The following is a 50,128-nucleotide window of genomic DNA, read 5'->3' on the forward strand; positions in this document are numbered from 1 at the left end:
GCAGCGGCTTGGGCGAGGTCTCGCCGGACGGGGCTCCGACGGCCGTGATCGTCAGGACCAGGGCGAGGGCGACGGCGAGACCGGTGGCGGCGGCGATGAGGGCACGCATACGGGCCTCCCGAGGCGGCTGGAACCAGGAACTGACTGTGCGTCAGGGCTGGGGCACCGTAGCAACGGACAGGCCAGATGAGAACACGTTGCACACACGGCGACCGCCTCCGGCCCTTTGCGGGCCGGAGGCGGTCGGGTGCTGCGTGCGGGTGGTGCGCGAGCGGAGGGCTTGTCACGCGGCGGGCGCGGCCACCTTCAGTTCGACGGTGATCGTGGCGCCGCCGTTGGTGACGATGCGTACGAAGTACGTCCCGGCGGTGTCGTCGGCGTACATCTTCGGCAGCAGCAGCTTGCCGTCCTCGTCGGTCTTGAGGCCCTTGAGGGTGCGCACGGGCTTGCCGTCGGCGTCCTTGAAGTAGGGGCCCTTGTCGTTCGCGGTGCCGTTCTGCGCCGACTTGATCATCGTGGCGGTGGCGGCGACGCCCGCGGCGCTCTCGCCCTTGTACGTCGCCTCGACCTCGACCTGGTCGGCGAACTCCTTGCCGGGCTCGCAGACCAGTGCCTTGTCGCTGGTGCGCTCCAGCTTGTCGGCCTGGCGGGCGGTGACGGTCGCGGGCACCTCGACGGCGGTCAGGGAGCGGTCCACGACCCGGGCGCGGACGGTGAACCCGCCGGTCCGCTCGCCCGCCTCGATGACGGGCGCCGTGGCCGTGCCGGTGCCGGTCGTGGTGACGGTGACGCTGCGCGCGCCGCCCTCGAACCGGGTGTCGGTGTCACCGGAGATGGTGAACCGGACCTTGACCTTGGGCACGCCCCGGCCGGAGCCGGTCTCCGCCTTGGCCGCGACGCGCCCGGCGAAGGCGTCGCCCGCGGTCGCCGTCAGCTCCGCGGCACCCGCGTTCTCCAGGCGGGCGACCTGGTCGGCGGGCTTCGGGGGCTTCGGCGGCTTGGGGGGCTTCGGGGGCTCGGGCTTGTCCGGCGGCTTCGGGGTCCCGGGCCTCGTGTCGGTCTGGTCGGGCGTCTTGCCGGGCTTGCCGGGCTCCTGGGGCTCGGGCAGCGGCTTCGGCGGGGTGCTCGCCGGCGGCTTGGGCCTGAGCGGCGGGGTCGACGTGCCGGGCGAGGGCCGGTTCTCGTCGCTGCGGTCGCCCGGGAGGGAGCCGGAGCCGTCGGGGATCTCGTGGGTGCCCTTGCGGTAGTACTCCAGCCACGACAGGACCGTGTTCAGGTACTCCGTCGAGCGGTTGTAGCTGAGGATCGCGGCGTGCAGGTCGTCCTTGACGGCGAGGTCGCGGCCGTTCGCGCACAGGTAGTGGGCGGCGCCGAGCGCGGCGTCGTAGATGTTGTTCGGGTCCTTCTTGCCGTCGGCGTTGCCGTCCTGCTGCCAGTTCTCCCAGGTGGAGGGGATGAACTGCATGGGGCCGACGGCGCGGTCGTGCGTGGTGTCGCCGTCGAACGCGCCGCCGTCGGTGTCGGTGATCTTCGCGAAGCCGTTGCCGTTGAGGACCGGGCCGAGGATCGGCGTGAGCGTCGTGCCGTCGGCGTCGACGCGGCCGCCGCGGGCCTGGCCGGACTCGACCTTGCCGATGGCGGCGAGCAGTTGCCAGGGCAGGTTGCAGCCGGGCCGGGACATGCGCACGGCCGCTTCGGCCTTCTTGTACGCCTCCAGGACCGTGGCGGGCAGGCCCGCTTCGGGGTCGCCGGTGCCGACGCCGCCACCGCCGGGCTTGGCGGTCGGCGGGACGGGGCTGTGCAGGGGCGGGAGGTCCGTGTAGTACGGCGAGTTGCCGGTGGCGGAGTCGCCGTCCGGCGAGGGCGAGGAGTCCGCGGCGCCGGCGCCCGCGCGGTCGTCACGCGCCTGGTCGGTCGTCGCGCCAGGGGCCTGCGAGGCGGCCAGCGCCGCCACCGCCGCGGCGGCGACCGCGGTGGTCATCGCGGTCCTGCGCATCCGCTTGCCGAATACCGCCGCCATGTCCGTGTATCCCTCCCCTTGACGACCCTGCCCGTCGCCGCCCCGGGCGCACCCGCGCGCCACCTGGGCCGACTCAGGCGACACTACGACAACTTCCAAAGCCTAGACACCTGTTCGTGCCCGATTTTCCCGGGTTGGCGCGTCACAGCCCTGTCCCGGTTCCCCGTTGTTGCGCCCCGGATCCTTCTCGTTCACCGAAGGCTCGCCCGGGGCGCACTGTTTGCCCACAACTTCGGGCTTGTACGGCTAGTGAGCGGCCGATTCCCAGTCCGGCCCCACGCCCACCGACACGTCCAGCGGCGCCCGCAGCGAGACCGCCCCGGCCATCTCCCGGCGGACCAGCTCCTCCACGGCCGCCCGCTCGCCGGGGGCGATCTCCAGGACGATTTCGTCGTGGACCTGGAGCAGCATCCGCGAGGTCAGCTTCGCCTCCGTCAGCGCGCGGTCCACGTTCAGCATGGCGATCTTGACGATGTCCGCGGCCGTGCCCTGGATCGGCGCGTTCAGCGCCATCCGCTCGGCCATCTCGCGCCGCTGCCGGTTGTCGCTGTTGAGGTCGGGCAGATAGCGGCGCCGGCCCAGCATCGTCTCCGTGTACCCCGTCGCGCGGGCGTCGTCGACGACGCGGCGCAGATAGTCGCGTACGCCGCCGAAGCGCTCGAAGTAGGTGTCCATCAGGGCGCGGGCCTCGCCCGCCTCGATGCCGAGCTGCCCGGAGAGGCCGAAGGCCGAGAGGCCGTACGCCAATCCGTACGACATCGCCTTGATCTTGCGGCGCATCTCCGCGTCGACCGCGGAGCGCTCCACGCCGAACACCTGGGATGCGACCGTGGTGTGCAGGTCCTCGCCGGAGGTGAACGCCTCGATGAGGCCCTCGTCCTCCGACAGGTGGGCCATGACGCGCAGTTCGATCTGGCTGTAGTCCGTCGTCATCAGGGACTCGAAGCCCTCGCCGACGACGAAGCCGCGGCGGATGGCCCGGCCCTCGTCGGTGCGCACCGGGATGTTCTGCAGGTTCGGCTCGGTCGACGACAGGCGGCCCGTGGCGGCCACGGTCTGGTTGTACGTCGTGTGGATGCGGCCGTCCGCGGCGATCGACTTGACCAGGCCCTCGACGGTGACGCGCAGCTTGGCCTGCTCGCGGTGGCGGAGCATGATCACGGGCAGTTCGTTGTCCGTCTGGGCGGCGAGCCAGGCCAGGGCGTCGGCGTCCGTGGTGTACCCCGTCTTGGTCTTCTTCGTCTTGGGCAGGCCCAGCTCGCCGAAGAGGACTTCCTGGAGCTGCTTGGGCGAGCCGAGGTTGAACTCGTGGCCCGCGGCCGCGTGCGCCTCCTTCACCGCCTGCTGCACGGCGCCCGCGAACTGCTGCTCCATGGACTCCAGATGGGCGCGGTCCGCCGCGATGCCGTGCCGCTCCAGGCGGGCCAGGAGGGTGGACGTGGGCAGCTCGATGTCCTTGAGGAGGTCCGCGGCGTTCACCTCCTTGAGGCGGTCGCCGAAGGCCGTGCCCAGGTCGAGGATGGTGCGGGCCCGCACCATCAGCGTGTCCGCCTCGGCGCCGTCCTCGTCCTCGGCGCCGAACGCGAGCTGGCCGTCGGCCGCCGCGGGCACCAGCTCACGGCCCAGATACTCCAGGGACAGCGCGTCCAGGTCGAAGGAGCGGCGGCCCGGCTTGACCAGATACGCCGCGAGCGCGGTGTCCATGGTGATGCCGTCGACGCTCCAGCCGTGCTCGGCGAAGACCCGCATGACGCCCTTGGCGTTGTTCAGGACCTTGGGCTTCTCCGCGTCGGCGAGCCAGGCCGCGAAGGCGTTCTCGTCGGCCTCGTCGAGCCGCGCCGGGTCGAACCAGGCCGCCGCGCCTCCGGCCGCCGCGAGCGCGACCTCGGTGACCGAGCCTGTGCCCAGCTGCCAGGTGTCGACGGTGGCCAGGCCGAGGACCGCCTTGCCGTGCTCGGCGAGCCAGGGCGCGAGCTCGCCGGAGCCGAGCACCGAGCCGTCCAGGTCGATGCCCTCGGCGGCCGGTGCCTCCTCGACCTCCTCGGCGCCCGGGTCCACGGCCAGGAGGCGCTCGCGCAGCGAGGGGTTGCGGATCTCCAGGGTGTCCAGGACCATCGCGACGCCCTTGCGGTCGTACGGAGCGCGCTCCAGGTCGTCGACCCCCTTGGGCAGCTCGACGTCGCGCACCATCTCCGTCAGGCGACGGTTGAGCTTCACCGCGTCCAGGTGGTCGCGGAAGTTCTGCCCCGCCTTGCCCTTGACCTCGTCGGCGCGCTCCACCAGCTCCGCGAACGAACCGAACTGGTTGATCCACTTCGCGGCCGTCTTCTCGCCGACACCGGGGATGCCCGGGAGGTTGTCCGACGGGTCGCCGCGCAGCGCCGCGAAGTCGGGGTACTGCGCGGGGGTGAGGCCGTACTTCTCCTCGACCTTCTCCGGGGTGAAGCGCGTCAGCTCCGAGACGCCCTTCGTCGGATAAAGGACCGTCACGTGCTCGCTGATGAGCTGGAAGGAGTCACGGTCGCCGGTGACGATGAGGACCTCGAAGCCGGCGGCCTCGGCCTGCGTGGCCAGCGTGGCGATGACGTCGTCCGCCTCGAAGCCGTCGACCGCGAAGCGCACCGCGCTCATCGCGTCGAGCAGCTCGCCGATCAGCTCGACCTGGCCCTTGAACTCGTCGGGGGTCTTGGAGCGGTTCGCCTTGTACTCCGTGAACTCCTCGGAGCGCCAGGTCTTGCGCGAGACGTCGAAGGCCACCGCGAAGTGCGTGGGCGCCTCGTCGCGCAGCGTGTTCGCCAGCATCGACGCGAAGCCGTAGATCGCGTTCGTCGGCTGGCCCGTCGCCGTCGTGAAGTTCTCCGCGGGCAGCGCGAAGAACGCCCGGTACGCCAGGGAGTGCCCGTCCATCAGGAGCAGGCGCGGACGCTCGCCGCCGGTCGGGCTCGCCTTCTTCGCCGTCTTGCCGGCGGGCGCGGACTTCTTCTTCGCTGCTGTTTCTGCCACGCCCCCGATCCTGCCACGCCCCACTGACAGTCCGGCCATCCACAGCCCGGCCGGGGGTTGTGTCAGTCGTGCGTGGGAGGATCGGAGACGTACGTCACGTATGCGCTCGAAGAGGAGCAGGCCATGGCAAGCAAGCCGCCCAAGGGCGATCCGGTCCAGGACGCGCCGCAGGTCACGGACGCCCAGCACGCGGCGGCCGGTCTGCCCGCCATCGGTCACACCCTGCGCATGGCGCAGCAGCAGATGGGCGTGCGGCGCACGGCGCTGACGCTGCTTCGCGTCAATCAGAAGGACGGCTTCGACTGCCCCGGCTGCGCCTGGCCCGAGCCGGAGCACCGGCACAAGGCGGAGTTCTGCGAGAACGGCGCGAAGGCCGTCGCGGAGGAGGCCACGCTGCGCCGCGTCACGCCGGACTTCTTCGCCGCGCACCCGGTCGCCGACCTCGCCACCCGCAGTGGGTACTGGCTGGGCCAGCAGGGCCGCCTCACCCACCCCATGTATCTGGCGGAGGGCTCCGACCATTACGAGGCGGTGCCCTGGGAGCGGGCCTTCGACATCGTCGCCGAGGAGCTCGCCGCCCTCGGCTCGCCCGACGAGGCCCTCTTCTATACGTCGGGGCGCACGAGCAACGAGGCGGCGTTCCTGTACCAGTTGTTCGCGCGCGAGCTCGGCACGAACAATCTGCCCGACTGCTCGAACATGTGCCACGAGTCGTCGGGCTCGGCCCTCACCGAGACCCTCGGCGTCGGCAAGGGCAGCGTCCTCCTCGAAGACCTCTACAAGGCGGACCTGATCATCGTCGCCGGGCAGAACCCCGGCACGAACCACCCGCGCATGCTCTCCGCCCTGGAGAAGGCGAAGAACAACGGCGCGAAGATCATCACGGTGAATCCGCTGCCCGAGGCCGGCCTGGAGCGCTTCAAGAACCCGCAGACCCCCCAGGGCATGCTCAAGGGCACCGCCCTCACCGACCTGTTCCTGCAGATCCGCCTCGGCGGCGACCAGGCCCTCTTCCGCCTCCTCAACAAGCTCGTCCTGGAGACGGACGGCGCCGTCGACGAGGAGTTCGTACGCGAACACACCCATGGGTACGAGGAGTTCGTGGCCGCCGCGCGCGCCGCCGACTGGGACGAGACGCTGACGGCCACCGGCCTGGACCGCGCCCGCATCGAGGAAGCCCTGCGCATGGTGCTCGCCTCGAAGCGCACGGTGGTGTGCTGGGCGATGGGCCTGACCCAGCACAAGCACGCGGTGCCCACCATCCGCGAGGTCGTCAACTTCCTGCTGCTGCGGGGCAACATCGGGCGGCCCGGCGCGGGCGTGTGCCCCGTGCGCGGCCACTCCAACGTGCAGGGCGACCGCACGATGGGCATCTTCGAGCGGCCCGCGCCCGCGTTCCTCGACGCCCTGGAGAAGGAGTTCGGCTTCGCGCCGCCGCGCCACCACGGCCTGGACGTCGTGCGCGCCATCCGCGCGCTGCGCGACGGCGAGGCGAAGGTCTTCTTCGCCATGGGCGGCAACTTCGTGTCCGCGTCGCCCGACACGGAGGTCACGGAGGCGGCCATGCGGCGCGCACGGCTGACGGTGCACGTGTCCACGAAGCTCAACCGCTCGCACGCCGTCACCGGCACGCGCGCCCTGATCCTGCCCACGTTGGGTCGCACGGAGCGCGATCTCCAGGGGAGCGGCGAGCAGTTCGTGACCGTCGAGGACTCCATGGGCATGGTGCACGCCTCGCGCGGGCGCCTGGAGCCCGCGAGCCCGCACCTGCTGTCCGAGCCCGCCATCGTGTGCCGCCTCGCCCGCAGCGTCCTCGGCCCCGAATCGGCCACGCCCTGGGAGGAGTTCGAGAAGGACTACGCCACGGTGCGCGACCGCATCGCGCGCGTGGTGCCCGGCTTCGAGGACTTCAACGCCCGCGTCGCCGACCCGGCGGGCTTCGCGCTCCCGCACGCCCCGCGCGACGAACGCCGCTTCCCCACGGCCACCGGCAAGGCCAACTTCACGGCCGCGCCCGTCGAGTACCCCACGGTCCCCGAGGGCCGCCTGCTGCTGCAGACCCTGCGCTCCCACGACCAGTACAACACCACCATCTACGGCCTCGACGACCGCTACCGAGGCATCAAGAACGGCCGCCGCGTCGTCCTGGTCAACCCCGACGACGCCCGCGAGCTCGGCCTCGCCGACGGCGCGTACACCGACCTCGTCAGCGAGTGGCAGGACGGCGTCGAGCGGCGCGCACCCGGATTCCGCATCGTGCACTACCCGACGGCACGCGGCTGCGCGGCGGCGTACTACCCCGAGACCAACGTGCTGGTGCCGCTGGACGCCACGGCCGACACGAGCAACACCCCCGCCAGCAAGTCCGTGGTCGTACGCCTGGAACAATCGGCGACCGACTGAGCGTTCGCTCAGCAACCGGCGCGCCACCTCGGTGGCCGCCGCTGTCGTAGTCAGGTGTCGTCGACGAACGGAGCCCGGCCCCATGGGTGAGCAGCACACGACCAAGTTCCCGCAAGAGGTCATCGACGAGTACGCCGCGCTCGGCGTCGACCTGCCCGCCCTGTTCTCCGCCGGCCACCTCGGCAGCCGCATGGGCGTGCGGATCCTCGAGGCCTCCGCCGAGCGCGTGGTCGGCACCATGCCCGTCGAGGGCAACACCCAGCCGTACGGCCTGCTGCACGGCGGCGCGTCCGCGGTCCTCGCCGAGACCCTCGGGTCGATCGGCTCGATGCTCCACGGCGGCAGCAAGAAGCTCGCCGTCGGCGTCGACCTGAACTGCTCCCACCACCGCGGCGTGCGCTCCGGCCTCGTCACGGGCGTCGCCACCCCCGTACACCGCGGCCGCTCCACGGCCACGTACGAGATCGTCATCACCGACGAGAACGACAAGCGCGTCTGCAGCGCCCGCCTGACCTGCATGCTGCGCCCGGTGGACGCGGCCACGGACCCGGCCCGCGCGGGCGGCGGCACGGCGGCCTGAACCCGACGGGCGGGCGGGGGCGGGTGAGTGCGCGGGCATTGCCCGAGCCCCGCACCCCGCACCCCGCACCCCGCCCTGGCGTCCCCGTATGAGGCCCCGCAGGATCCTCCGCGCGCTCGCCCTCGCCGCCGCCCTGTGCGCCCTGCCCGCCACCGCCGGCTGCACGGACTCCGGCGCCGCCCCGGAGCGCGCCCCCGCCCCGCACTCCACATCGCCCGAGGACATCTGCGCGTCCTCATCCTCAACTGCGTCACGGGACCGCTGCGGGCCGGAAGTTGATGGAGCGCCAGACCCGCGAGAAGTGCGCGGACCGCTACCGGGACGGCGGGCCCGGCGGCAATCCCTGGTAGCGCGCGGGCGGACGCGACGGCTCCGTTCGGCCCTGTCACCGCATAGCGGACATGAGTCGTCACCATCCGTATCCAGGGCGCGCCGAGCGAGCCCCGCCCCCTCCGTAAGCCGCCGCGGGCCCTCACTCGCTCCGGACCCGTGCGCCGCCGTGGTCTTCACGGCAAAAACAGGAGTGCTGCGCAATAACACTCCTGACCGAGCACATTCGCGAAAACGGAAAAGTGCCCCGGAATCCCGGGCTCCCTTTCCCTGCGGTAACGCTGCGTAATGCGCGTGCAATCCCCTCGCGACCCACCTGAAGCACCCGGAACACACAAAAGATCATTTCCGCGTGCGCGGACCCGCATACGCCCCGAACACCGCTGTCATGAGTCAAACCGCTAAACGGTCCTGCCGGTTCCCGGCGGGCGGGATCTGCCGAAGCGTACGTATTCCGCCACAACCGCCCCCCGAGTTCCGCCCCGGAATAGTCCGCGGCATAACAAGAGCGTCACAGCCTTGCCTCGACCACTCCACCTGGATCAAATGCCCCCTTAGAGTCACGGCCAGTCACCGCGCCGCCGGGCGCGAACTGAATTGCACGGCCCTGTACCACCACCAGTACGGCCCGGCGATCTTCACGGCACCTCCGCTGAGGTGGCCGCGCCAGGGAAAGGACCCATCGTGCGAAACCGTTCCGCGCTCATCCTCACCACGGTGCTGACCACGGGAGCACTGACCCTCACCGCCTGCGGGTCGCGCGACAAGGACAAGGGCTCCGACGACAACGGCGGCGGCAAGACCACCGTCACCATCGGCTTCGACGCCCCCCTCACCGGCGACCTCTCCGCGCTCGGCATCGGCATGCGCAACTCCGCCGAACTCGCCGTAAAGACCGCCAACAAGGAGAACACGGTCGACGGCGTCGAGTTCAAGCTCGAGCCCCTCGACGACCAGGCCCAGCCCTCCGTAGGCGGCCAGAACGCCCAGAAGTTCATCAGCAACAACGACGTCATCGGCGTCGTCGGCCCGCTGAACTCCAGCGTCTCGCAGTCGATGCAGAAGCCCTTCAACGACGCCAACCTCACCCAGATCTCGCCCGCCAACACCGGCACCGAGCTGACCCAGGGCGACGGCTGGAAGACGGGCGACAAGAAGCGTCAGTTCAAGACCTTCTTCCGCACCGCCACCACCGACCAGGTCCAGGGCCAGTTCGCCGCCCAGTACCTGTTCCAGAAGGCGAAGATCAAGAAGGTCTACCTGATCGACGACCAGAAGACCTACGGCGCCGGCCTCGCCGCGTCCTTCAAGGACACCTTCACCGACCTCGGCGGCAAGATCGTCGGCTCCGACCACGTCAACCCCGAGGACCGCGACTTCAAGTCCGTCACCTCCAAGGTCAAGGGCACCGGCGCCGAAGCCGTCTACTACGGCGGCGAATACCCCGCCGCGGCCCCCCTCAGCCAGCAGCTCAAGGAATCCGGCGCCAAGATCCCGCTCATGGGCGGCGACGGCATGAAGAGCGACGAGTTCCCCAAGCTCAACAAGAAGGCCGAAGGCGACTTCGGCACCTCCGTCGGCGCCCCCGTCGAGGAGCTCCCCTCCGCGAAGAAGTTCATCGCGGAATACAACAAGAACTACAAGGAAAACATGGAGACCTACGGCGGCGGCACCTACGACGCCACCTGGGCGATCATCGAAGCCGTCAAGCTCGCCGTCGACGAAAACGACGGAAAGCTCCCCTCCGACGCCCGCGAGAAGGTCCTCGCCAGCATGAGCAAGGTCAAGTTCGACGGCGTCACCGGCAGCGTCTCCTTCGACAAGTACGGCGACACCACGAACACGATGATGACCGCGTACGAGGTCAAGAACAACAAGTGGGGCTCGAAGTTCAGCGAGGCCTACAAGCCGCGCTAAACCCCACGCACAGCCATTGACTCCAAGACCGCGCGGGAAGCGCCACCAGCGCTCCCGCGCGGTGCCATATCCGAACCAACGGAGGCCCTGCGGTGAACGAACTGCCGCAACAGCTGGCCAATGGACTCATCCTCGGCGCGATGTACGGTCTCATCGCGATCGGCTACACGATGGTCTACGGAATCGTCCAGCTCATCAACTTCGCCCACGGCGAGATCTTCATGATCGGGGGCTTCGGCGCCCTCACCGTCTCCCTGTGGCTCCCCGACGGATTCTCGCTGCTCGCCGCGATCCCGCTCATGATCATCGGTGGCGTCATATGCTCCGTCGCCGTCGGCACCGCCGCAGAACGCTTCGCCTACCGCCCCCTGCGCGGCGCACCACGACTCGCACCACTCATCACCGCCATCGGCCTGTCCATCCTGCTCCAGCAGGCCATCTGGAAGTGGTACCCCGAAGCGAAGAAGGACCGCACCTTCCCGCAGTTCAGCGGCGACCCCGTGCACATCTTCGGCGCCGACGTCCAGCGCGGTGACTTCTTCCTCATCCTCGCCGCTCCCCTGTGCATGCTCGCGCTGGCCTACTACGTCAACAAGACCCGCACCGGCCGCGGCATGCAGGCCACCGCCCAGGACCCCGACACCGCCAAGCTCATGGGCATCAACACCGACCGCATCATCGTCATGGCCTTCGCCATCGGCGCCGCGTTCGCCGCCATCGCAGCCGTCGGCTACGGGCTCCACAACGGCCAGGTCGGCTTCAAAATGGGCTTCATCATGGGCCTCAAGGCCTTCACCGCGGCAGTACTCGGCGGCATCGGCAACATCTACGGCGCCATGCTCGGCGGCATCGTCCTCGGCGTCGCCGAAGCCCTCGCCACCGGCTACATGGCCGACGTACCCGGCATGGAACAGTTCGGCGGCGGCGCCTGGAAGGACGTGTGGGCCTTCGCCCTGCTCATCCTCGTCCTGCTCCTGAGGCCCCAAGGCCTACTCGGCGAACGCGTCGCGGATCGGGCGTGATACCCATGACTACGAACACCACCAAGAACTCCGGGAACCCGGGAGGCACGGGGAACACCGGCGGCACGGCCAAGACGCCCGCCAACCTCCCCACCTCCGCCCTCCCCCTCCCGCCGCACATCGCCCGCATCGCCGTCTACGCCGGCTCCGCCACCGCCCTCATCGGCACCTTCCTCGCCTGGACCTGGACCACCGCCTTCCCCGGCGACCTCACCGTCACCGGCTACCCCGGCGGCCTCCAGATCATCACCCTCGTCGGCGCCGCCCTCACCCTGCTCTTCGCCCTCGCCGGACAAGGCATCCGCGGCCTCGGCTGGCTCATCCCCGGCGGCACCAACAGCCCCGTCATCCTCTTCAGCCTCGCCGTACTCGGCTCCACCGGCTACACCATGGGCGCCATCGCCGAACACCTCGGCGGCGTCGTCAACCTCGAACCCGGCGCCTGGATCTCCGGCATCGGCGCCCTCGTCGCCACCATCGGCGCCCTCGGACTCCCCTCCGACCTGCCCGCCGACGAACCCCACCAGAACCCCTGGCAACGCTTCCGCTCCAGCCTCAAGGCACCCGCGCCCCCACGCGCCAAAACCCTGCCCGACTGGATCGAAATCCTCATCATCGCCGCCTCGTTCGGCATCGGCCTCTACGTCTTCGCCTACGGCATCGAGGCCTACTCCGAACTCTTCATCGGCTTCCTCATCACCACCATCCTCGGCGCCACGGCACTCAACCGGGCAGGCCTCATCCCCCGGCTCAACGCCCTCACCGCCAAACACCGCAACGTCACCCTCACCGCCGCGATCATCGCCGCGGCCATGTTCCCCTTCACCCAGAGCGACGCGAGCTACGCCCTCATCGGCGTCAACATCCTCATCTTCGCCACCGTCGCCCTCGGCCTGAACGTCGTCGTCGGCCTCGCCGGACTCCTCGACCTCGGATACGTCGCCTTCCTCGGTGTCGGCGCCTACACCGCCGCCCTCGTCTCCGGATCGCCCGCCTCCACCTTCGACGTCAAATTCCCCTTCTGGGCCGCCGTCCTCACCGGCGCCGCCGCATCGCTCGTCTTCGGCATCGTCATCGGCGCCCCCACCCTGCGGCTGCGCGGCGACTACCTCGCCATCGTCACCCTCGGCTTCGGCGAGATCTTCCGCATCACCATGAACAACCTCAACGGCAGCGCCGGACCCGACCTCACCAACGGCGCCCAGGGCATCCCCAACATCCCCGACCTCGAAATCCTCGGCTGGAACCTCGGCATCGAGCACGAAGTCCTCGGCTTCACCCTCAGCAGGCCCGCCAACTACTACCTGCTGATGCTCTTCTTCACCGCCGTCGTCGTCCTCGTCTTCCGCCGCTCCGGGGAATCCCGCATCGGCCGCGCCTGGGTCGCCATCCGCGAGGACGAGACCGCCGCCACCGCCATGGGCATCAACGGCTTCCGCGTGAAGCTCATCGCCTTCGCCCTCGGCGCCACCCTCGCCGGATTCGCAGGCACCGTGCAGGCACACGTCTCATACAGCATCACCCCCGAGCAGTACCTCTTCGCCAACACCGTGCCGCCCAACTCCGCCTTCCTGCTCGCCGCCGTCATCCTCGGCGGCATGGGCACCATCAGCGGACCCCTCATCGGCGCGGCACTGCTCTACCTCATCCCCGCCAAACTCCAGTTCCTCGAGGACTACCAGCTGCTGCTGTTCGGCCTCGCCCTCATCCTGCTCATGCGCTTCCGGCCCGAAGGCCTCGTCGCCAACAAGCGCGCGCAGCTCGAATACCACGAGACCGACCAACTCGACGTACCCGACCAGCAGAAACTCCCCGAAGGAACCGTCGGCGCAAGCAAGGCGGGGGCGTGACCACCATGACCACCACAACCACCACCACCGTCCTCGAAGCCAGCGGCGTCACCATGCGCTTCGGCGGCCTCACCGCCGTACGCTCCGTCGACCTCACCGTCAACACCGGCGAAATCGTCGGCCTCATCGGACCCAACGGCGCCGGCAAGACCACCTTCTTCAACTGCCTCACCGGCCTGTACGTCCCCACCGAGGGCAAGGTCTCCTACAAGGGCACCGTGCTGCCCGCCAAACCCCACCTCGTCACCGACGCAGGCATCGCCCGCACCTTCCAGAACATCCGGCTCTTCGCCAACATGACCGTCCTGGAAAACGTCCTCGTCGGACGCCACACCAGGACCAAGGAAGGCCTCTGGTCGGCACTCCTTCGCGGCCCCGGCTTCAAGAGGGCCGAAGCCGCATCCCACGCACGGGCCATGGAGCTCCTTGAATTCATCGGCCTCGCCCACAAGGCCGACCACCTCTCCCGCAACCTCCCCTACGGCGAACAGCGAAAGCTGGAGATCGCCCGCGCACTCGCCAGCGAACCCGGACTCCTCCTCCTCGACGAGCCCACCGCCGGCATGAACCCGCAAGAAACCCGCGCCGCCGAAGAACTCGTCTTCGCCATACGCGACCAAGGCATCGCCGTCCTCGTCATCGAGCACGACATGCGGTTCATCTTCAACCTCTGCGACCGCGTCGCCGTCCTCGTCCAGGGCGAGAAACTCGTCGAAGGCAGCTCCGAAGTCGTCCAGGCCGACGAACGCGTCGTCGCCGCCTACCTCGGCACCCCCTTCGAAGGAGCGCCCGGGGCCGCGGAAGTCGCCGAAGTCGAAGCCGCGGAAGCCGAGGCGGAAGCCGCCGCGGCCACCCCCGACGACACCGCACCAGGCACCACCGGTACCGACAACTCCGGTACCAGCACCACCGGTTCGGAAGGAAAGAGCCTGTGACCACACTGCTCGAGGTCGAGGACCTCAGGGTCGCCTACGGCAAGATCGAAGCCGTCAAGGGCATCTCCTTCAGCGTCGAAGCAGGCCAAGTCGTCACCCTCATCGGCACCAACGGCGCCGGCAAGACCACCACCCTGCGCACGCTCTCCGGGCTCCTCAAGCCCCTCGCCGGAAAAATCATCTTCGACGGGCAGCCACTCAACCACGTCCCCGCCCACAAGATCGTCGCCCTCGGACTCGCCCACTCCCCCGAAGGCCGGCACATCTTCCCCCGGCTCACCATCACCGAGAACCTCCAGCTCGGTGCCTACCTCCGCGACGACAAAGCAGGCATCGACAAGGACATCCAACGCGCCTACGAGCTCTTCCCCATCCTCGGCGAACGCCGCAAGCAAGCCGCCGGCACCCTCTCCGGCGGCGAACAGCAAATGCTCGCCATGGGCCGCGCCCTCATGTCCCGGCCCAAGCTGCTCATGCTCGACGAACCCTCCATGGGGCTCTCCCCGATCATGATGCAGAAGATCATGCAGACCATCAGCGAGCTCAAGGCCCAGGGCACCACCATCCTGCTCGTCGAGCAGAACGCCCAGGCCGCGCTGTCCCTCGCCGATCACGGTCACGTGATGGAGGTCGGCAACATCGTCCTGTCCGGGACAGGACAGGACCTGCTGCATGACGAGTCGGTCCGCAAGGCTTACCTGGGCGAGGACTGATCTGGCCCCTGGGCCCTGAGCAGCGAAGAGGGCGGTCACCCCGGTGTCGGGGGGACCGCCCTCTTCGATGGTTCGTTTGGCTGACCGCCGGTGGGGGCTGGTCGCGCAGTTCCCCGCGCCCCTTACGGGCCCCGACAGCGCTAGCCCTTGGCTGCCTTCTTTTCCTCCGCGTCCTCGATTACCGCCTCCGCCACCTGCTGCATCGACAGGCGGCGGTCCATCGACGTCTTCTGGATCCAGCGGAACGCGGCGGGCTCCGTCAGGCCGTACTCCGTCTGGAGAATCGACTTCGCGCGGTCCACCAGCTTGCGGGTCTCCAGGCGCTGCGTGAGGTCGGCGACCTCCTGCTCCAGGGCCTTCAGCTCCGTGAAGCGGGACACCGCCATCTCGATGGCGGGCACCACGTCGCTCTTGCTGAACGGCTTCACGAGATACGCCATCGCGCCGGCGTCGCGGGCGCGCTCGACGAGATCGCGCTGGGAGAACGCGGTGAGCATGAGGACCGGGGCGATGGACTCGCCGGCGATCTTCTCCGCCGCGGAGATCCCGTCCAGGACGGGCATCTTCACGTCCAGGATGACGAGGTCCGGCTTGTGCTCGCGGGCGAGCTCGATCGCCGTCTCGCCGTCGCCGGCCTCGCCCACGACGGTGTAGCCCTCTTCCTCGAGCATCTCTTTGAGGTCGAGGCGGATGAGGGCCTCGTCCTCGGCGATGACGACGCGGGTCGTCAGCGGCGGGACGTGCGACTGCTCGTCGGACACGTCGGCGGGCTCGGGCGACTCGGGGGTGGTCACGGGGGCTCCTCGGTACGGGCAGATACTGCTTCCCAAGAGCGTACCTAGCTGCGGTATGGTGGATGCGCGCAGGGTGAGGGGAAACCTTCGATTCTGTGGGCCCCGGTAGCCCAATTGGCAGCAGGCAATGGATTCAAAACCCATACAGTGTCGGTTCGAGTCCGACCCGGGGCACTTTTCCTTGGATTCCAAGGTCACGCGAGAATCGATCCACGTCACTTGATCGTGTGAGCAATCGCCCTTTCCGCCACTTCTGGCGCATCTCCGGCTCAGTATCGGCCGCATGTACGACATGGGCACACGCAAGCAGGCTCTGGCTCTCGTCTCCCAGGGGCGCAGTCTCAACTCCGTGAGCAAGGAAGTGGGCGTCTCGCGCGCGGCGATCCGTTCCTGGCAGACGCGAATCGAACCGCTCGGCAGGACCGCTCCCGGGTGTCCCAGGTGCGGTGACGTTCCCGGCAAGCCCGGCGACCAGGCCGCCTACTCGTACTTACTGGGTCTCTATCTCGGTGACGGCTGCATCAGCTCCCACCGCCGTGGCGTCTACTTCCTGCGCATCGCGTGCGCGGACGCCTGGCCCGGCCTCATCGACTCCTGCGCGGAGGCGGTCGGCGTCCTGCGTCCGGACAACAAGGTGTTCCGCGTCCAGCGTCAGGGCTGCCAGTACGTCACCTGCTACAGCAAGCACTGGCCCTGCCTGTTCCCACAGCACGGCCCCGGCAAGAAGCACGAGCGCGCCATCGTGCTCGAACGATGGCAGCAGGAGATCGTCGACGAGCACCCGTGGGAGTTCATCCGCGGCCTCATCCACTCCGACGGCTGCCGCATCACCAACTGGACCACCCGGCTCGTCGGCGGCGTAACCAAGCGCTACGAGTACCCGCGGTACTTCTTCACGAACACGTCCACCGACATCGTCGGGCTCTTCACCGGCACCCTCGACCGGCTCGGCGTCGAGTGGAAGACACTGCACCAGAGCCGCGCCGCCGTCACCGTCTCCATCGCCCGCAAAGCCTCCGTCGCTCTCATGGACACCCACGTAGGCCCCAAATACTGACCCCGCAACCGCCCCCGCAATAGGACGCGTCACCGTCCTCCCTCACCCCCCTTGGGACTCTCCCCAAATCGCGGCGCGGGCGTTGACCCGGTCGAAACCGCGCTGCGATCTTCGGGCGCATGACTCCGCTCAGTCGTCGCGGCTTTGTGGCCGCCGCAGCAGGGGCCGCCGCGGCGGCCGTCGCTCTCAGTCCTGAGGCCGCTTCGGCGGAACCCCCGCCCGCCGGGGGTGATTTCGCCGATGCGGATCGGGGGTTCGTGGCGGCGCTGGTGCCGGGGGTGGTGCGGAATGCCGAGGGGCAGGTGGTGTACGACGCCGACGCGTACGGGTTTTTGGAGGGGGCGGCGCCGGGCAGCGTGCACGAGGGGCTGTGGCGGCAGGGGAAGTTGGTGGCCAGGCAGGGGCTGTACAAGGTCGCGGACCGGGTTTATCAGGTGCGGGGGCTTGATCTGTCGAACATGACGGTGGTCGAGGGTGAGAGAGGGGTCGTCGTCGTTGATCCGCTGATCTCGGCGGAGACGGCGGCTGCCGCGTTGGAGTTGTATCGCGCGCATCGGGGCGACCGGCCGGTCACGGGGTTGATCTACACGCATCCGCATGTGGATCACTTCGGGGGGTGTCGCGGGGTGCTGCCGGAGGGGGCTGCGGGCGACGTGCCCGTGCTCGCGCCGGACGGGTTCCTGGAGCACGCGGTGTCGGAGAACGTGTACGCGGGGACGGCGATGCAGCGCCGGTCGGGGTACATGTACGGGGCGCGGCTGCCGAAGTCGGCGGTGGGGCAGGTGGGTTGTGGGTTGGGGCAGACGGTGTCGCTGGGGTCGGTGGGGTTGATTCCACCGACGCGGAGTGTGGAGCGGACCGGGCAGGTCGAGGTCGTGGACGGGGTGCGGTTCGAGTTTCAGATGACGCCGGGGACCGAGGCGCCGGCGGAGATGAATTTCCTGCTGCCGGATCTGCGGGCGTTGTGCATGGCGGAGAACGCGACGCACACGATGCACAACATCATCACGTTGCGGGGTGCGCAGGTGCGTGATGCCCGGGAGTGGGCGCGTTACTTGAGTGAGAGCGTGTCACTTTTCGAAGGGCGGGCGGATGTCGCGTTCGCTTCGCATCACTGGCCCACGTGGGGTGGTGAGTTGATTGTCGAGTTGTTGGAGCGGCAGCGGGATCTGTACGCGTATATGCATGATCAGACGTTGCGGTTGATCAATGCGGGGTGGACGGGGCGGGAGATCGCGGAGGAGTTGGAGTTGCCGCCGGCGTTGGCGGAGGTGTGGGCGAACCGGGGCTATTACGGGTCGTTGAGTCATAACGTGAAGGGGATTTACCAGCGTTATATGGGCTGGTTCGACGGGAATCCCGCGCATTTGTGGGAGCATCCGCCGGTCGCGGAGGCGAAGCGGTATGTGCGGGCGTTGGGGGGTCGTACGGCGACGGTGGCGAAGGCGCGGGGGTTCGTGCGGGAGGGTGATCTGCGGTTCGCGGCCACGTTGTTGAACCATGTGGTGTTCGCCGATCCGGGGCACAGGGCGGCGAGGGCGGAGTTGGCCCGGGTGTATACGCGGCTGGGGCGGGGCTCGGAGAACGCGGTGTGGCGGAATTTCTATCTCATGGGCGCTCAGGAGTTGCGTGAGGGCGTGAAGGGCACGGAGGGGGCGGGGGCGTCCGTCGTGAGTTCTGATCTGTTGCTGGCTCTCGATGTCGATCAGCTCATTGATTCGGTGGCGATTCGGGTCAATGGGCCGAGGGCCTGGGATGTGCGGCTGACGATGGACTGGGTTCTTCCGGCGCTGGGGAAGACGTGGCATGTGGTGTTGCGGCATGGTGTGTTGACGTATCGCAGTGATGCGAAGGCGGATCCGGATGCGGGTGTCACGTTGACGATGACGAAGCCTCAGTTGTTGGCGATGCTGGCGGGGAAGGGGCTTGGCGACATCGAGGTCGATGGTGATGTGTCGTTGCTGCACACCTTGTTGGGTGTCGTGGACGAGCCGGATCCGGATTTCGCGATCGTGACGCCGTAGCCGCCGCGTACGGACGCATGGAGACGTACGCGTACATAGCCGCGTACGCAGATATAGCCGCGTACGCAGTCGAGGGCCGCTCCCCCGCGGGAGCGGCCCTCGACTGCAATGGTGTGTGGCCCCCTTACTCGGGGGTGTCGTCCTCGCCGATGTGGTGGACGCGGACGAGGTTGGTGGAGCCGGGGACGCCGGGGGGTGAGCCGGCGGTGATGACGACGATGTCGCCCTTCTGGCAGCGGCCGATCTTCAGGAGTTGTTCGTCGACCTGCTGGACCATGGCGTCGGTGGATTCGACGTGCGGGCCGAGGAAGGTTTCGACGCCCCAGGTGAGGTTGAGCTGGGAGCGGGTGGCCGCGTCGGGGGTGAAGGCGAGCAGCGGGATGGGTGAGCGGTAGCGGGAGAGGCGTTTGACGGTGTCGCCGGACTGGGTGAAGGCGACGAGGAATTTCGCGCCGAGGAAGTCGCCCATGTCGGCGGCGGCGCGGGCTACGGCTCCGCCCTGGGTGCGGGGTTTGTTGCGTTCGGTGAGCGGCGGGAGTCCCTTGGCGAGGATGTCTTCCTCGGCGGCTTCGACGATGCGGCTCATCGTGCGGACCGTTTCGATGGGGTATTTGCCGACGCTGGTCTCGCCGGAGAGCATGACGGCGTCGGTGCCGTCGATGACGGCGTTGGCGACGTCGGAGGCTTCGGCGCGGGTGGGCCGGGAGTTGTCGATCATCGAGTCGAGCATCTGGGTGGCGACGATGACGGGTTTGGCGTTGCGCTTGGCGAGCTTGATGGCGCGCTTCTGGACGATGGGGACTTGTTCCAGGGGCATTTCTACGCCGAGGTCGCCGCGGGCGACCATGATGCCGTCGAAGGCGGCGACGATGTCGTCGATGTTGTCGACGGCCTGGGGTTTTTCGACTTTGGCGATGACGGGGAGGCGGCGGTTCTCCTCGTCCATGATGCGGTGGACGTCTTCGATGTCGCGTCCGCTGCGGACGAAGGACAGGGCGATGACGTCGAAGCCGGTGTTCAGGGCCCAGCGGAGGTCTGCTTCGTCCTTGTCTGAGAGGGCGGGGACGGAGACGGCGACGCCGGGGAGGTTGAGGCCTTTGTTGTCGGAGACCATGCCGCCTTCGACGACGGTGGTGGTGACGCGGGGGCCTTCGACGGCGGTGACTTCGAGGGTGACTTTGCCGTCGTCGACGAGGATGCGTTCGCCGGGGGTGACGTCGGCGGCGAGGCCGTCGTAGGTGGTGCCGCAGAGCTGGCGGTCGCCTTCTACGTCGGGTTCGACGGTGATGGTGAACTCGTCGCCCCGTTCAAGCAGTACGGGTCCTTCGCGGAAGCGGCCGAGGCGGATCTTCGGGCCTTGAAGGTCGGCGAGGATGCCGACGCTGCGGCCGAGCTCGTCGGCGGCCTTGCGCACGCGCTGGTAGCGCTCCTCGTGGTCGGCGTACGAGCCGTGACTGAGGTTGAAGCGTGCCACGTCCATTCCGGCTTCGACCAGGGCCTTGATCTGGTCGTAGGTGTCGGTGGCGGGTCCCAGGGTGCAAACGATTTTTGCTCGGCGCATGCTTCGACTTTAGGCCTTACTGGTGGGTAGAGAATTGGTTGGGCATGACTACTCAACAACCTTTGCGTGAAGGGCTATTGACAAGTGTTGAAGTGTGCGGGGGCTTGCTCCGATGAGCGTGTTCAGAGTTGCGGGGGTGCCATGGTGAAGCGGGCGTTCACCTGGGCGTAGACGGTCTGGCGCTGGGGTTCGAGGTCGAGGGCGGGGGCGGCTTCGGGGGCGCCGCCGTAGGCGGAGCGGGCCATGCCGGGGGCGGTGGGGCCGCCGTAGTTCGGGTAGGGGGCGTTGTCGGCGCCGATGTCGGCGATCTCGACGAGCGCGGCGAGGCTGGTGCCGAGGGCTTCGGCGTATTCGCGGGCGCGCTGGACGGCTTCCTTGACGGCTTCCTGGCGGGCGCGGCGGTGGGCGGGTGAGTCGGGGCGCAGGGACCACCAGGGGCCGTCGATGCGGGTGAGTTCCAAGTCGGCGACGCGGGTGGTGAGTTCGCCGAGTGCGGTGAAGTCGGTGAGTTCGGCGGTGATGTGGACGCGGCCGTGGTAGGTGCGGACGCGTTCGCCCTTACCGCGTTTGGTGAGTTCGGGGGTGATGGAGAAGGCGCCGGTCTCGACGCGTTCGACGGCTTCGCCGTAGGTCTTGACGAGGTCGATGACGGCGGTGTTGCGGCGGGTGAGGTCGGCGAGGGCGTCGCGGCGGTCGCTGCCGCGGGCGCTGACGGTGATGCCGATGCGGGCGATCTCGGGGTCGACTTCGAGGTGGGCTTCGCCTCGGACGGCGAGGCGGGGGGCCTCGGGGGTGCCGTAGGGGACGCTGGGGGTGGCTTCTGGGGTGGTCATGGGATCCACTGTCGCACCAGGCGGTGGTGATGGGCCCGGTCCGTCGGGGATCCGTGGCGGTCATCGGATCGCAACCTTGCGGGGGTGTTCCCACGTGGGGCTGGTGGGCCAGAATCTACGCGCGTCGCGAGGCCGCGCAGATCATGAAGGTTCACGAGGGAGACAACGAATGCCGCTCGACAGAAGGTCGTTCCTGGGGAGCTCCGCCGCCGCGGGAGCGGGTGTCGCGCTCGCGGGCCCGGCGGTGGCCGCCGATGCCGCCCCCGCCGCGCCGCACGGCGGCAAGCGCTACTCCTTCACCGTGATGGGCACCACCGACCTGCACGGCAATGTCTTCAACTGGGACTACTTCACGGACAAGGAGTTCGACGACAAGGACCACAACGATGTGGGTCTGGCGAAGATCTCCACGCTGGTGTCGGCGGTCCGCAAGGAGAAGGGCCGCCGCAACACGCTCCTGATCGACGCGGGCGACACGATCCAGGGCACGCAGCTGTCGTACTACTACGCGAAGGTCGACCCGATCACGGCCGCGCGGGGCCCGGTGCATCCGATGGCGCAGGCGATGAACGCGATCGGCTATGACGCGGCGGCGCTCGGCAACCACGAGTTCAACTACGGCATCCCGGTCCTTCGGAAGTTCGAGGAGCAGTGCGACTTTCCGCTGCTCGGGGCGAACGCGTTGGACGCGAAGACGCAGCGGCCGGCGTTCGCGCCGTACAGCATGCACCGCCTTCGCACGCCGCACGGCCGTGATGTGCGGGTGGCGGTCCTTGGCCTGACGAATCCGGGCATCGCGATCTGGGACAAGGCGAACGTGCAGGGCAAGATGACGTTCCCGGGTCTGGAGGAGCAGGCGGCGAAGTGGGTGCCGCGGCTGCGGTCGATGGGTGCGGACGTGGTGATCGTGTCGGCGCATTCGGGGTCGAGCGGCACGTCGTCGTACGGGGATCAGTTGCCGCACATCGAGAACGCGGCGGCCCTGGTGGCGGAGCAGGTGCCGGGGATCGACGCGATTCTGGTGGGGCACGCGCACACGGAGATTCCCGAGTATCTGGTGGAGAACAAGAAGACGGGCAAGAAGGTGGTGCTGTCCGAGCCGCTGAAGTGGGGGCAGCGTCTGACGCTGTTCGACTTCGACCTGGTGTGGTCGAAGGGCCGCTGGCGGGTGGCGAAGGTCGGCGCGAAGGTCCTGAACTCGAATGCGGCGGCGGAGGACCGGAAGATCACGCGGCTGCTCGGGGACGAGCACAAGAAGGTCGTGGCGTACGTCAACCAGGTCATCGGCACCTCCAAGGCGGCGATGAGCACGGCCGAGGGCCCGTACAAGGATGTCGCGATCATCGATCTGATCAACCATGTGCAGGCGGAGACGGTGAAGGCGGCGCTTGCGGGCGGCGCGTACGCGAAGCTGCCGGTCCTGTCGCAGGCGTCCTGCTTCTCCCGGACCGCGAAGATCCCGGCGGGCGAGGTGACGATCCGGGACGCGGCGGGCCTGTATCCGTTCGAGAACACCCTTGAGGCGCGGCTGATCACGGGTGCGCAGCTGAAGGATTATCTGGAGTTCTCGGCGCGCTATTACGCGCGGACGGCGCCGGGCGGTCCTGTGGATACGGCGAAGCTGACGAACGCGGACGGCATTCCGGATTACAACTACGACGCGTTGTACGGGGTTTCGTACGAGATCGACATCGCGCAGCCGGCCGGGTCCCGGATCGTCAAACTGCAATTCGATGGCAAGGATCTCGACCCGAAGGCGGAATTCGTGCTCGCGGTGAACAATTACCGGGCGAGCGGCGGCGGGAATTTCCCGCACGTGGCGGGCGCGAAGCAGTTGTGGGCGAATTCCGACGAGATACGCAACACGATCATTTCGTGGGTGAAGGCGAAGGGCACGGTGGATCCGGCGGAGTTCGCGGCGGTGGGCTGGCGGCTGACCCGTGAGGGGTCGCCGGTGTTCTGAGGTCCGGCGCCGCCCCGGGGGTCCGGGGCGGCGCCCAAGTTTCGGGAAGGGGTGGGACGGGGGAAGCCCCCGGCAGGGCCCATCACCTACCACCCACCTCACGACCCCGCAAACCTCGCACCTCCCAATACCCCTTTCGGGTCCCGATCGTTGGGCTTTCCGGGCGAGCCGGGCGACACCCGGACAAGCTGGTGGCCCCATCCGCGTACCCGGAGGACACCGCCATGAGCAGCCCGCCGCCCCTCGCCGGAGGCCTCCAGGGCCCCCAAGCCCTGCGGCCGTTGCTCGAAACCGCTCTGGAGGCCCTGGCGGAGGGGGCCGCGGAGCGCGGTGGACCGCTGCCGCGCGGCGGCCCGGCCGCTGTGGAGGCCCGGGTTCGGGAGGCGGCGGGAGAGCTGCTGCCCGCTCACGGCGCCGACGCGGACGAGGCGCTGCGCGCGGTCGTCGGCGCCGTCGCCGCGGGCGCGGCCGACCCCGCGGACCCGCTGTGCGCGGCCCATCTGCACTGCCCGCCGCTGGCTCTGGCGGCCGCGGCGGACCTCGCCGCTTCCGCCCTCAATCCCTCCATGGACTCCTGGGACCAGGCCCCCGCGGCCTCCGCGCTGGAAGGGCTGCTCACGGCGGCCCTCGCCGTCGAGGTCCACGGGGAAACGACAGAAGCCGACACCGGCGCCGACGCCCTGATCACCACCGGCGGCACGGAATCCAATCAGCTGGCCCTCCTCCTCGCCCGCGAACAGGCGGCCGTCCACGGCCACGCCCTCCACGTCCTGGTGGGCGAGAACGCCCACCACTCGCTGCGGCGCGCGGCGTGGCTCCTCGGCATGCCGGAGCCCGTCACCGTGCCCGCGCCCGCCGGTGTCCTGGACCCGGCCGCCCTGGACGAGGCGCTCACCGAACTCCCGGGCCCGCCCGGCCACTTCCTCGTGGCCGCCACCGCGGGGACCACCGACGCCGGTCTCATCGACCCCCTCACGGACATCGCCGACCTGTGCGCCGCCCACGGCGCCCGCCTGCACGTCGACGCCGCCTACGGCGCGGGCCTGCTCTTCAGCGACGTACACAAGGCGAAGCTGCACGGCCTCGACAGAGCCGACAGTGTCGCCCTGGACCTGCACAAGCTCGGCTGGCAGCCCGCCGCCGCGGGCGTCCTGACCGTCCGCTGCGCCGCCGATCTCGACATCCTCGGGCACAGCGCGGACTACCTGAACGCGGACGACGACACCGAGGCCGGTCTGCCCGATCTCCTCGGCCGCTCGCTGCGCACCACCCGCAGACCCGACGCCCTGAAGATCGCCGTGACCCTCAAGGCGCTGGGCCGTACCGGGCTCGGCGCCCTCGTCGACCAGGTCTGCGACCGCGCGCGCGAGTTCGCCGACCTCGTCGCCGCGCACCCCGGCTTCGAGCTCTACGACAAGCCCGCCATCAGCACCGTTCTGTTCCGGCCAACCGACGCCGACGACGACCACATCGCCCGCGTACGGAGGACACTCCTGACCGACGGCACCGCCGTCCTCGGCCGCGCCCAGCTCGACGGCCGGCGCTGGCTCAAGGCCACCCTGCTCAACCCGCACACCCGCTCCGAGGACCTCGCGGCCCTGCTCGCGCTCGTGGAAGGAATCAGCCCCCGATGAAGGACGCGTCGGCCACGCCCGATCTGCCTGCCAAGCCCGAACAGGCGCCCACCGCCCCCGAAGGCCCCCGCGACCTGGTCGGCATCGGCATCGGCCCGTTCAACCTGTCCCTGGCCGCTCTCGCCCAGCCCCTCGACGGCATCGACGCGGCCTTCTACGAGCAGCGGCCGTCCTTCCACTGGCACCCCGGGCTCCTCATCGACGGCGCCACCCTCCAAGTGCCGTTCCTCGCCGACCTGGTGACGCTCGCCGATCCCGCGAACCCCTGGTCGTTCCTCAGCTATCTGCGCTCCCGCGAGCGCCTCTTCCCCTTCTACTTCGCCGAGCGCTTCCACATCCAGCGCGCCGAGTACGACGCCTACTGCCGCTGGGTCAGCGAGCATCTGCCCGCCCTGCACTTCGGCCACCAGATCGACGCCGTCCGCTGGAACCCCGAACGCGCCCTGTTCGAGGTCGACTTCACCCAGCTCGACGCCGACGGCGAGGCCGAGGCGCTCGGCCGCACCCACGCCCGGAACATCGCCGTCGGCGTCGGCACCGCCCCGTACGTCCCCGAGCCGCTCAGGCCGCTGGCGGACGTCCCCACCGTGCCCGTCGTGCACTCCGCCGACTACCTCCTGCACCGCGACCGCTTCCTCACCGCCGACCACATCACCGTCATCGGCTCGGGGCAGTCCGGTGCGGAGATCTTCCTGGACCTGCTCAAGCACCGCCCCGCGGGCCACGAGAAGATCCACTGGCTGGCGCGCAGCGAGGCCTTCGCGCCCATGGAGTACTCCAAGCTGGGCCTGGAGCACTTCACCCCGGACTACACGCGCTACTTCCACGCGCTGCCCGAGCCCGTGCGCGACCGTCTCGTCCCCGGCCAGTGGCAGCTCCACAAGGGCATCGACGCCGACACCATCGCCGCCATCCACGACGAGCTGTACCAGCGCACCCTGCACGGCGGCTGGCCCGACGCCGTCCTCACCCCCGGCGTCGCCGTCCGCACCGCGGGTCGTGTCGGCGCCACCCGTGTCGAACTCCACCTGGAGCACGTCCAGCAGGGCACCCGCTCCCGCCTCACCACCGACGCCGTGATCCTGGCCACCGGCTACCGCGAGCGCCCCCTGGACCAGATCCTCGCCGGCCTCGACCCGTACATGCGCCGGGACTCCTCCGAGCGCCCCCGCATCGACGAGCAGTACCGCCTCGTCCTCGACCCCTCCGTCACCGGCACGGGCAGCAACGTCTACGTACAGAACGCCGAACGTCACACGCACGGCGTCGGCGCGCCCGACCTCGGCCTCGCCGCCTGGCGCAGCGCCACCATCCTCAACAGCCTCACCGGCAAGAATCCCTACCCGCTGCCGGACCGCACCGCCTTCACCAGCTTCGGCCTCACCGACCCCCAGGCCCGCACCCCCGTTCCCCCGCAGGGTGAGCGGCGCACCAACCTCGTACGCCTCAAGAACTGAGTCGCGTCAAGAGCTGAGTCGCGTCAAGAGCTGACGCCGCGCCGCCGCCCGCCCCCGGCCCGTCCCAGCTCGGCGAGCGTGCCCACCGGGGCGACCACGCGGCGCGTCCGGGGGCACGACCACACCGCCACGCCCTCGGCCACCTCCGCGTCCAGCGGATGCGAGGCCGGGTGGTGAGGGCACTCGGGCCAGGTCGCGGGCAGCAACTGCGAGGCCAGCGCCTCCACCGCCCAGTCCTTGACCTGTTCCGCGAGGCTCGCCAACTGCTCGGCCGCGTCCTGCCCTTCGGGCACCGAGACGCCCACGCCCGAACCGTCGGCCTCGTACAGCACCACCAGCGGAGCGTCGTCGAAGTCGAGTTCCTCACGGACGATGGGCTGCACGGCGCACGTGGCCCGCAGATCGCGCTGCACGACCGCCAGCGCCGCGGCGAGTTCCTCGTTCATGCTGCAGAGGCTATCCGCGGCGGGGCAAGGCTCACCCGAGCCGTACCTCCAGTTCCTCCCCCGGTGCTCCCTCCACCTCGAGGACCCACACCTCGTTGGCGCCCTCCCGCAGCACCGGCCCGGGTACGTACAGCCCCTTCTGCGGGCCGACGGCCCAGTAGCGGCCCAGGCAGAAGCCGTTCAGCCACACGAATCCCCGGCGCCAGCCGGGCAGTTCGAGGGTGGCGTCGCCCGCGCCGCGGACGTCGAGGGTGCCCCGGTAGAGGCCGGGCCGTCCTCGGCAGGTGCCGCCCGCGGTGAGTGCTCGTACGGCTGCGGCGTCGTCGAAGGCTCCGAGGGGCAGGCCGACGGCCCGCACCCCGTGCGCGTACTGCCGCTCGTGCAGCACCCCGCCCGTGATGCCCTTGGACTCCCCCACGCGGGGGCCGTAGTTGACCCGGCCCAGGGATTCCGTCCAGAGCGTCACGCGCGCGGGACCCGCGACGGGCTCCGGGAGGGTCGGGGCGTCCTCGGTGAGGAGTCCGGCCCGCACGCCGTCGACGTACACGACGGCCTGGTCCCGCAGACCGCGCACGCTGAGGGGGTACGGCTCACGGGGTCCGGGGAGGTCGAGGGTGTAGCGCACCAGGCCGCGGTCGACGTCGAGGTCCTCGAAGGTGGGCGGGACGGCGTGCTCCGTCTCGGGGGTGCCGAGGGCGTCCGCGACGGCGTCGAGGGGCACCCAGTCGGTGAGGCGGGCCGAGGCGGGGGCGGCGAGAGCGGCGGGGGGTGAGGGCGGGGCGGGCAGGGGGGTGTCGGAGTGGGCGGCGAGCAGGGCGCGGAAGAGCCAGAATTTCTCGGTGGGGCGGCCGTGTTCGTCGATGGGCGCGTCGTAGTCGTAGGAGGTGACGTCGGGCTGCAGTCGGCCGTCGTGGAGCGCGCCGCCGGCCCGGTTGGCGCCCGCCCAGCCGGCGAAGTTCGTGCCGCCGTGCGCCATGTAGATGTTGACGGAGGCGCCGCAGTCGAGGATCTCGCGGAGGGCGTCCGCGGCGTCCTGGGGGTCGCGTACGACGGGTTCCGCGCCCCAGTGGTCGAACCAGCCGCACCAGAACTCCATGCACATCAGCGGGCCCTTGGGGCGGTGGCGGCGCAGCGCGGCGAAGCCGTCGCGGGCCTGGGAGCCGAAGTTCACGGTGGCGAGGACGCCGGGGACGCTGCCGCCGGTCAGCATGTGGTCCTCGGGGCCGTCGGAGGTGCACAGTTCCGCGGTGACGCCGTGGGCGCGCAGGAGGTCGGCGAGGTGGCGCAGGTAGACCTGGTCGGAGCCGTAGCTGCCGTACTCGTTCTCGACCTGCACCATGATCACAGGGCCGCCGCGGTCGTGCTGGCGGGAGACGACCTGGGGCAGCAGGCGGGCGAACCAGCGCTCGACGTGCGCCAGGTACGTCGCGTCGCGGGTGCGGGCGCGGGTGCCGAGTTCGGCCGTCAGCCAGTACGGGAGGCCGCCGTTGTCCCACTCGGCGCAGATGTAGGGGCCGGGGCGGACGATCGCCCACAGGCCCGCTTCGTGCGCGGCGTCCAGGAAGCGGCCGAGGGCCGTGATGTCGTGCAGTTCCCCGGGGCGGGGTTCGTGCAGGTTCCATGGGACGTACGTCTCCACGCAGTTGAGGCCCATCGCGCGCAGCATCGCGAGGCGGTGGCCCCACTGTTGCTCGTGCACCCGGAAGTAGTGCAGGGCTCCGGAGAGCAGCCGTACGGGCCGCCCGTCCAGTTCGAAGTCGTCCGCGCCCACCCTGAAGCTGTCGCCGCGCGCGCCGAGGCCGTCGTCGCCCACGTTGTAGCCGCCGTCCATCGTGTCCCTCCCGATCACTGCTGCGGCCACGATTGCCTCTGGCGGGCGGCAGGGTCCATGGACAAAGATCGAGCCGGGTTGGACGCAGCGAAGTACCGGCGGGCGTGGCACGCGAGAGCGGCGGCGCGGCTTACGGGTCCGGCGGGCGCGGCTTACGAGAGGGGCGGCAGCGGATGTACCACACGTGGATGCGGTATTTCACGCCGAGCCCGGTCCACCAGCGGCTCGGTCTGGTCTGTCTCGGGGTCGGTCTGCAGCACGGCACGCTGCCCGCCGTGGGGCCGCGCACCCTGGACCATCACGTCGCGATCGTCATCAGCTCGGGCTGCGGGTGGTTCCGGGCCCCGGACGGGCGGCGCAGAACCGTGTCCGCGCCCGCGCTCGTCTGGCTGTCGCCGGGGGTGGCGCACCATTACGGCGCGAATCCGGAGACCGGGTGGGACGAGTGCTTCGTCGACTTCACGGGGCCCGCCACGGCGACGTACACCGAACTCGGCTACATCGAGCCCGACCGGCCCGTGGTGCCGCTGGCCGACGCGGACGCCGCGCGTGCCGTCGTCGGCCGCATCGCGCGCGCGGCCCGGCGGGACAATCCGCTCCTTGAGGTCGAGACCAGCGCGGCCGTGCACGAGCTGCTCGTCGCGCTGCGCCGGGCCCGCGCCGACATCGCCCCGGACGGCGACCCCGTCCTGCAGTCCCTGGCACGCGACGCGTTCAAGCCCCTTTCGGTGACCGAGCACGCCGCCCGGCACGGCATGACGCCCGCCGAGCTGCGCACCGCCGTGCGCCGGGGCGCCGGGTGCAGCCCCAAGGACTACCTGCTCGGCATCCGCCTCGGCCGCGCCAAGGAGCTGCTCGCCGCCACCGAGCTGCCCGTCGCTGCGGTGGCGCGGCGCGTCGGCTACGACGACCCCGCGTACTTCTCCCGCCTGTTCACGCGCCGCGTCGGCATGGCTCCGGTGCGCTTCCGTGAGCAGCAGGGGCGGACCGTGCCCGGCGGCTGGTCCCAGCAGGTGCCCGACCCCGAGCATCCGCCCACCCTCACGTCCCCGGGCGGCCCGGCCGCGTCGGGCTCCGCGGGCGGGGCCACGTAGGCTCGACTGCCATGACCACACGCCACACCAGTGACGACAGCGGGGCCGCCGGGGACGGCGTCGACCCCGCCGTGCGCGCCGAGCTGTCCCGGCTGCGGGACAGCATCGACAACATCGACGCCGCCGTCGTCCACATGCTCGCCGAGCGCTTCAAGTGCACCCAGCAGGTCGGCCACCTCAAGGCCAACCACCACCTGCCGCCCGCCGACCCGGCCCGCGAGTCCCGCCAGATCGCCCGCCTCCGCGAGCTCGCGGAGAACGCCAAGCTGGACCCGGCCTTCGCCGAGAAGTTCCTCAACTTCATCATCGCCGAGGTGATCCGCCACCACGAGAGCATCGCGGCGCGCTGAGCGCTGGGCTGTGCGGTGACGACCCCTGCGGGCCGGTGGGGGCTGGTCGCGCAGTTCCCCGCGCCCCTTACGGGGCGCGGCACCGCACCCGACTCCCCCCTGCGGGCAGCGGAGGTGACGCCCCTACCCCTGTGCCCGCCGACGGCGGTACCCCCTCCCAGGCGCCCCGCCAGATCAGGCACCATGGCCAGATGTCCGTACTCACGCGCGACGAAGCGCAGACCCGAGCCCAGCTCCTCGACGTCCGGCGGTACGAGATCGCCCTTGATCTCACCACCGGTGAGGAGACCTTCGACTCCCGCACGGTGATCACGTTCACGGCCGCCGCGGACGGCGACACCTTCGTCGAGCTGAAGCCCGCCCATCTGCGCTCGGTCACGCTGGACGGCACCCCGCTCGACCCGGCGGGCCTTGAGGACAACCGGCTCGCGCTGCTCGGTCTGACGGCGGGCGAGCACGAGCTGCGCGTGGACGCGGCGATGCGCTACTCCCGTACCGGCGAGGGCATGCACCGCTTCACCGACCCCACGGACGGCGAGGCGTACGTCTACACGCAGTTGTTCATGGACGACGTGCAGCGCGTGTTCGCGGCCTTCGACCAGCCCGACCTGAAGTCGGAGTTCGCACTGACGGTCACCGCGCCCAAGGGCTGGACGGTCCTGGCGAACGGCGTCACCGAGCACCTGGGCGAGGGCCGCTGGCGGGCGGCGCCCACGCCCCCGCTGTCCACGTACCTCGTGGCGGTCGCGGCGGGGCCCTGGCACTCGGTGCGTACCGAGCACCGCGGGCTGCCCTTCGGCATCCACTGCCGTCGTTCGCTTGCTCCGTATCTGGACGCGGACGCCGAGGAGCTCCTGGACATCACGCGGGCCTGCTTCGACCGCTACCACGAGAAGTTCACCGAGCCCTACCCCTTCGACTCCTACGACCAGGCGTTCGTCCCGGAGTTCAACGCGGGCGCGATGGAGAACCCGGGTCTGGTGACCTTCCGCGACGAGTACGTGTTCCGGTCCGCGGTCACCGACACCCAGCGGCAGACGCGCGCGATGGTCGTGGCGCACGAGATGGCGCACATGTGGTTCGGCGACCTGGTGACGCTGCGGTGGTGGGACGACATCTGGCTGAACGAGTCGTTCGCGGAGTACATGGGCTACCAGACCCTCACCGAGGCGACGCGCTTCACGGACACGTGGGTCGACTTCGGTGTGGCCCGCAAGTCGTGGGGTTACGACGCGGACCAGCGCCCGTCCACGCACCCCGTGGCCCCTGACCCGGACGCCGTCCCCGACACCGCGTCCGCGATGCTCAACTTCGACGGCATCTCGTACGCCAAGGGCGCGAGCGCGCTGCGCCAGCTCGTGGCCTGGCTCGGCGAGAAGGACTTCCTCGCGGGCATCAACGCGCACTTCGCGCGGCACAAGTTCGCCAACGCCACCCTCGCCGACTTCATCGACAACCTGGCCTCCGCCACGGACCGCGACGTGCACGGCTGGGCGCAGGCGTGGCTGCGTACGACGGGTGTGGACACGTTCACGCCGTCGGTGGCGCACAGCGGGCGCGAGTGGACCCTGGCGCTGGAGCACGACGGGAGCCGTCCGCACCGGGTCGCGGTGGGGGTGTACGACCGTGATCTGTCCGACGGGCGGGCGCTGGTGCTGCGTGAGCGGTACGAGACGGACGTGCCGCAGCGCGAGGGCGCGGCGCGCGACGGTGGCCGGCCCGCGCTGGTCGTGCCCAACGACCAGGACCTGACGTACGCCAAGATCCGTCTCGACGAGGTGTCGCAGGCGACCGTTCTCGCGTCGTTGTCCGGGGTGCCGGACGCGCTGACCCGGGCCGTGCTGTGGAACGCGCTGCGCGACATGGTGCGCGACGGCGATCTGGCGCCCGGCGCGTATCTGGAGGCGGCGCGGGCTCATCTGCCCGCGGAGAGCGACCTCGCGGTCGTCTCGGGTGTCCTCACGTTCGCCGGGTCGGTCGTCACCGGGCGCTACACCCCGCAGGAGGGCCGCGCCGCCGCTCTGTCGACGCTGGACGCGCTGTGCCACGACGTGATCCGGCGTACGGAGGACGGTTCGCAGCCGGGCCTGCGGCTCATCGCGGTGCGCGCGCTCATCGACGCCGCGGCGCAGCCGGAGCCGCTGGCGACCTGGCTGTCGCAGGGCGCGGTGCCGGGCGGGCCCGAGCTGGACCCGGAGCTGCGCTGGCGTGTGCTCGCGCGGCTCGCCGTGCTCGACGCGACGGACGAGGGGGCCATCGCCGCCGAGCTGCGCCGCGACCCGAGCGCGACGGGCCAGGAGGGCGCCGCGCGCTGCCGGGCCGCACTGCCGGACGCGGGCGCCAAGTCGCGTGCCTGGGAGGCGATGTTCGGGTCCGACGAGCTGTCCAACTATCTGTTCACGGCCACCGCCCAGGGTTTCTGGCAGCCCGAGCAGGACGAGCTCGTACGGCCTTATGTGGCGCGCTACTTCGAGGATTCCGTGGCGCTCGCGGAGCGGCGGGGGCCCGCGATGGCGGAGGCGGCGGGGCGGCACGCGTTCCCGCTGTTCGCGGTCGACGAGGAGACGCTGCGGCTCGGTGAGCGCTGCCTGGAGCGCACCGATGTGCTGCCCGCGCTCCGTCGCCGTCTCGCGGACCAACTCGACGACCTGGAGCGGGCGTTGCGGGTGCGGGGCAAGGCCGCGCAGGGGTGAGGGCGGTGGCCGAGGGCCCGGGTCGGACCTGGGTCGAGGCCTGGGGCGGAGGGCTTAGGGCCTCTGACCTAGGGCGTCGCGGGCGATCTAGTTCCTGGTGACGATCCGGCGGACACGGTCCGCTGCCTAGGGTCGATCGTGACGAACGCCGGGCCGGGGGCGACCGCTCCCGGCCCGGCGCCGTCCCGACCGCAAGGAGTCCCTAGTGATCGTCGTGACCGGTGCCACCGGAAACGTGGGCCGCGCCCTCGTCACCCAGCTCACCGCCGACCAAGTTCCCGTACGGGCCCTGACCCGTGACCCCACGCGTGCCGGTCTGCCCGCGGGCGCAGAGGTGGTCCGCTTCGCCTCGGTGGCCGAACCCGCCGCGATGGCCGCCCAGTTCGCGGGCGCGACCGCGCTGTTCCTGCATGTGGCGGCGGGCGGCGAGCACACCGCGGAGCTGCTCGCGGCGGCGCGGGAGGCCGGCGTACGGCATGTCGTCGTCCTTTCGTCGATCATCCTCGACGACGACGGCGCCGCCGAGCACCCGATCCACGTCATGCACGCCCGTCTTGAGCAGCAGGTCCGTGACAGCGGCCTGGGCTGGACGTTCCTGCGGCCCGGCGCGTTCAGCACCAACTCCCTGCAGTGGGTGCCGCAGTTCCGCGCCGGGGACACCGTGCGCTGGCCGTTCCTGCAGTCCGTGACGTCGCCCATCCACGAGGCCGACATCGCGGCGGTCGCCGCGGTCGCCCTGCGCGATCCGGAGAAGCACGCAGGGGCCGTCCTCAGCCTCACCGGGCCGACGGCCGTGACCGCCGAGGAGCAGATCCTGGCCGTGGGCAGGGCGCTCGGCCGGGATCTCACGGTGGTGGAGATCCCGGCGCACGAGGTGACCGCGGACATGTTCCCGCACGTCCCGCCGGGGGTGCTGCCCGCGCTCCTGGAGTCGTTCGGCGCGGCCGTCGACTCCGAGCCGGACCTGACGACGACGGTGGCGGACGTCACCGGCGGCCCGGGGCGGACGTTCGAGCAGTGGGCGCAGGACCACGCGGACGACTTCCGGGGCGCCTGAGCCTTGTCCGGCAGGACCTAGGCCTCCCGCACCTCGAACGCGTCGAGGACGAACTCCGCCTTCCCGTCGTCGCCGACCTTGCGGAGGCCGACCCACGCCTCGCCCTCGCCGGGAGCGGTGAACTCGTACGAGAACAGGGTGGGGGCGGTGGCCACGGGCAGGGCCTCGCGGGTGAGTTCGCGGGCACCGGGCTCGTCGACGGCGGTCACCCAGGCGTACTGCCCGGCCTTCTCGTTCTCGTACCGGAACGACACCCGGTAGCGCTTGCCCGCCGCGAAGCGGACGGTGCCCGGCACGGTCCGGTACACGAGGCCGTCGTTCTCACCGCGGGACTTGAGCGACTGCGAGCCGTCCACGACGTCGTCGACGGCCTTGCCGTTCCAGCCGCGCTGGGTGTACGGGGCGTGCCGCTGGGCGATGTGGGTGCGGGGGTCGGTGGCGCCCCCGGCGTCGCCCTTCACGAACGGGCCCCAGCCCTGCGGCACGTCCTCGAAGTCCTCGTGGGCGAGCACGCCACGGCCGGGCTCCGGCTGCCGTGCGACGGCGACGACGCGCACGTTGTCGAACCGCACCCGCGCCTGGCCCGCCTCGGCCCGCAGCGCGAGCCGCACCGGGCCGCCGCCCTCGGGCACCGTGAAGTAGGTGAACAGGCGCTGGAAGCGGGTGCCGTGCTTGCGGTCGGCGGCGACGTGGTTGCCGGCGGTGGAGGTGTGCGTCCAGTTGGCGGCGGTGACGCCGTCGGCGGTGCGCACCTCCAGGGTGGCCTTGCGCCGCTGTCCGGCCTGCTCCCCCACCTCGACCTGCACGGACGCGGCGTACGCGCCCGGCTTGAGGCGGCGCAGGCGCTGGCTGACCGAGGCAGCGCCGCCCCCGGCGACGACGAGTTCGTGGTCGCCGAGCTTGCTGCGTTCGACGGTGGCGGGGCCGCTGACCTGCCAGGCGTCCAGGGTGCCGGAGTGGAAGCCGGGCTCGCGAAGGGCGGTGCCCTGGCCCCAGTCGGGGTCGGGTGCGGCGCGCCGGACGCGGGTGCGGTAGACGACGTAGGGCTGCTTGGCGGCGGCGTCGAGGGTGATCTTCCCGTCGCGTACGGGTACGTCGGCGACGAAGGCGCGGCCCTGGTCGGTGAGCCGGTACAGCGCGACCCTGCGGGCGGACGCCCAGCCGCGCGGCAGGGCCCAACTACCCTTTCCGCCCCGCGGGTTGTAGTGGTAGAGCTTCGCGGGGTCGGTGGCCTTGCGGGGTTCCCAGGGCAGCAGGTAGCTGCCGTCGTCGTAGACGAGGCGGCCGTCGGTGGTGATGCGGCGCTTGCCGCCGTCGGCGTCGGAGACGGAGGTGGCGCCGGCGCCGAAGAACGTGATCTCGTGCTCGGTCCAGGACTTGACGGGCTGCGCCTGGAGGTACTTGGCGGGCAGCGCGTGCGTCCAGATCAGGTCGTAGAACGCCGTCCAGTCGGTCTTGCCGGTCCAGCCCTCGTAGTTGCCCATGCGGGGGATGCCGAGGAGGGTGGGCCACTTGTCGGCGAAGACGTCCTTCTGGTGGTTGCGGATGAAGCGGATCAGCTGGGAGTTGATGCCGCGCGAGGAGTCGGGGCCGTACTCCGTCTCCGTCGCCCAGTGCGACCACAGCGCCGAGCGTTCGAAGCCGTGGCCCCATTCGCTGGTGACCATCCAGCCCTGGTCGCGCAGGGTGCGCTGGAGGCGGTCGGAGGTCCAGCCGGACTCGCGGAACACGTCGATGTAGAGGGTGTTGAGGGCGGGGTGCGCGTCGCGGCGCAGGTCGGCGAAGCGGCGCACGATGTCGCCGGAGACCAGGTCGCGGCGCTGGTCGATGCGGTAGCTCTGGTCGAGCCAGTCCCACTGCTCGTTGCTCTTGTCGACGAGCTTGTCGGAGAACGCGTTCGCCACGGGGTAAGACTCGGTGGCGTTGACGTGCACGCTGAAGTCGCTGTTCCACTTGGCGCCCTCGCGCACCAGGGTGTTGAGGTCGTCGAGGCCGCCCGCGCGGGTGTTGTAGTTGCCCGCGTAGTCGGGGTGCGCGGAGTCGTGGCCCTCGGACTGGTAGCCCTTGAGGAGGGTGTACTGGCGCAGCCCGTCGGTGGCCAGGTGGACGCGCTTGACCTCGTCGAGCGTCGCCAGGAACGGGTTGGTGGCCTGCGAGGCGAAGTTGAAGGGGATGTGCGGGACGACCCGCAGGTGCTGTTCGTCGGCGCCGAGCGGGGTGACCATGATGTCGCGGAAGGCGATCGCTGCGTCCTGCCAGTCGACCTTGCCGTCGCCGTTGCGGTCACCGGTGATCACGACCGTCGCGTACGGCAGCGGCTCGGTGGCGTCGACCGGGGATGTCGCGGCGCGGTGCGTCCACTGGCCGGGGGTGAGCCGCGCCTCGGTGTATCCGTCCTTGCGGACGGTCTGGCGCCACAGGCGGCCGTTCTCCCAGTTGGTCTCCGCCGTGGGCTTGTCGTAGCCGGTGTTGGTCTCGATCGCGCCGCCCAGCTTGTCGTGCGCGAGCACCGCGTACGCGCAGCCGCTGGCCGCCTCGGCGGGGGTGTCCGCCGCGAGCTTCACCAGGGTGTCGCCGCTCTTGGCCTTGTCGAGCTGCACCTTGGCGCCGAGCAGCGCGGCGCCGGGCTGGTCGCTGCGGACACTGAGCAGGGCGAGGCCGGGCACGCGGAGGGTGCCGACGCGCAGCGCGGCGGTGTCGGCGATCTTCGTGACGCGCCAGTGCGCCTGGCGGCCCTTGACGGCGATCTCCACGTCGATGCGGGTGCCGCCGTCGAGGGTCAGGGTGTACGTGGCGCGGTCGCCGCGGACGGTCGCGGTGACCTTGGGCGTGTGTTCCTTCTCGTCGACGAGGAGGGTGGTGACGGGGTCGGACTGTCCGTGCAGGACGGCGCGGCTGGAGCGGTCGGTGTACGACACGATCCGCGGGAAGCCGGTGGCGACGCGCACTTCGAGGGCCGAGGAGCGCAGGATCGCCTCGTCCGCCGCGGGCTCGGCGGCGGACGAGGCGGACGGGGCCGCGTACGCGGTGCCACTACCGGCACCGACAGCGGCCCCTATCCCTGCGATCGCTCCCGAGGCGACCACGGCTCTGCGGCTCGGCCCTGAAGCGGAACCCGACGTCTGTGACGGCAGCATGAACACACCCTCCGTGGGACGGAACTCGTGACGGGGTCCGTCACAGGAACGGAATTCGTGACGGTCACGATGCGCCGCACGGGACGAGGGCGCCCATGGACAAAGGTGGGAGAGGTGTTGGACTAACCGTCCGGGACGGCCGTCGCCCCGGCTGCTGGTTCTGCTGCTAGTTCTGGCGGACGTCGTCCCTGCCGGGGCCGCCGGACAGCTTGTCGTTGCCCGCGCCGCCGCGCAGCAGGTCGTTGCCGCTGTTGCCGAAGACGGTGTCGTCGCTGCGGTCGCCGTGCAACTTGTCGTCGCCGCGGCCGCCGCGGATGTCGTCCTTGCCCGCCTTGCCGCGCACGGTGTCGTTTCCGTCGCCCCCGGCAAGGGAGTTGGGGCGGTCGGTGCCGGTGAGGGTGTCGTTTCCGGTGCCGCCTTCGCAGGCCGAGGCGCAGCCGGTCATGGTGTCGTCGCCCGCGCCGCCGAAGGCGCCCTCGCCCCAGGCGCCGCCGCCTCCGGTGGTGCGGTCGGCGCCCGCGTCGCCGTGGATCGTGACGTAGCCGTTGGCCTTGAGGGTGTCGTCGCCCTTGCCGCCGTGCAGGGTGAGGTAGGCGTTGTTGCCGGGGTCGACGGTGATCCGGTCGTTGCCGTCGCCGGTGTCGGCGACGAGTTTCTCCAGGTCGGAGGCGCTGTCGCCGGGCGGCGGCACGGTGCAGACGACCTTGGTGCGGTCGGCCCGGTCGGGGTGCGCGCAGCCCGCGCCCGCGGTGAGGGGCACGCGGTCGTCGAGGGTGAAGTCGTACAGGCCGCTGTGGGAGCCGTCGTCGCGGAATTTGTACGTGATGGTCACGTCGTTGGCCTGGCCCGCGGCGGCGGTGTAGTGCACCTTCAGGTCGGGCTTGACCTGGGCGGTCGTGGGGGCGGGGGCCGCGGTGGCGGCGGGTGCGGCGGTGAGGGTGGCGGTGCCGATGCCCGCGGCGCAGGCGAGGGCGGTGGCGAGCCCGAGCGGGCGGGTGCGGCGGGTGCGGTGCCGGGCGGTCGGCATGGTCGTACCTCCTGGGCGGACGGTAGAACGTTCTTTTTACTGACACCTGTTGGACCTGCGGCGGGCGCGCCCGTTGTACCGGGGGGCCACTTGTTCACCCGAGGTTCAACAGCCGGGGAGGCAGTCCGCTCCTACCTCGCAGCCCCCTACCCCGCCGCCCCCTGCCCGTACGGCAGTACGGCCCGCACCTCCCAGCCGCCCTCCGTGCCAGGGCCCGCCGTCAGCGTGCCGCCGAGCGCCGTGGCGCGCTCCTCCAGACCGGCGAGCCCGAACCCGCCCCGCTCACCGTGCCGTTCGCCCGCCCCCGGGCCCGACCCGGCCGACTGCCTGCCGTCGTCCGCGACCCGGACCTCAAGCCCGCCCTCGACGACCCGCACGCCGACGCGCACCGCGGTCGCGCCGGAGGCGTGCTTGCGTACGTTGGTCAGCGCCTCGCGCACGATGTGGTGGGCGGTCGCGGCGAGATCGGCCGGAAGCCGCTCCTGAAGGCCGCGTTCCACATGGACAGTGACCGGTGGCCCGGTGACGGTGAACGTCTCGGCGAGCTCCCGCAGTTCGGCGAGCCCGGCGACCGGCACGGTGCGGGCCTCGCCCTCGCGCAGCACCCGCACCAGACGGCGCATCGCGCCGAGCGCCTCGTCGCCCGCGTCGGCGATGCGGCCGAAGGTGCCGGCCGCGGCGTCGGCGCCGACCGCGGTGAAGGAGGCGGCGCGAGCCTGCACGACGATGCCGGTGACGTGGTGGGCCACGAGATCGTGCAGCTCACGGGCGAGTTCGAGGCGCTCGGCGGCGCGCACGGCCGCGACATCGCGCACGCGCTGGGCCTGCTGGGCGCGAAGGAGCAGCGAGAACGCGCTGACCACCGCGGCGAGCGCGGAGAACAGCAGCGTGAAGCGGCCCGGTGAGGCGTCCCGCACCGGCGCGGCCACGCAGGCCAGGGCGAGCAGCGGGCCGAGGACGGCGGCGCGGCGTGCGGGCAGCCGCAGCAGGACGCCGGTGAGCAGCACGAGCAGCGCGATGGCCTCGCCCATGCCCCAGACGATCTGCGGCCGCGCGCTGACGAACACGTACAGCGTGGCCGCCCAGGAGACACCGGCGGCGAGCCAGGCGCGCGGGGTCAGCGGCAGCCGCGCCCAGGGCACGGCGCACAGGCAGCAGAGGATGCCCGCGGTCCATACGGCGGCGCGCGGCCCGGTGGGCTGGCGGGCGAGGGTGAGGCCCTCGACGGTGACGAGGAGGACGAGGACTGCGGCGAGCAGCAGGTGGGCGGCGGTGCGGCGCGCGGGGTGCCGGTCGAGCAGGCGCGCGTACCGGTCGAGGATCTCGGCGGTCACGGCGTGCGGGTGGCCAGGCCGGTCTCCCAGGCCCAGGCGGCGATCTCGACGCGGTTCCTGGCGTCGAGCTTGGCCTGGACGTTGGCGAGGTGGGACTTGACCGTGGACAGGGAGACGAAGAGTTCGGCGGCGATCTCGTTGTTGGTGCGGCCGCGGGCGAGGGCGCGTACGACGTCCTGCTCGCGGTGGGTGAGGGGTTCGGAGGGGGCGCGGTCGCCGCGTCCGGAGGCAGGGCCGGAGGCCAGTTCCCGCAGCAGCCGCACGGTGATGGCGGGCGAGACGAGGGCGTCGCCGACGGCCGCGGCGCGCACGGCCTCCACCAGCATGGCGGGGCTGGCGTTCTTCAGCAGGAAGCCGCTGGCTCCGGCGCCCAGTGCGGCGTGCACGTATTCGTCGAGGTCGAAGGTGGTGACGATGACGACGCGGGGCCGCACTCCGGCGCGGGCGGCCAGGCGGCGGGTGACTTCGAGGCCGTCGAGGCGCGGCATGCGGATGTCGAGGAGCAGCACGTCCGGGTCGTGGCGCGCGACGGCGGCGAGGGCTGCCTCGCCGTCGGTGACGTCGGCGAGGACCTCGATGTCGGGCTGGCTCTCCAGGATCATGCGGAAGCCGGTGCGGACCATGTCCTGGTCGTCCGCGATGACCACCGTGATCGCCATGTGCTGCCGCCCGCCCGTGCCCGAAGCCTGTCTCGTACGCCCCCGAGTGTCCCATATGGGGGCATACGAAACGGGGCCGGGTCATCGCTGCCCCGGCCCCGCCCCTCAGGCGTGCGTCAGATCAGGTGTGCGTCGGCGCTGGTGCGCGTCAGAGCTGGTTGGCGTGCTTGGTGATGTCGGCCGCGAAGGTCGACACCTCGGTGTAGACACCGGGGAACTTCGGGCGGGCACAGCCGTTGCCCCAGCTCACGATGCCGACCTGGATGTAGGCACCGGCCTCGTCCTTGCGGAACATGGGGCCACCGGAGTCGCCCTGGCAGGTGTCGACGCCACCCACGTTGAGCTTGCCGGCGCATATCTCCTCGCCGGGGATGATGTCGCCGCTGTACGCGGACTGGCAGGCGGCGTCGCTGACGAACGGGACCGTGGCCTTGAGCAGGTAGCGCTGCTGCGCGCCGCCCTCGCGGTCGGCACCCCAGCCGGCGACGGTGAAGTCGCCGTTGTTGTACTTCGTCGTGGTGGCGATCTTCAGCGTGGGCTGGTTGATCTTCTTGGCGAGCTTGATGAGCGCCCAGTCCTTGCCCTTGCCGTTGTAGCCGGGGGCCTGCAGGACCTTGGTGGACTTGACCTTGATGGCGCTGGAGCTCTGCAGGTCCACCACGCCGCCGGTGGCGGTGATCGAGGTGTTGTTGCCGGAGCCGTCGACACAGTGCGCGGCGGTCAGCACGACGTCCTGCTTGAGCAGGGAGCCACCACAGCCCATCGAAAGCCGGACCATGAACGGGAATTCACCCTGCTTGGCCTTCACGCCGCCGACGACGCGCTCGCCCGGGTTCGGGCCGGGGTGCGGGGCCGCCTGGGCGGCGACGGGCTGCAGGCTGGCGACGCCGAGGGCGATCGCCCCGAGGGCTGCGGCTCTCTTGGCTCCACGGAACTTCGTCTTCAACTTCTGCTCCTTCATGGGAGTGGTGGGGGGTTGCGCACGCGACGGGCCCCTGCCGGCGCACTCCGGAGCGCTGCCCCGGAGCACTGACTGGCATGAGCCCGCCAAGCGTTGTTGGATTATGAGGAGGCCCGCTCACGGGCGACAAGGGGCGGTTTTCGGCCAGCCGTCGGCGTGGGGGCTGGTAAGCGGTGCGCACAACCCCCGTACAGTGGGGACGAATTGGACTGCGGCCAGGGGGTGACGGCGTGGCGGACGGCGGCCCCGTCGAGCACGGCTACCCACACCTGGAGACGGTGCACGCGGCCATCACCGCGCTCTACCGACGGCTCTCGTACGACACCGTCCACACCTTCGACACCAGCGTCGCCCCGGCCGACGTGGCCTTCTGCGACCAGGACGATCTGCACCTGGGCGTACAGCGCGTTGCCCGCGAGATGGTGCGGCACCTGCGCCTGCCGGACGCCCGCATGATCGTGTCGTTCCGCGAGATGGAGCACGCGGCGTACGTCGAACTGGCCGCGGGCCCCGAGTACTTCATCGAGCTCAACGACCGGTTCCGCACCCACCGCAGGGACATCGGCGCGGCCCTCGCGCACGAGGTGATGCATGTCTATCTGCACCGCCTCGACCTGGCGTTCCCCGGCACGCGCGCCAACGAGATCCTGACCGACACGGCGACGACGTACCTGGGCGCGGGCTGGCTGCTCCTGGACGCCTACCGCGAGGACCGTGCCTCCTCGCAGAAGCTCGGCTATCTGACGCCGGAGGAGTTCGGTTACGTCCTCGCCAAGCGGGCCCTCGCGTTCGGCGAGGCACCCGAGACGTGGTTCACCAGCCCGCAGGCGTACACGGCGTATACGAAAGGCCTCGCGCGCGCCCGCCAGGACGAACAGCAGCCCCCGCTGACGGCGGCGGGCTGGGCGGGCCGACGCCGCTACGCCAAGGACCGCCGGTACGCCCAGGACCACGGCACGGCAACGGGCCCGCGCCCGACCGGCCCCTACTCCTTCTCACACTCCGACGGCACGGGCCCCCTGCGGGTGTCCTTCCCCTGCCCGACCTGCCACCAGCGCATCCGGGTACCGGCACGGGGCCGCATGAGGGCGCGGTGCGGGTTGTGCGGGACGGTTTTGGAGTGCGATACGTGAGCCGTAGCGGCACATCCAGCGAAGCGCCTAGCTCCAGTGCGCGGGACGCGCAAGCCGCGGCGGCAGCCGAGTCCCCTCGTCGCCACGGGCGGCGTTCACCTGCGTCTGGGTGACAAAGACGGCCCCAGTGAGGTCCGCCCCACGCAGATCCGTGTCACGCAAATCCGCCCCGATGAGCTCGGCGCCCCGCAGATCAGCCCCGCGCAGATCGGCACCGATGAGATAACTACCCCGCAGATTCGCCCCGCGAAGGTCGGCGCCCTTGAGCCGGGCCCCGATGAGGTCGGCGCCGCGCCGGTCGCGCTTGCCCTTGCCGTGCGGCGCGCGCACCAACTCGCCGACGCGCAGCAGCAGGACGTTGACCTCCTGGCGGCGAGCGGCGACGTCGAGGGCCGCGATGTCCTGCGGGGTGCCGTCCGCGAGCCGCGCGACGTTTTCGAGGGCGCGGCGCAGCTCGCCGCGCATTCCCTTGGCCGCGGGCAGCTCCACGGCTTCGCTCAAGTACCAGAGCAGTTCGTGGAGTTGGCGTACGACGGGGAAGACGGCGAACATCTCGCGCGCCCGGTCGGGATCGTCCCGCCAGCCCTGGCCGTCGTAGGTCTCCTGGGTGACCTTCTGGCCCGCGCCGAAGCAGTCGTAGACGGTGCAGCCGCTGTACCCGCGCTGCCGCAGATCGCGGTGGATGCCGCAGCGGTGGTCCTGCTTGAGGTTGCCGCAGGGTTCACCGACGCGCTTGTCGACGGCGAAGTCCGACGAGGCGGTGAAGGCGAGGGCCACACAGCACAGCCCCGCACAACTCCCGCAATCGGCCCGCAACTCCGCCGTCACATCACCCTCCGCGCCCCGCACGGCCGGACCGTTCCGGCCCGGCCGCCCTACTTGTCTGTGTACGTCCAGCCGGGCTCACGCAGCCGCGCTGCGGCCCCTGCCGCCACGCCGGCCACGTCCGCCGCGGCTCCGTGCCGCGCCGCCCGTGCCGTTGGCGCCTGCGCCGCCGGTGCGCGCGCCGCTGCCGCCGCGCGAACCGCCGCCGCGGGAACCGCCGGACGGGGCCTTGCGCTGGGCCACGACCTGCACGGGCGGGGCCACGACGACCGGCACGCCGGAGGGCTCGCGCGCCCCGGTGATCGTCACCAGTTCCGCGGAGGACGAGCGGACCGCGACGGCCTCGGGCTTGATGCCCGCGTCCGACATCAGGCGGGCCACCTCGCGCTTCTCGTCGGGCAGGACGAGCGTGACGACACGGCCGGACTCCCCCGCGCGGGCGGTGCGGCCGCCGCGGTGCAGGTAGTCCTTGTGGTCGGCGGGCGGGTCGACGTTCACGACCAGGTCGAGGTCGTCGACGTGGATGCCGCGGGCGGCCACGTTGGTGGCGACGAGCGCGGTGACCTCGCCGCTCTTGAACTGCTCCAGGGTGCGGTTGCGCTGCGGCTGCGAGCGGCCGCCGTGCAGCCCGGAGGCGCGCACACCGTTGGCGAGGAGGCGCTTGGTGAAGCGGTCCACGGCGCGCTTGGTGTGCAGGAACAGGATGACGTTGCCCTCGCGTGCGGCGATGCGCAGGGCGACGGCCTTCTTGTCCGTCTCGTCGGCGACGTAGAGGACGTGGTGCTCCATCGTGCTGACCGCGCCCGCGGAGGGGTCGACGGAGTGCACGACGGGGTCGCTGAGGTAGCCGCGGACGAGCCGGTCCACGTTCCGGTCGAGGGTGGCGGAGAACAGCATCGTCTGGCCCCCCGCCTCCACCTGCCCGAGCAGCGCGGTGACCTGGGGCAGGAAGCCCATGTCGGCCATCTGGTCGGCCTCGTCGAGGACGGTGACGCGGACCTGGCCGAGCGCGCAGTCGCCGCGTTCGATGAGGTCCTTGAGGCGGCCGGGGGTGGCCACGAGGACCTCGACGCCGCGGCGCAGCGTGGCGGACTGCTTGTTGATGGACATGCCGCCGACGACGGCGGCGACGCGCAGGTTCACGGAGGTGGCGTACGGCGCCAGCGCGTCGGTGACCTGCTGCGCGAGCTCACGCGTGGGGACCAGGACGAGGGCAAGGGGCTTGCCGGGCTCGGCGCGGCGGCCGGCGGTGCGGCCGAGGACGGCCAGGCCGAAGGCGAGGGTCTTGCCGGAGCCGGTGCGGCCGCGGCCGAGTACGTCACGTCCCGCGAGGGAGTTCGGCAGGGTGGCGCCCTGGATCGGGAAGGGCGTGGTGACGCCCTGCGCGGCGAGGGTCTTGAGCAGCGCCTCGGGCATGTCGAGGTCGCCGAACGCCTCGACGGCGGGCAGTGCGGGGGTGGTGCTCTCGGGCAGCGCGAAGTCGGCGGGCGCCGTGCGTGCCGGGGCGGGGCGGGAGGTCTTGCGGCCGCCTCGGCCGCCGCCGTTCACCGGCCGCTTCCCGGCGTTCCTGCCGGAGTCGGCTGTGCCCTGGCCCTGGCCCTGGCTCCCCTGCTTACGGGGTGCCGAGCCCGACGTGCCGCTGGTGGCCGAGCCTGCCGTGCGGGGGTTCGATGAGCGCCGGCGGGCGGGGCGCGCGGGACGGTCGGGGCGATTCATGGGGCAAGCCTTCCTGGCCGGTGACAGCACACAAGCCGGGACCCGCACCGTGGTGGTGCGGGCCCCGGCTGCGAGGTTCGCGAGAAGCGACGATCAGGCGGGAACGATGTTCTCGGCCTGAAGGCCCTTCTGGCCCTGGGTCACCTCGAAGGAGACCTTCTGACCCTCGACGAGCTCACGGAAGCCGGAGCTGGCGATGTTCGAGTAGTGGGCGAAGACGTCGGGGCCGCCGCCGTCCTGCTCGATGAAGCCGAAGCCCTTTTCCGAGTTGAACCACTTCACGGTTCCAGTTGCCATGTCAATCTCCTCAACAGGGGCAGATTAAGGAGAGCCACGGAATTGTGGTCCTCCCAGCGCTGCAAGGACCCCCATCCGGAGAGACCGGGGTCCGGCCCGTTGTATTGAGCCGGAAAAACAAAATAATGCGCCCTCGGAAGCATCCCGTCAGGCGCACATAAAGTTCATGGGTACCAAAACTGCAACGATCGATTCTAACATGCGCCCGGTTCCCGGCAACGGGGGCCTGGTGGGAACCGGGTCACACCTCTTCTTCGCGCGTCTGCGCGCGCCTCATTCCGCGTGTTCAGCGTGTGCCACCGCCCGCCGCGGCAGTGCCAGGCACAGCACCGCGCAGAGCGCGAACCCGGCGACCACCCACGGCATGGCCGCGCCGAGGGCGTCCGTGAGCCCCGTCGGTGTACCGGACGGGCCGTGCTCACCGGCCGCAGGGCCCGAGGGTACATGGTTGAAGAAGACCGTCCCGATGGCCGCCGCGCCGAGGGCGCCGCCGAACTGCTGGGCCGTGGAGAAGATGCCGGACGCCCCGCCCGCGATGTCGGCGGGCACGGCCGAGAGGACCACGTTCACCAGCGGCACGACCAGGAAGCCGAGCCCCGCGCCCGCCACCAGGAGCCCCGGCACCAGCGGCCAGGCCCCGGTGTGCGCGTCGCTCGCGTCGGCCACCGCCGACCACACCCAGGCGAAGCCGCCCGCCATCATCAGCGACCCGGCGGCGAGCACGAGCCGCCCGAAGCGCGCGGCGAGCCCGTCCGCGGCGGGCGCGGTCAGGAAGCCGCCGACGGAGAAGGCGACGGTGACGAGTCCGGCCTGCATCGGCGTGTAGCCCTCGCTGCTCTGCAGCCAGATCGCGAAGACCAGGAAGAAGCCCTGCATGCCGACGGAGAACAGGAGTTGCACCAGGACGCCCACGGAGAACGCGGGCAGCTTGAAGGCGCGTACGGGCAGCAGCGGCACGATCTTGTGCGAGCGGCGGCGCCCCTCGACCACGCCGAGCCCGGCGAGCGCGGCCACCCCGGCGCCCAGGCACACCCAGCCCCACACCGGCCAGCCGTTGGCGCGGCCCTGCACCAGCGGCAGCACGACGGCGACGAGCGCACCGGCGAGGACCAGGCTGCCGAGTACGTCGGGCCGCCCGGCGGAGCGCTCGCGTGTGGCGGGCACGAGGACGATCCCGGCGACGAAGGTGGCGACGGCCACGGGGATGTTCACCAGGAACACCGAGCGCCAGCCCCAGCCGAACAGGTCGGCGTCGGTGAGCAGGCCGCCGAGGAGCAGCCCGATCGCGGCCGCGAACCCGGCCACGGCCCCGTACATCCCGAAGGCCGTGCCGCGCTCCTTGCCCCGGAACAGCGTGCGGAAGGAGCCGAGCACCTGCGGCATCAGCAGGGCGGCCATGACGCCCTGCACGGCGCGCGCCGCCACCAGCTGTCCCGGTGACTGCGCGATCCCGCACGCCAGGCTGGCCAGGCCGAAGCCCGCGGTGCCCGCGAGGAAGAGGACCTTGCGGCCGTAGCGGTCGCCGAGGTGTCCGGCGACGATCAGGGTGGCGGCGAAGCCCAGCAGATAGGCGGAGACGATCCACTGCAGCGCGCTCTCGGACGCGCCGAGGTCCCGCCCGATCGACGGGATCGCGACGTTCACGATCGTCACGTCGAGCAGGTCCATGAGGGCGGCGACCATCATCACGGCGGCGGCCGCCCAGCGCCGCGGGTGCGGGGCGCCGGTGGCGGCGCCGTCGGCCGGCGGGGTGGTCAGGGTGGCGGTCATGTCGGCTCCAGGGCTCCTCGGATCGTGCGGTGGGGTGGGCGGTGGGCCTCTGATTTATTTCGTTCGGCCTAACGAAAGACTTGCACAGGGCGAGCCGTGATCACAAGTCTTTCGTTCGACCGAACGAACTTCTTGCTAGGCTCACCCCATGCCGAAGAGCCGCACGCCCCAGGAGCCGTCGGAGCCGGAGCGGGAGTCCGGGCGGGAGTCCGGCCAGGGGGTGCCGCGGGATCCGGAGCGCGCCGACGTCGTGGCGCGCCTGTCCGCCGCGGGCCGGGCCAACAGCGCGGTCACCGTGATGTTCCACTCGGCCGTCGCCGCCCGGCAGGGCCTGAACGCCACCGAGAGCAAGACGCTCGACCTGCTCATGCGGAAGGGCCCGCTCACCGCCAAGGACCTCGCCACCGAGACCGCCCTCGCGCCCGCGTCCGTGACGGGCCTCGTCGACCGCCTGGAGTCCAAGGGCTACGTACGCCGCGTGAAGCACCCCACGGACAAGCGGCGCGTCCTGGTGGAGATCCGCATGGAGAAGATGGCGGGCATGGCGGAGGTCTTCGCGGACTGGGCGCACGAAGTCGAGGAACTCTGCGAGGAGTTCACCGTCGAGGAGCTGGAGACGGTCATCCGCTTCCTGAACGGGGCGGCGGAACGCCAGCGCGGGGCGGCGGCGCGGCTTTCGCAGTAGGGGCACCTTCCCCCGGGAGCCCCCTCCGCCCCCACCGTATTGACGACGCGTCAAATAACCTTCGTACGCGCCTTCCTCCTTCACGCGGCCGTCGTTACCGTCCCACCCGATCCCGACCAAACAATCGCTTGGTCGGGCGGCGACGGTACGGAAAGGGCGGCCCCATGCACAGCAGCACTCGTACGCGCACACGCGCCCGTACGGCGGCGGCCGCGGCCGCGGTCCTCGCGCTCGTCCTGGGCGCGGCGCCCGCGGCGACGGCCCACGCCGCACCGGCGGCACCCCACCCCTCGTACGCCACCACGGCGGAAGCGCCCCGGCAGATCCCGCTGCAGGGCGCGGTCAACGTCCGTGACGTGGGCGGGTACCGCACCTACGACGGCGAGCGGGTCCGGCACGGCAAGGTGTTCCGGGCGGACGCGCTGGCCAAGCTCACGGACGCGGACGTCGCCAAGGTGGCCGGGCTCGGTCTGCGGAAGGTGGTGGACTTCCGGGTCGCGGAGGAGGTCGGGTACGACGGCCCGGACCGGCTGCCCGCAGGTCTCGCCGTGACGCCGCGGCCGGTCACCGACAACGGCCTGTTCCGGCAGCTCATGACCGTGATCGGCTCCCGGGACCCGGTCAAGCAGGAGGAGATGCTGGGCGGCGGGAGGGCCGAGGCGTTCATGCGGGACGTGTACCGCACGTTCGTCACCGACGCCACGGACCGTACGCAGTTCGGGGCGACGCTGCGCGACATCGCGGCCGGCGGAGCCTCCGCGCCGCTGCTCTACCACTGCACGTCGGGCAAGGACCGCACCGGCTGGACGACGTACGTGCTCCTGCGCGCCGTGGGCGTGCCCGAACGCACCGCCGTGCAGGACTACTTGGCGTCCAACACCTTCCGCGCCGCGTACGACGCGAAGCTGCGCGAGACGCTCAAGCAGACCGGGATGATGCAGAACCCCGACCTGCTGATCCCGCTCCAGGAGGTCCGCACCGACTACCTGGACGCGGCGCTGGCCGAGGTGGAGCAGAGGTACGGGAGCTTCGGCGGGTACCTGACGAAGGGACTGGGCCTGGACGCGGGCGCGCTGCTCAAGCTGCGCCGTGCGATGGTGAGTTGACGGAACGTCACCCGGTGGACGGCAGCGGCACGATCCCGCGCTCACGCGCCGCCGCCAGCCACTGCGGGAACTCACCGACCAACCGGTCGTACAGGGCGTCGTCGGACAGCCTGCGCGGGTTCTTCCCGGCGTGGAAGAACCCGGCGTTGTCGACGGCGCGCCTGTCCGGGACGGCGAGTTCGTCGAGCCGCCGCAGATAGTCGAACTGCCGGCTCTTCGGGTTGCCGAACCCGACGAACTGCCAGAACAGCGGCAGCTTGGCGGCCTTGCACAGATAGCGCTCGGCGGCGGCCCTGCTCTGCGGCGCGCCGTCGGTCTGGAAGACGACGAGCGCGGGCGCGTCCGCGCCGCTGTCCAGATAGTGGTCGATCACCGCGTCCATCGCCGCGTGGTAGTTGGTCTGCCCCATGTGGCCGAGCCCGGCGACGAGTTCGTCGATGCGGCCGTGGTGGCGGTCCAGTTCGATGTCGGCGACGGCGTCCACGTCCGTGGAGAAGAAGACGACCGGTACGACGCCGTCGTCGTCCAGATGCGCGGAGAGGCCGAGCACGCGGTCGGCGAGCGCCTGCACGGTGCCGTCGGTGAAGTACGGCCGCATGGACCCGGAGTGGTCGACGACCAGGTAGACGGCGGCGCGCTCCCCCTCCAGACCGTGCGCCCGCAGCCGCGCTCCGGCCGCCTTGTAGAGACTGACCAGCGCGGGCGCCGCCGCCTGCACCTTCTCCAGACTGATGGCCGCGCCCATCAGCGGGTGAGGAAGTCGACGGCGAGACGCCGGTATTCGGCGGCCTTCTCGACGTACGCCAGGTGTCCGCAGCGCGGGAACACGTGCAGGCGGGCGTCGGGCATCGCCTTGAGCGCGACGAACGCGCCGTCGACCGGGTTGACCCGGTCCTCGCGTCCCCACGTCAGGAGCGTGGGGTGCGCGATCCGGTGGGCCTCGCGCCACAGCATGGCGCCCTGCGGCCACTTGGCCATGGCGGCGCCGACGCGCTGCGCGCCGAGCCGGGCCTCGAGGTCGACGGCCTGCGCGTACCGCTCCTCGACGAGCTCGTCGGTCACGAACTCCGGATCGTGTACGAGGGAGGCGAGGAAGGCCCGCACGTGCTGCCGCGTCGGTTCCGGGGCGAGGTTGAAGTCGATGAGCCGTTTGACGCCCTCGGTCGGCTCGGCGGTGAACAGGTTCAGGGCGAGGCCCGCGGGTGCGGTCAGGAGGAGTCGGTCGACCTTGTCCGGGTGGTCGAGTGCCATGCGTACGCAGGTGCCGCCACCGAGGGACGCGCCCGCGAAGTGGGCCTTCTCGACGCCGAGTTCGTCGAGGAGCCCCGCGACGGCGTCCGCGCCGAAGGAGAAGAAGTCCTTGTCCAACTCGGGCTTGCCGGACCGCCCGAACCCGGGCTGGTCGACAAGAATCGTACGAAACCGCGCAGCGAAGCTGCCCAACCCCGCCCCATAGGCCGACCAGGCACTGGCCCCCGGCCCACCCCCGTGCAACATGACAAGCACCGGCGCATCCGGCTCCCCGGGCCCGGCCTCGTGGTAGTGCAGCCCAACGCCCGCACCTCGCCCGACCCGAGAGGTCCCCTCATAGGTAACCGGCGGCACGCCCACCGCCGACCCCTCGACCCACACACCATCCACATCCATCACCCCACCATGCTCCCCCACCCACCACGCCCCCCGACCACCCACCCCCACAGCTGCCGCACACACCACCCGGCAAAGCCGGCCCCCGGCCGAAGCCGAGACGCCCCGCCCCCGCCCCAGCCGGAACGGCGACGCCTCAACCCCAGCCCCCACCAACCGGAACGGCAAGAAACGGCAGGCAGGGAATCAGCCCGTCCGGCGCTTGAGGACGAGCACGCAGCGCGACCGACGCCCACCCCCGGCAACGTACAGACACACCCCCCC

At 70.9% G+C, this 50,128-nt stretch carries 38 protein-coding genes and 1 tRNA gene (1 of these 39 cut by a window edge); 20 read left to right on the forward strand and 19 right to left on the reverse strand.

The features are described 5' to 3' along the window. The 3 genes from IEY91_RS24875 to polA all read right to left on the reverse strand — a co-directional run. A protein-coding gene (locus tag IEY91_RS24875) for an SPW_0924 family protein (protein WP_106983515.1) crosses the window boundary here: on the reverse strand, positions 1–109 show its 5' portion. 26 nt of this gene lie to the left of the window's left edge; 109 of the gene's 135 nt are visible here — the first part of the coding sequence; its start codon is at positions 107–109; its stop codon lies off the left edge, out of view. Between the two features lie 174 nt (positions 110–283). Next, positions 284–2,020, reverse strand: a complete 1,737-nt coding sequence (locus IEY91_RS24880) for a lytic transglycosylase domain-containing protein (protein WP_189175755.1) — start codon at positions 2,018–2,020, stop codon at positions 284–286. 246 nt (positions 2,021–2,266) lie between these two features. Further along, positions 2,267–5,023, reverse strand: coding sequence for a DNA polymerase I (gene polA, locus IEY91_RS24885; RefSeq protein WP_373288006.1), 2,757 nt, complete (start codon positions 5,021–5,023; stop codon positions 2,267–2,269). Positions 5,024–5,146: 123 nt separating this feature from the next. On the opposite strand from polA, the gene IEY91_RS24890 reads away from it, so the two are divergent. The 7 genes from IEY91_RS24890 to IEY91_RS24920 all read left to right on the forward strand — a co-directional run bounded on the left by IEY91_RS24890 (position 5,147) and on the right by IEY91_RS24920 (position 14,773). Then, positions 5,147–7,426: an FdhF/YdeP family oxidoreductase gene (locus IEY91_RS24890; protein WP_189175756.1), complete on the forward strand. Its 2,280-nt coding sequence runs from the start codon at positions 5,147–5,149 to the stop codon at positions 7,424–7,426. An 82-nt stretch (positions 7,427–7,508) separates the two neighbouring features. Further along, the gene (locus IEY91_RS24895) at positions 7,509–8,006 is read left to right on the forward strand and encodes a PaaI family thioesterase (RefSeq protein WP_164325900.1); all 498 of its coding nucleotides are present in this window, start codon (positions 7,509–7,511) and stop codon (positions 8,004–8,006) included. 1,014 nt (positions 8,007–9,020) lie between these two features. Next, positions 9,021–10,253 carry a branched-chain amino acid ABC transporter substrate-binding protein gene (locus IEY91_RS24900; protein WP_189175757.1) on the forward strand — a complete coding sequence of 411 codons (1,233 nt, stop codon included), beginning with the start codon at positions 9,021–9,023 and terminating at the stop codon, positions 10,251–10,253. A gap of 92 nt (positions 10,254–10,345) precedes the next feature. Continuing rightward, positions 10,346–11,275 (forward strand): branched-chain amino acid ABC transporter permease, encoded by a 930-nt coding sequence (locus IEY91_RS24905; RefSeq protein WP_164325897.1) that lies wholly within the window; start codon positions 10,346–10,348, stop codon positions 11,273–11,275. 5 nt (positions 11,276–11,280) lie between these two features. Beyond that, the gene (locus IEY91_RS24910; protein WP_229697212.1) at positions 11,281–13,125 is read left to right on the forward strand and encodes a branched-chain amino acid ABC transporter permease; all 1,845 of its coding nucleotides are present in this window, start codon (positions 11,281–11,283) and stop codon (positions 13,123–13,125) included. 5 nt (positions 13,126–13,130) lie between these two features. After that, a complete protein-coding gene (locus tag IEY91_RS24915) occupies positions 13,131–14,060 on the forward strand; it encodes an ABC transporter ATP-binding protein (protein ID WP_373288013.1) in 930 nt (309 codons plus the stop codon). Continuing rightward, positions 14,057–14,773, forward strand: coding sequence for an ABC transporter ATP-binding protein (locus IEY91_RS24920; protein WP_164325895.1), 717 nt, complete (start codon positions 14,057–14,059; stop codon positions 14,771–14,773). Before IEY91_RS24915 ends, IEY91_RS24920 begins: the two co-directional genes overlap by 4 nt. 140 nt (positions 14,774–14,913) lie before the next feature. Here the strand turns inward: IEY91_RS24920 and IEY91_RS24925 are convergent, their stop codons facing one another. Next, positions 14,914–15,567: an ANTAR domain-containing response regulator gene (locus IEY91_RS24925; protein WP_164325894.1), complete on the reverse strand. Its 654-nt coding sequence runs from the start codon at positions 15,565–15,567 to the stop codon at positions 14,914–14,916. A 99-nt stretch (positions 15,568–15,666) separates the two neighbouring features. On the opposite strand from IEY91_RS24925, the gene IEY91_RS24930 reads away from it, so the two are divergent. The 3 genes from IEY91_RS24930 (at position 15,667) to IEY91_RS24940 (ending at position 18,648) form a co-directional block, all read left to right on the forward strand. Next, positions 15,667–15,741: transfer RNA gene (locus tag IEY91_RS24930), tRNA-Leu, on the forward strand. Between the two features lie 109 nt (positions 15,742–15,850). Then, positions 15,851–16,624, forward strand: a complete 774-nt coding sequence (locus IEY91_RS24935; RefSeq protein ID WP_189175759.1) for a helix-turn-helix domain-containing protein — start codon at positions 15,851–15,853, stop codon at positions 16,622–16,624. A gap of 119 nt (positions 16,625–16,743) precedes the next feature. Continuing rightward, the gene (locus IEY91_RS24940; RefSeq protein WP_189175760.1) at positions 16,744–18,648 is read left to right on the forward strand and encodes an alkyl/aryl-sulfatase; all 1,905 of its coding nucleotides are present in this window, start codon (positions 16,744–16,746) and stop codon (positions 18,646–18,648) included. Between the two features lie 124 nt (positions 18,649–18,772). On the opposite strand, the gene pyk is transcribed toward IEY91_RS24940, so the two are convergent. Beyond that, positions 18,773–20,209 (reverse strand): pyruvate kinase, encoded by a 1,437-nt coding sequence (pyk, locus tag IEY91_RS24945; protein ID WP_164325891.1) that lies wholly within the window; start codon positions 20,207–20,209, stop codon positions 18,773–18,775. A gap of 122 nt (positions 20,210–20,331) precedes the next feature. Further along, a complete protein-coding gene (locus tag IEY91_RS24950; protein WP_189175761.1) occupies positions 20,332–21,042 on the reverse strand; it encodes an SIMPL domain-containing protein in 711 nt (236 codons plus the stop codon). A 169-nt stretch (positions 21,043–21,211) separates the two neighbouring features. Between IEY91_RS24950 and IEY91_RS24955 the strand changes: the two genes are divergently transcribed. The 3 genes from IEY91_RS24955 to IEY91_RS24965 all read left to right on the forward strand — a co-directional run bounded on the left by IEY91_RS24955 (position 21,212) and on the right by IEY91_RS24965 (position 26,096). Next, positions 21,212–23,005: a bifunctional metallophosphatase/5'-nucleotidase gene (locus IEY91_RS24955; RefSeq protein WP_189175762.1), complete on the forward strand. Its 1,794-nt coding sequence runs from the start codon at positions 21,212–21,214 to the stop codon at positions 23,003–23,005. Positions 23,006–23,229: 224 nt separating this feature from the next. Beyond that, complete coding sequence (locus IEY91_RS24960) at positions 23,230–24,639, forward strand: pyridoxal phosphate-dependent decarboxylase family protein (RefSeq protein WP_189175763.1); 1,410 nt, start codon at positions 23,230–23,232, stop codon at positions 24,637–24,639. Beyond that, on the forward strand, positions 24,636–26,096 hold the full coding sequence (locus IEY91_RS24965) for a lysine N(6)-hydroxylase/L-ornithine N(5)-oxygenase family protein (RefSeq protein WP_189175764.1): 1,461 nt from the start codon (positions 24,636–24,638) through the stop codon (positions 26,094–26,096). The genes IEY91_RS24960 and IEY91_RS24965 overlap by 4 nt, the downstream gene beginning before the upstream one ends. A 23-nt stretch (positions 26,097–26,119) precedes the next feature. On the opposite strand, the gene IEY91_RS24970 is transcribed toward IEY91_RS24965, so the two are convergent. Further along, the gene (locus tag IEY91_RS24970; RefSeq protein WP_164325886.1) at positions 26,120–26,542 is read right to left on the reverse strand and encodes a hypothetical protein; all 423 of its coding nucleotides are present in this window, start codon (positions 26,540–26,542) and stop codon (positions 26,120–26,122) included. Positions 26,543–26,573: 31 nt separating this feature from the next. Then, positions 26,574–28,373: a glycoside hydrolase family 35 protein gene (locus IEY91_RS24975; RefSeq protein ID WP_189175833.1), complete on the reverse strand. Its 1,800-nt coding sequence runs from the start codon at positions 28,371–28,373 to the stop codon at positions 26,574–26,576. A 173-nt stretch (positions 28,374–28,546) separates the two neighbouring features. Here IEY91_RS24975 and IEY91_RS24980 point away from each other — a divergent pair, with 173 nt between their 5' ends. The 4 genes from IEY91_RS24980 to IEY91_RS24995 all read left to right on the forward strand — a co-directional run bounded on the left by IEY91_RS24980 (position 28,547) and on the right by IEY91_RS24995 (position 33,567). After that, positions 28,547–29,467: a helix-turn-helix domain-containing protein gene (locus IEY91_RS24980; RefSeq protein WP_189175765.1), complete on the forward strand. Its 921-nt coding sequence runs from the start codon at positions 28,547–28,549 to the stop codon at positions 29,465–29,467. 11 nt (positions 29,468–29,478) lie between these two features. Then, complete coding sequence (locus tag IEY91_RS24985) at positions 29,479–29,817, forward strand: chorismate mutase (protein WP_189175766.1); 339 nt, start codon at positions 29,479–29,481, stop codon at positions 29,815–29,817. 191 nt (positions 29,818–30,008) lie between these two features. Further along, positions 30,009–32,510 (forward strand): aminopeptidase N, encoded by a 2,502-nt coding sequence (pepN, locus tag IEY91_RS24990; protein WP_189175767.1) that lies wholly within the window; start codon positions 30,009–30,011, stop codon positions 32,508–32,510. 205 nt (positions 32,511–32,715) lie between these two features. Next, the gene (locus IEY91_RS24995) at positions 32,716–33,567 is read left to right on the forward strand and encodes an SDR family oxidoreductase (RefSeq protein WP_164325882.1); all 852 of its coding nucleotides are present in this window, start codon (positions 32,716–32,718) and stop codon (positions 33,565–33,567) included. A gap of 17 nt (positions 33,568–33,584) precedes the next feature. Here IEY91_RS24995 and IEY91_RS25000 read toward each other — a convergent pair whose 3' ends face one another. The 5 genes from IEY91_RS25000 to IEY91_RS25020 form a co-directional block, all read right to left on the reverse strand. After that, positions 33,585–36,704, reverse strand: coding sequence for an endo-alpha-N-acetylgalactosaminidase family protein (locus tag IEY91_RS25000; RefSeq protein WP_189175768.1), 3,120 nt, complete (start codon positions 36,702–36,704; stop codon positions 33,585–33,587). A 166-nt stretch (positions 36,705–36,870) separates the two neighbouring features. Then, complete coding sequence (locus IEY91_RS25005; RefSeq protein WP_189175769.1) at positions 36,871–37,731, reverse strand: calcium-binding protein; 861 nt, start codon at positions 37,729–37,731, stop codon at positions 36,871–36,873. A gap of 146 nt (positions 37,732–37,877) precedes the next feature. Beyond that, a complete protein-coding gene (locus tag IEY91_RS25010) occupies positions 37,878–39,065 on the reverse strand; it encodes a sensor histidine kinase (protein WP_189175770.1) in 1,188 nt (395 codons plus the stop codon). After that, positions 39,062–39,724, reverse strand: a complete 663-nt coding sequence (locus tag IEY91_RS25015; RefSeq protein ID WP_189175771.1) for a response regulator — start codon at positions 39,722–39,724, stop codon at positions 39,062–39,064. The genes IEY91_RS25010 and IEY91_RS25015 overlap by 4 nt, the downstream gene beginning before the upstream one ends. 148 nt (positions 39,725–39,872) lie before the next feature. Next, positions 39,873–40,685, reverse strand: a complete 813-nt coding sequence (locus IEY91_RS25020; RefSeq protein WP_164325878.1) for a S1 family peptidase — start codon at positions 40,683–40,685, stop codon at positions 39,873–39,875. A 230-nt stretch (positions 40,686–40,915) separates the two neighbouring features. Between IEY91_RS25020 and IEY91_RS25025 the strand changes: the two genes are divergently transcribed. Continuing rightward, positions 40,916–41,818, forward strand: coding sequence for a hypothetical protein (locus IEY91_RS25025; protein WP_189175772.1), 903 nt, complete (start codon positions 40,916–40,918; stop codon positions 41,816–41,818). Positions 41,819–41,845: 27 nt separating this feature from the next. Here IEY91_RS25025 and IEY91_RS25030 read toward each other — a convergent pair whose 3' ends face one another. The 4 genes from IEY91_RS25030 to IEY91_RS25045 form a co-directional block, all read right to left on the reverse strand. After that, positions 41,846–42,667, reverse strand: a complete 822-nt coding sequence (locus IEY91_RS25030; protein WP_189175773.1) for a pentapeptide repeat-containing protein — start codon at positions 42,665–42,667, stop codon at positions 41,846–41,848. A 54-nt stretch (positions 42,668–42,721) separates the two neighbouring features. Next, positions 42,722–44,359: a DEAD/DEAH box helicase gene (locus tag IEY91_RS25035; protein ID WP_164325876.1), complete on the reverse strand. Its 1,638-nt coding sequence runs from the start codon at positions 44,357–44,359 to the stop codon at positions 42,722–42,724. A 93-nt stretch (positions 44,360–44,452) separates the two neighbouring features. Then, positions 44,453–44,656: a cold-shock protein gene (locus tag IEY91_RS25040; protein WP_055556530.1), complete on the reverse strand. Its 204-nt coding sequence runs from the start codon at positions 44,654–44,656 to the stop codon at positions 44,453–44,455. 273 nt (positions 44,657–44,929) lie between these two features. Continuing rightward, positions 44,930–46,426 (reverse strand): MFS transporter, encoded by a 1,497-nt coding sequence (locus IEY91_RS25045; RefSeq protein ID WP_189175774.1) that lies wholly within the window; start codon positions 46,424–46,426, stop codon positions 44,930–44,932. Positions 46,427–46,574: 148 nt separating this feature from the next. Between IEY91_RS25045 and IEY91_RS25050 the strand changes: the two genes are divergently transcribed. Together IEY91_RS25050 and IEY91_RS25055 are read left to right on the forward strand one after the other, a co-directional pair. After that, on the forward strand, positions 46,575–47,111 hold the full coding sequence (locus tag IEY91_RS25050) for a MarR family winged helix-turn-helix transcriptional regulator (RefSeq protein WP_189175775.1): 537 nt from the start codon (positions 46,575–46,577) through the stop codon (positions 47,109–47,111). A gap of 164 nt (positions 47,112–47,275) precedes the next feature. After that, positions 47,276–48,217: a tyrosine-protein phosphatase gene (locus IEY91_RS25055; RefSeq protein ID WP_189175776.1), complete on the forward strand. Its 942-nt coding sequence runs from the start codon at positions 47,276–47,278 to the stop codon at positions 48,215–48,217. A gap of 7 nt (positions 48,218–48,224) precedes the next feature. Here IEY91_RS25055 and IEY91_RS25060 read toward each other — a convergent pair whose 3' ends face one another. After that, positions 48,225–48,962, reverse strand: a complete 738-nt coding sequence (locus IEY91_RS25060) for a vWA domain-containing protein (protein WP_189175777.1) — start codon at positions 48,960–48,962, stop codon at positions 48,225–48,227. Continuing rightward, on the reverse strand, positions 48,962–49,864 hold the full coding sequence (locus IEY91_RS25065; RefSeq protein WP_189175778.1) for an alpha/beta fold hydrolase: 903 nt from the start codon (positions 49,862–49,864) through the stop codon (positions 48,962–48,964). The genes IEY91_RS25060 and IEY91_RS25065 overlap by 1 nt, the downstream gene beginning before the upstream one ends. Between the last annotated feature and the right edge of the window lie 264 nt (positions 49,865–50,128).

Source organism: Streptomyces lasiicapitis (assembly GCF_014646335.1).
Lineage (GTDB): Bacteria > Actinomycetota > Actinomycetes > Streptomycetales > Streptomycetaceae > Streptomyces > Streptomyces lasiicapitis.

Excerpts from the sequence above, each read along its gene's own strand:
- IEY91_RS24960 (WP_189175763.1), top strand. The coding sequence starts at position 23,230 with ATGAGCAGCCCGCCGCCCCTCGCCGGAGGCCTCCAGGGCCCCCAAGCC.
- IEY91_RS25005 (WP_189175769.1), bottom strand. The coding sequence starts at position 37,731 with ATGCCGACCGCCCGGCACCGCACCCGCCGCACCCGCCCGCTCGGGCTC.
- IEY91_RS25020 (WP_164325878.1), bottom strand. The coding sequence starts at position 40,685 with ATGAAGGAGCAGAAGTTGAAGACGAAGTTCCGTGGAGCCAAGAGAGCC.
- IEY91_RS25065 (WP_189175778.1), bottom strand. The coding sequence starts at position 49,864 with ATGGATGTGGATGGTGTGTGGGTCGAGGGGTCGGCGGTGGGCGTGCCG.
- IEY91_RS25015 (WP_189175771.1), bottom strand. The coding sequence starts at position 39,724 with ATGGCGATCACGGTGGTCATCGCGGACGACCAGGACATGGTCCGCACC.
- pyk (WP_164325891.1), bottom strand. The coding sequence starts at position 20,209 with ATGCGCCGAGCAAAAATCGTTTGCACCCTGGGACCCGCCACCGACACC.
- IEY91_RS25035 (WP_164325876.1), bottom strand. The coding sequence starts at position 44,359 with ATGAATCGCCCCGACCGTCCCGCGCGCCCCGCCCGCCGGCGCTCATCG.
- IEY91_RS24970 (WP_164325886.1), bottom strand. The coding sequence starts at position 26,542 with ATGAACGAGGAACTCGCCGCGGCGCTGGCGGTCGTGCAGCGCGATCTG.
- IEY91_RS24980 (WP_189175765.1), top strand. The coding sequence starts at position 28,547 with ATGTACCACACGTGGATGCGGTATTTCACGCCGAGCCCGGTCCACCAG.
- IEY91_RS24915 (WP_373288013.1), top strand. The coding sequence starts at position 13,131 with ATGACCACCACAACCACCACCACCGTCCTCGAAGCCAGCGGCGTCACC.
- IEY91_RS24895 (WP_164325900.1), top strand. The coding sequence starts at position 7,509 with ATGGGTGAGCAGCACACGACCAAGTTCCCGCAAGAGGTCATCGACGAG.
- IEY91_RS24940 (WP_189175760.1), top strand. The coding sequence starts at position 16,744 with ATGACTCCGCTCAGTCGTCGCGGCTTTGTGGCCGCCGCAGCAGGGGCC.
- IEY91_RS24955 (WP_189175762.1), top strand. The coding sequence starts at position 21,212 with ATGCCGCTCGACAGAAGGTCGTTCCTGGGGAGCTCCGCCGCCGCGGGA.
- IEY91_RS25000 (WP_189175768.1), bottom strand. The coding sequence starts at position 36,704 with ATGCTGCCGTCACAGACGTCGGGTTCCGCTTCAGGGCCGAGCCGCAGA.
- IEY91_RS24890 (WP_189175756.1), top strand. The coding sequence starts at position 5,147 with ATGGCAAGCAAGCCGCCCAAGGGCGATCCGGTCCAGGACGCGCCGCAG.
- IEY91_RS25055 (WP_189175776.1), top strand. The coding sequence starts at position 47,276 with ATGCACAGCAGCACTCGTACGCGCACACGCGCCCGTACGGCGGCGGCC.
- IEY91_RS24935 (WP_189175759.1), top strand. The coding sequence starts at position 15,851 with ATGTACGACATGGGCACACGCAAGCAGGCTCTGGCTCTCGTCTCCCAG.
- pepN (WP_189175767.1), top strand. The coding sequence starts at position 30,009 with ATGTCCGTACTCACGCGCGACGAAGCGCAGACCCGAGCCCAGCTCCTC.
- IEY91_RS25040 (WP_055556530.1), bottom strand. The coding sequence starts at position 44,656 with ATGGCAACTGGAACCGTGAAGTGGTTCAACTCGGAAAAGGGCTTCGGC.
- IEY91_RS25050 (WP_189175775.1), top strand. The coding sequence starts at position 46,575 with ATGCCGAAGAGCCGCACGCCCCAGGAGCCGTCGGAGCCGGAGCGGGAG.
- IEY91_RS25060 (WP_189175777.1), bottom strand. The coding sequence starts at position 48,962 with ATGGGCGCGGCCATCAGTCTGGAGAAGGTGCAGGCGGCGGCGCCCGCG.
- IEY91_RS25045 (WP_189175774.1), bottom strand. The coding sequence starts at position 46,426 with ATGACCGCCACCCTGACCACCCCGCCGGCCGACGGCGCCGCCACCGGC.
- IEY91_RS24975 (WP_189175833.1), bottom strand. The coding sequence starts at position 28,373 with ATGGACGGCGGCTACAACGTGGGCGACGACGGCCTCGGCGCGCGCGGC.
- IEY91_RS24950 (WP_189175761.1), bottom strand. The coding sequence starts at position 21,042 with ATGACCACCCCAGAAGCCACCCCCAGCGTCCCCTACGGCACCCCCGAG.
- IEY91_RS24880 (WP_189175755.1), bottom strand. The coding sequence starts at position 2,020 with ATGGCGGCGGTATTCGGCAAGCGGATGCGCAGGACCGCGATGACCACC.
- IEY91_RS24965 (WP_189175764.1), top strand. The coding sequence starts at position 24,636 with ATGAAGGACGCGTCGGCCACGCCCGATCTGCCTGCCAAGCCCGAACAG.
- IEY91_RS24910 (WP_229697212.1), top strand. The coding sequence starts at position 11,281 with ATGACTACGAACACCACCAAGAACTCCGGGAACCCGGGAGGCACGGGG.
- IEY91_RS24985 (WP_189175766.1), top strand. The coding sequence starts at position 29,479 with ATGACCACACGCCACACCAGTGACGACAGCGGGGCCGCCGGGGACGGC.